This is a genomic window from Sinorhizobium numidicum (assembly GCF_029892045.1).
GTDB lineage: Bacteria > Pseudomonadota > Alphaproteobacteria > Rhizobiales > Rhizobiaceae > Sinorhizobium > Sinorhizobium numidicum.
Window position 1 is genome coordinate 173014 of record NZ_CP120369.1, and the last position, 57671, is coordinate 230684.

At 57.8% G+C, this 57671-nt stretch carries 38 protein-coding genes and 21 pseudogenes (2 of these 59 only partly in view); 27 read left to right on the plus strand and 32 right to left on the minus strand.

The genetic code is table 11. The features are described 5' to 3' along the window. From PYH37_RS29970 to PYH37_RS29980, 3 genes are all read right to left on the minus strand, one after another. Positions 1-1262: the 5' portion of a calcium-binding protein gene (locus PYH37_RS29970; RefSeq protein ID WP_280736333.1), read on the minus strand. 214 nt of this gene lie to the left of the window's left edge; 1262 of the gene's 1476 nt are visible here — the first part of the coding sequence; it begins with the start codon at positions 1260-1262; its stop codon lies beyond the left edge, outside the window. Positions 1263-1458: 196 nt separating this feature from the next. After that, positions 1459-2298: a response regulator transcription factor gene (locus tag PYH37_RS29975; protein WP_280736332.1), complete on the minus strand. Its 840-nt coding sequence runs from the start codon at positions 2296-2298 to the stop codon at positions 1459-1461. 1332 nt (positions 2299-3630) lie between these two features. Beyond that, positions 3631-3963, minus strand: a complete 333-nt coding sequence (locus PYH37_RS29980) for a hypothetical protein (protein ID WP_280736331.1) — start codon at positions 3961-3963, stop codon at positions 3631-3633. A gap of 424 nt (positions 3964-4387) precedes the next feature. Between PYH37_RS29980 and PYH37_RS29985 the strand changes: the two are divergent. Both PYH37_RS29985 and PYH37_RS29990 read left to right on the plus strand, forming a co-directional pair. Beyond that, positions 4388-4576, plus strand: a pseudogene (locus tag PYH37_RS29985) (IS30 family transposase); the annotation flags it as partial. A 115-nt stretch (positions 4577-4691) separates the two neighbouring features. Beyond that, positions 4692-6064: pseudogene (locus PYH37_RS29990) on the plus strand (ISNCY family transposase). Positions 6065-6281: 217 nt separating this feature from the next. On the opposite strand, the gene PYH37_RS29995 reads toward PYH37_RS29990, so the two are convergent. Together PYH37_RS29995 and PYH37_RS30000 are read right to left on the minus strand one after the other, a co-directional pair. After that, the gene (locus PYH37_RS29995; RefSeq protein WP_280736330.1) at positions 6282-6704 is read right to left on the minus strand and encodes a type II toxin-antitoxin system VapC family toxin; all 423 of its coding nucleotides are present in this window, start codon (positions 6702-6704) and stop codon (positions 6282-6284) included. Further along, complete coding sequence (locus tag PYH37_RS30000; RefSeq protein WP_010875326.1) at positions 6701-6958, minus strand: FitA-like ribbon-helix-helix domain-containing protein; 258 nt, start codon at positions 6956-6958, stop codon at positions 6701-6703. Before PYH37_RS30000 ends, PYH37_RS29995 begins: the two co-directional genes overlap by 4 nt. A gap of 318 nt (positions 6959-7276) precedes the next feature. Here PYH37_RS30000 and PYH37_RS30005 point away from each other — a divergent pair, with 318 nt between their 5' ends. Genes PYH37_RS30005 through PYH37_RS30020 form a run of 4 tightly spaced genes read left to right on the plus strand, consistent with a single transcriptional unit; the run spans position 7277 to position 10218 of the window. Further along, entirely contained in the window at positions 7277-7573 is a 297-nt protein-coding gene (locus PYH37_RS30005) for a DUF2604 domain-containing protein (RefSeq protein ID WP_280736329.1), read from the plus strand. Continuing rightward, complete coding sequence (locus tag PYH37_RS30010) at positions 7566-8171, plus strand: putative metal-binding protein (RefSeq protein ID WP_280736328.1); 606 nt, start codon at positions 7566-7568, stop codon at positions 8169-8171. The genes PYH37_RS30005 and PYH37_RS30010 overlap by 8 nt, the downstream gene beginning before the upstream one ends. 44 nt (positions 8172-8215) lie before the next feature. Continuing rightward, complete coding sequence (locus PYH37_RS30015; protein ID WP_280736327.1) at positions 8216-8656, plus strand: Mov34/MPN/PAD-1 family protein; 441 nt, start codon at positions 8216-8218, stop codon at positions 8654-8656. Between the two features lie 2 nt (positions 8657-8658). Beyond that, on the plus strand, positions 8659-10218 hold the full coding sequence (locus tag PYH37_RS30020; protein ID WP_280736325.1) for an E2 ligase fold family C protein: 1560 nt from the start codon (positions 8659-8661) through the stop codon (positions 10216-10218). 117 nt (positions 10219-10335) lie between these two features. Here the strand turns inward: PYH37_RS30020 and PYH37_RS32575 are convergent. The 5 genes and pseudogenes from PYH37_RS32575 to PYH37_RS30045 all read right to left on the minus strand — a co-directional run. Continuing rightward, positions 10336-10511 (minus strand): annotated as a pseudogene (locus PYH37_RS32575) (FitA-like ribbon-helix-helix domain-containing protein); the annotation flags it as partial. A gap of 779 nt (positions 10512-11290) precedes the next feature. Beyond that, positions 11291-11494, minus strand: a pseudogene (locus PYH37_RS32580) (hypothetical protein); the annotation flags it as partial. Next, positions 11427-12365 (minus strand): DMT family transporter, encoded by a 939-nt coding sequence (locus tag PYH37_RS30030; RefSeq protein WP_280736324.1) that lies wholly within the window; start codon positions 12363-12365, stop codon positions 11427-11429. The pseudogene PYH37_RS32580 and the gene PYH37_RS30030, both read right to left, overlap by 68 nt. Before the next feature lie 268 nt (positions 12366-12633). Beyond that, positions 12634-12897, minus strand: a pseudogene (locus tag PYH37_RS30035) (hypothetical protein); the annotation flags it as partial. Positions 12898-13572: 675 nt separating this feature from the next. After that, the gene (locus PYH37_RS30045) at positions 13573-13722 is read right to left on the minus strand and encodes a hypothetical protein (RefSeq protein ID WP_280736712.1); all 150 of its coding nucleotides are present in this window, start codon (positions 13720-13722) and stop codon (positions 13573-13575) included. Here PYH37_RS30045 and nifB point away from each other — a divergent pair. From nifB to PYH37_RS30080, 7 genes are all read left to right on the plus strand, one after another. After that, complete coding sequence (gene nifB, locus PYH37_RS30050) at positions 13652-15076, plus strand: nitrogenase cofactor biosynthesis protein NifB (protein ID WP_280736713.1); 1425 nt, start codon at positions 13652-13654, stop codon at positions 15074-15076. The two genes, PYH37_RS30045 and nifB, sit on opposite strands and share 71 nt — an antisense overlap. A gap of 34 nt (positions 15077-15110) precedes the next feature. Continuing rightward, on the plus strand, positions 15111-15305 hold the full coding sequence (locus PYH37_RS30055) for a 4Fe-4S dicluster domain-containing protein (protein ID WP_280663526.1): 195 nt from the start codon (positions 15111-15113) through the stop codon (positions 15303-15305). Positions 15306-15374: 69 nt separating this feature from the next. After that, entirely contained in the window at positions 15375-15698 is a 324-nt protein-coding gene (locus PYH37_RS30060; protein ID WP_280736323.1) for a nitrogen fixation protein NifZ, read from the plus strand. Then, positions 15695-15925, plus strand: a complete 231-nt coding sequence (gene nifT, locus PYH37_RS30065; protein WP_280736322.1) for a putative nitrogen fixation protein NifT — start codon at positions 15695-15697, stop codon at positions 15923-15925. The genes PYH37_RS30060 and nifT overlap by 4 nt, the downstream gene beginning before the upstream one ends. A gap of 297 nt (positions 15926-16222) precedes the next feature. Further along, positions 16223-16438 carry a hypothetical protein gene (locus tag PYH37_RS30070; RefSeq protein ID WP_280736321.1) on the plus strand — a complete coding sequence of 72 codons (216 nt, stop codon included), beginning with the start codon at positions 16223-16225 and terminating at the stop codon, positions 16436-16438. 116 nt (positions 16439-16554) lie between these two features. After that, positions 16555-17043: an FAS1-like dehydratase domain-containing protein gene (locus tag PYH37_RS30075; RefSeq protein WP_280736320.1), complete on the plus strand. Its 489-nt coding sequence runs from the start codon at positions 16555-16557 to the stop codon at positions 17041-17043. A 28-nt stretch (positions 17044-17071) separates the two neighbouring features. Then, complete coding sequence (locus PYH37_RS30080) at positions 17072-17494, plus strand: MaoC/PaaZ C-terminal domain-containing protein (RefSeq protein ID WP_280736319.1); 423 nt, start codon at positions 17072-17074, stop codon at positions 17492-17494. Here the strand turns inward: PYH37_RS30080 and PYH37_RS30085 are convergent. Further along, positions 17491-17866, minus strand: a pseudogene (locus PYH37_RS30085) (ISL3 family transposase); the annotation flags it as partial. The gene PYH37_RS30080 and the pseudogene PYH37_RS30085 sit on opposite strands and share 4 nt — an antisense overlap. Here PYH37_RS30085 and PYH37_RS30090 point away from each other — a divergent pair. Continuing rightward, positions 17853-18182: pseudogene (locus PYH37_RS30090) on the plus strand (IS66 family transposase); the annotation flags it as partial. The pseudogenes PYH37_RS30085 and PYH37_RS30090 sit on opposite strands and share 14 nt — an antisense overlap. Positions 18183-18415: 233 nt before the next feature. Here the strand turns inward: PYH37_RS30090 and PYH37_RS30095 are convergent. From PYH37_RS30095 to hisC, 4 genes and pseudogenes are all read right to left on the minus strand, one after another. Further along, positions 18416-18654, minus strand: a pseudogene (locus PYH37_RS30095) (Ros/MucR family transcriptional regulator); the annotation flags it as partial. Between the two features lie 608 nt (positions 18655-19262). Then, positions 19263-20428: pseudogene (locus PYH37_RS30100) on the minus strand (IS256 family transposase). A gap of 150 nt (positions 20429-20578) precedes the next feature. Then, a complete protein-coding gene (locus PYH37_RS30105; protein ID WP_280736317.1) occupies positions 20579-21607 on the minus strand; it encodes an LLM class flavin-dependent oxidoreductase in 1029 nt (342 codons plus the stop codon). Between the two features lie 428 nt (positions 21608-22035). After that, positions 22036-23142 carry a histidinol-phosphate transaminase gene (gene hisC, locus PYH37_RS30110; RefSeq protein ID WP_280736316.1) on the minus strand — a complete coding sequence of 369 codons (1107 nt, stop codon included), beginning with the start codon at positions 23140-23142 and terminating at the stop codon, positions 22036-22038. Positions 23143-23568: 426 nt separating this feature from the next. On the opposite strand from hisC, the pseudogene PYH37_RS30115 reads away from it, so the two are divergent. The 4 pseudogenes from PYH37_RS30115 to PYH37_RS32275 form a co-directional block, all read left to right on the plus strand. Continuing rightward, a pseudogene (locus PYH37_RS30115) lies at positions 23569-23727 on the plus strand (IS110 family transposase); the annotation flags it as partial. Between the two features lie 358 nt (positions 23728-24085). Then, positions 24086-24681 (plus strand): annotated as a pseudogene (locus PYH37_RS30120) (transposase); the annotation flags it as partial. Then, a pseudogene (locus PYH37_RS30125) lies at positions 24672-25132 on the plus strand (IS30 family transposase); the annotation flags it as partial. The pseudogenes PYH37_RS30120 and PYH37_RS30125, both read left to right, overlap by 10 nt. A 175-nt stretch (positions 25133-25307) precedes the next feature. Then, positions 25308-25596 (plus strand): annotated as a pseudogene (locus PYH37_RS32275) (ISNCY family transposase); the annotation flags it as partial. Between the two features lie 284 nt (positions 25597-25880). Here PYH37_RS32275 and PYH37_RS30130 read toward each other — a convergent pair. The 3 genes and pseudogenes from PYH37_RS30130 to PYH37_RS32585 form a co-directional block, all read right to left on the minus strand. Beyond that, on the minus strand, positions 25881-26939 hold the full coding sequence (locus PYH37_RS30130; protein WP_280736315.1) for a DUF418 domain-containing protein: 1059 nt from the start codon (positions 26937-26939) through the stop codon (positions 25881-25883). 2296 nt (positions 26940-29235) lie between these two features. Beyond that, positions 29236-29526: a hypothetical protein gene (locus PYH37_RS30135; RefSeq protein WP_280736314.1), complete on the minus strand. Its 291-nt coding sequence runs from the start codon at positions 29524-29526 to the stop codon at positions 29236-29238. Positions 29527-30199: 673 nt separating this feature from the next. Then, a pseudogene (locus tag PYH37_RS32585) lies at positions 30200-30293 on the minus strand (IS6 family transposase); the annotation flags it as partial. A 661-nt stretch (positions 30294-30954) separates the two neighbouring features. Between PYH37_RS32585 and PYH37_RS30140 the strand changes: the two are divergent. The 5 genes and pseudogenes from PYH37_RS30140 to PYH37_RS30160 form a co-directional block, all read left to right on the plus strand. Continuing rightward, complete coding sequence (locus PYH37_RS30140; protein ID WP_280736313.1) at positions 30955-37500, plus strand: non-ribosomal peptide synthetase; 6546 nt, start codon at positions 30955-30957, stop codon at positions 37498-37500. A 56-nt stretch (positions 37501-37556) separates the two neighbouring features. Then, complete coding sequence (locus PYH37_RS30145; protein ID WP_280736312.1) at positions 37557-38978, plus strand: MATE family efflux transporter; 1422 nt, start codon at positions 37557-37559, stop codon at positions 38976-38978. A 253-nt stretch (positions 38979-39231) separates the two neighbouring features. Then, positions 39232-39735, plus strand: a complete 504-nt coding sequence (locus PYH37_RS32590) for a 4'-phosphopantetheinyl transferase family protein (protein WP_425336222.1) — start codon at positions 39232-39234, stop codon at positions 39733-39735. Between the two features lie 321 nt (positions 39736-40056). Beyond that, positions 40057-41066, plus strand: a pseudogene (locus PYH37_RS32595) (IS110 family RNA-guided transposase). Between the two features lie 247 nt (positions 41067-41313). Next, a pseudogene (locus PYH37_RS30160) lies at positions 41314-41566 on the plus strand (IS30 family transposase); the annotation flags it as partial. A 330-nt stretch (positions 41567-41896) separates the two neighbouring features. Here the strand turns inward: PYH37_RS30160 and PYH37_RS30165 are convergent. After that, positions 41897-42940: an IS110 family RNA-guided transposase gene (locus tag PYH37_RS30165; protein WP_280736310.1), complete on the minus strand. Its 1044-nt coding sequence runs from the start codon at positions 42938-42940 to the stop codon at positions 41897-41899. 114 nt (positions 42941-43054) lie between these two features. Here PYH37_RS30165 and PYH37_RS30170 point away from each other — a divergent pair. Next, positions 43055-43284, plus strand: a pseudogene (locus tag PYH37_RS30170) (transposase); the annotation flags it as partial. Between the two features lie 149 nt (positions 43285-43433). On the opposite strand, the gene PYH37_RS30175 reads toward PYH37_RS30170, so the two are convergent. The 11 genes and pseudogenes from PYH37_RS30175 to PYH37_RS30225 form a co-directional block, all read right to left on the minus strand. Next, positions 43434-44168 (minus strand): cytochrome c biogenesis CcdA family protein, encoded by a 735-nt coding sequence (locus PYH37_RS30175; RefSeq protein ID WP_280736309.1) that lies wholly within the window; start codon positions 44166-44168, stop codon positions 43434-43436. A gap of 6 nt (positions 44169-44174) precedes the next feature. Beyond that, complete coding sequence (locus tag PYH37_RS30180; RefSeq protein ID WP_280736308.1) at positions 44175-44879, minus strand: DsbA family protein; 705 nt, start codon at positions 44877-44879, stop codon at positions 44175-44177. Positions 44880-46568: 1689 nt separating this feature from the next. Further along, positions 46569-47048, minus strand: a complete 480-nt coding sequence (locus PYH37_RS30190; protein ID WP_280736642.1) for a NifX-associated nitrogen fixation protein — start codon at positions 47046-47048, stop codon at positions 46569-46571. 12 nt (positions 47049-47060) lie between these two features. Beyond that, positions 47061-47247 (minus strand): annotated as a pseudogene (locus PYH37_RS30195) (NifB/NifX family molybdenum-iron cluster-binding protein); the annotation flags it as partial. Further along, positions 47237-47466, minus strand: a pseudogene (locus tag PYH37_RS30200) (AAA family ATPase); the annotation flags it as partial. The pseudogenes PYH37_RS30200 and PYH37_RS30195, both read right to left, overlap by 11 nt. Before the next feature lie 606 nt (positions 47467-48072). Next, positions 48073-49137 (minus strand): LLM class flavin-dependent oxidoreductase, encoded by a 1065-nt coding sequence (locus PYH37_RS30205; protein ID WP_280736641.1) that lies wholly within the window; start codon positions 49135-49137, stop codon positions 48073-48075. A gap of 57 nt (positions 49138-49194) precedes the next feature. After that, complete coding sequence (locus tag PYH37_RS32600) at positions 49195-50154, minus strand: SDR family oxidoreductase (RefSeq protein WP_425336220.1); 960 nt, start codon at positions 50152-50154, stop codon at positions 49195-49197. Then, positions 50055-50952 (minus strand): annotated as a pseudogene (locus PYH37_RS32605) (SDR family oxidoreductase). The gene PYH37_RS32600 and the pseudogene PYH37_RS32605 overlap by 100 nt, the downstream one beginning before the upstream one ends. Then, positions 50949-51527, minus strand: a complete 579-nt coding sequence (locus PYH37_RS30215; RefSeq protein ID WP_280736307.1) for a nuclear transport factor 2 family protein — start codon at positions 51525-51527, stop codon at positions 50949-50951. The pseudogene PYH37_RS32605 and the gene PYH37_RS30215 overlap by 4 nt, the downstream one beginning before the upstream one ends. A gap of 92 nt (positions 51528-51619) precedes the next feature. Continuing rightward, positions 51620-51835: a hypothetical protein gene (locus tag PYH37_RS30220; RefSeq protein ID WP_280736306.1), complete on the minus strand. Its 216-nt coding sequence runs from the start codon at positions 51833-51835 to the stop codon at positions 51620-51622. Between the two features lie 403 nt (positions 51836-52238). Further along, positions 52239-53058 (minus strand): annotated as a pseudogene (locus PYH37_RS30225) (cytochrome P450 family protein); the annotation flags it as partial. 170 nt (positions 53059-53228) lie between these two features. Between PYH37_RS30225 and PYH37_RS30230 the strand changes: the two are divergent. Beyond that, complete coding sequence (locus PYH37_RS30230; RefSeq protein WP_280736305.1) at positions 53229-53387, plus strand: hypothetical protein; 159 nt, start codon at positions 53229-53231, stop codon at positions 53385-53387. Positions 53388-54556: 1169 nt separating this feature from the next. Then, a complete protein-coding gene (gene ectB, locus PYH37_RS30235) occupies positions 54557-55831 on the plus strand; it encodes a diaminobutyrate--2-oxoglutarate transaminase (protein ID WP_280736640.1) in 1275 nt (424 codons plus the stop codon). Between the two features lie 347 nt (positions 55832-56178). Here the strand turns inward: ectB and PYH37_RS30240 are convergent, their stop codons facing one another. Then, a complete protein-coding gene (locus PYH37_RS30240; RefSeq protein ID WP_280736304.1) occupies positions 56179-56331 on the minus strand; it encodes a hypothetical protein in 153 nt (50 codons plus the stop codon). A 109-nt stretch (positions 56332-56440) separates the two neighbouring features. Continuing rightward, complete coding sequence (locus PYH37_RS30245; protein WP_280736303.1) at positions 56441-56629, minus strand: hypothetical protein; 189 nt, start codon at positions 56627-56629, stop codon at positions 56441-56443. Positions 56630-57507: 878 nt separating this feature from the next. Here PYH37_RS30245 and PYH37_RS30250 point away from each other — a divergent pair. Then, a protein-coding gene (locus tag PYH37_RS30250) for an EAL domain-containing protein (RefSeq protein WP_280736302.1) crosses the window boundary here: on the plus strand, positions 57508-57671 show its beginning. The gene runs 652 nt beyond the window's last position; only the first 164 of its 816 coding nucleotides appear in the window; its start codon is at positions 57508-57510; its stop codon lies beyond the right edge, outside the window.

The following is a 57671-nucleotide window of genomic DNA, read 5'->3' on the forward strand; positions in this document are numbered from 1 at the left end:
GTAATCACAAGGTCATCCGCATCTCGCGACGAACGCTGCATGTTGAACGCGCCTCGCCCGAGCGACACGACCTCTTCCAGTCCGGAAATGGCCAGGCGGTCGCCTCCTCCTTTCGAGAAGTCCTGGATCACGTCCCGATCGAAGCTCGCGACGAGAAGGAACAGGTCGCTGCCACTCCCGCCACCATAGACGTCGCGGTCGTCGCCGCGTTGAGCGCCAAGCCGGAAGATGTCGTCGCCAGCGCCGCCATCCAGGCAGTCGCGGCCTTCGCCGCCGCACAGGACGTCGTTCCCGGCCCCGCCGTTCACTGAATCATTGTCGTCACCGCCAAAGAGAAGATCGTCTCCGCCGCCGCCGCGAACCGTGTCGTCCCCCTCGCCGCCGAAGATCCAGTCGGCGCCTTCGTCGCCGTGCAGTCGGTCCGTGCCACCTTCGCCAAGGACGGTGTCGCTTCCCGCCCCTGCGTGAACCGTGTCGCTGCCCCGGCCTGCGAAAATCCAGTCATCCCCGGCACCTGACAGAACATTGTCGCCACCGGCTCCTGCAAAGACGAGCGTGTCGCCGGGCCCGGTGCTGATGCTGTCCGGCCGCGACGACCCGACGATCTCCGTGTAGGCTACTTCGGCGCTGACCGCTGCGGTCGCGGAGACCGTGACCGTGGACAGCGCGTCCTCTACCGTCACCGCATCGGCCTGAACCTCCACGAAACTGTTATCGCCTGCCGCGACGGCATCGACGTTGAAGAACGCCGAATTTCCTTGCAACGCCCCGATGTTCGCGTCCGCGGTGTGGGATTCCGCCCTTTCGACCTGTATCTGGCAACCGAGATCGAACTTCAAGCCGATAGCCGCGAAGCTCAGGCTCGTCGTTTCGGCCATTCCGTCGGAGCCGCTCGCTGTCGCCGTTTCCGTGGACACGACAGACAGATCGGCGCCCGTTATGGCCACGCCTCCGTACGCCGTTGCGAAGGCGGAATTCCCGCGTGCCGCTGCGGCGAAGCCGGCGCTGCCTATCGCGAATGTAGCGAGTCCGCGGTCCACCACCTGAAGGCTGGCAGTGGCCGTGGCCGTGGAGTCCAGCCCGAATGCGTCGGCCCCGCCAAAGACGTTCACGGCAAGCGCCTGTTCGGTCTTCAGTGCCCTTGTGACAACCGACGGACCTTCCCGCGGGCTGCTAAAGTCGTAGGGAGTGCTGAAGTCATACGGAATAAAGTGATGGCAGGGTGACGACCAGATGCCGTCTCCTAACGTGTACGCTCGCATGCTTGGATATCCCTCTAAATCGTGTTCACGGTCGTACACGCGAGGCGGAAAGACATCGGTTCGATCAGCCATGATCCGCGTGAGATTACATTACCGGAAGTATGATCACTCAAATCGCAGTGTGAGTAAGCTATTTGGAGTAAAGCGTGAGAACGGAGAAATCAGCGAACGGGCAGCTAGTACACCTCGCCTGAAGTTACCACTGTTTGGGCTCCGGCTGCGCGCCGGTATTCGGCCGGCTTCCGGCGGCACTTGTGCCTCCGCCACTCTGTTCGATCGCGATGCCTTCGCCCGCAAATGTGGCTGGAGTAACGGCGTTGGACCGGGCGCCGTTCTGGAAGGGCGCGGAGCGACGTGCCTCAGTCAAGACCGCCGCACTGAACAGCGCCGCCTGTGTCCTGTTTGAAGCGCCAAGCTTTCGCATTATCTGCCGGACATGCACCTTGACCGTCGATTCCTCCATATCCAGGTCACGCGCTATATGCTTGTTCGATCTGCCTTGCCGCAGCTGCTCGAGTACTTCGTTCTGACGTGGCGTCAGTCCCTCATTTTCACTCTTATGGTCGTACGCTTGGCTCTTCACAGACCGCGCAGTCGATGGGTAGTGGTGGAGGAGGGCCTCGCGAGGAAAGAACGTTCCGCCACCAAGGATAAAAGTCAGGGCCTGGCGAGCAATTCCAGGCTCCATGCTCGTGGAAAGGAAGGCCTGTTTGCCAATCTGGGCGGCCACGATCGCTTCCTCGGCTTCCATTCTGTCGGAAATGATCGCGCGTGGCGCGTTCGGAAACAGCTCGCGCGCGCTCTTCGCCCAGTTCTGCAGAGCCCCCTCGCGAAGGGACGATCCTCCTACGCTCAATATGACCAATCGTACTACCTCTGCCAACTGACTGTGCGCCGGCATCTCGTCGGGAGAAATTCCAACGGTCTCGAGACCGATCGCACCAGCCCACTCGTCGACCAGTGATGCAATCCCCGCCCGACGTAAGTCCAGTGCGTCGATGACGAGAACGATTCTTCCTTCTGATTTGTTGGACATTGTACTCCCCCATCTACATGGCGTAAGTGGCCAGTAACAAATCCCGTTGATTAAACGATAATCTTAACAAATACTATCCATATTTCTATGGAAATCGTATTAAATGATGTACGATGACAATTAAAGGTCTATTTCGTGCTACGCCTTTCGTTGAACTTAGCCTGCCATACCGGCAATATGCTAATAGTATGACAAATAACTTTCTGCTCTACCCACAGCATAGATTTCTTTATAGCTGCTAACCTATTGTGGTTCCCACCAATACTAGGAAAACCGCCTGTACCTAGCACAGGTTGCGATCAGGAACAACTTCAATTGCAAAGCGCCTTGCTATTTAAAGAGGTCGAGCCTCATGCCCCAGGGACGATGTTCGCGACGCCAGTCAAATGGCTGCCACCTTCTTTGTCGAGGAAGCTTTGGCATCGCTTCCTGTTTTAGAACTTCCGAATAAGAATTTTGTGACAGTTTTGTATCCGCCGCCCCGGTTTCTCAAGGAGTGGAAAGGCTAGAAACAGGCAGTTAGCGTTATTTGATCAGCCGTCACCATAAGGTTCGAACACGTTGGCCGCGATTAATGCGCTCGTCAGTGCCACCATTAAAGTTGGAACCCTGCTACCAATCGTCCATATGGCTTTCTCTGTTGGTGGCCTTGAATGCCACTGCCCCCCATTTGGCTCTGCCGCTTGACGCTGCAACTGATGAATGTAGCAGTCGGAACTGCTCGGGCGCAGCCCTCGACGGACACCAGTTCCTGTCGTGACGGCCAATCGACCGCGTATTTCCTCGCTGGAGGATAAACGACAGCGGAAACAAATGTCTGCGCCGACGTTTGCTGGTTTTGAATCGAGTTCGTTTGATGTGGTGGCGTTCTACGGCAAACACCGTGCATCAACGCTGTCCTAGTGATCCGGCCGCACGCTTTACACCGAAGTCGACTACCGCCCCTCGAGGTAATCCATAAAAAGACCGAACCCCTCGGCTAGCACGTCGCACCGTAGCTGCCCTGCTGTGCATCAGGTACGGTCAGGCGTGGAACTCTTTCTCAGCGCCGCGGCCGCTCGCTGCGGCGCGTCGAGAACGAGTGAAAGGCGCGCGGGACGCGCAGGCGGTGTCTCCGATTCGAACATGGTCATGGCGCGTGTGAGGAACTGGGGCACGTCTATTCATCATCGCGTCGAGAGGTTCGAAGGCTTGCCGCACGCTATTCAGCGCACCAAACCAAAAGAAGCCGCCAAGAGCCTCGGTCAGCACGTCCGCGATGCCGTATCCGGAGACAACTGCCGCGACCGGGCCTCCCACCGCGTCTGCCACGTTACGTGCGAAAGCGGCCGCTCAGAGGGCCGAGCTTCCGACGCCAGCAATGGCAAGTGGCGCCACCGACGGAGCGCCTTTAAGGAAATCCTCGGCGGTAAGGAATACCTTCAGGCGATCAGCGCCGCTCGGCGGCACCAGGATTACCGCACCCTCGCGCGCGAGCCAAAAAGCCAGGTCCGGCGTTTCTTCCTCCGTCACCGCATCGACGTCGTAGAATACTGCATCTAGAATGGCGTTGCGCCGCTGGATCGTGTCGAGACTGGCAGCGCGGGCCGGGTTGTCTGCGAACTTCGCGGGAAACGCCGCGGCGCGTTCGATCTGGACATTGGTGATAACGGAAAGAGCATTCATGCCCCGCCCCCGTGTTTTTTCAACTTGCAGTGCAGCATACCCTTTCTGGTAAATTATAGAAGGCGGTTTCAGCCATGCGCAGAAGCTGAATGCGAGGCGTTTGATAGGCGGCGAAATGAACGCGGACAGCGAGCGGATCGCTAGTCTCAGACGCGACGACAGAAGGCTGGTGCGCGTTGGAGATGCAATTCCAGCCAAGTCTACAGAACTGACTTGGGAAAGGTCACGACTCCCCAGGTTCGTCCGCTCCTTCGAAAACGCTGCAAGTTAATTCGGAGAAACCGCCAGCGTAATGTTTTTGTATTGTTGCGGCATCGCTTGACCAGCCAGTCGGCCCTCAAGCGGTGTTTCGCGCACTCGGCGCACTTGGCGGATCTTTTGATGAGGCTAGGTTTCCGAGAGCGAAACAGGCGGCGTGAGCCAGCAGAAAGGCGCGGTCGAGAACGCCAACAAACGCATCCGCCGCTTCATGCACGGCGATACCGATCTGTCCACCAACAGCCAGCAGCAGCTCGTTGGCCTCGCCCATCACCTCAACCCGCTCCCGCGCAAGTGCCTGGGTTACCGCACGCCCGCCGAAGTGTTGATGGCGTATTTGCGCGATTGCGGGTAATTCCCTACCCTCCACTCGTCATTGGATTAGATTCTCCACGGCAAGTTAAAGTGTCCTGTTCCTGCAAAGTAAGAATGTCACTCTCCCCGCGTTTTGAGGACGTGGGAGATTGCGGATGGGACTGATTGCGATGAGCGAGCGCGATCTGCAGCGGATTGAGGTTTTGTCGGCGGTCGTCGACGGTCGGACGACGATCGTGTCTGCAGCCCAAGTGCTGGCGCTGAGCACGCGTCAGGTTCGCCGGTTGCTGGATGTCTTCGGGCAGCATGGCGCGGCGGCGATCCGGCACAAGGCGCGCGGCCGGCCGTCGAACAATCGGATTTGCGACGGCGTGCGCGATTATGCGGTGGCGATTGTGCGCGAGCGTTATGCGGATTTCGGTCCGACGCTGGCGGCCGAGAAGCTGGCCGAAGCGCATGGGCTGACGGTTTCGCGCGAGACCTTGCGCAAATGGATGGCTGAGGCCGGCCTGTGGCTGTCACGCCAGCAGCGGCGCACGTTCCATCAGCCGCGGCTGCGCCGAGAAGCCTACGGCGAGCTGGTGCAGATCGACGGTTCCGAGCATCGCTGGTTTGAGGATCGTGGGCCGCCCTGTTCGCTTCTGGTGTTCATCGACGATGCGACGGGCAAGCTGCTGCAGTTGCGCTTCGTGCGGTCGGAAAGCGCCTTCAGCTATTTTGAGGCGCTGGAGCTTTATCTGAAGGAGCACGGCGCTCCTGTCGCCTTCTATTCCGACAAGCATTCGGTGTTCCGGGTGGCGAAGAAGGATACCAAGGGCGGCCAGGGAATGACGCAGTTCGGGCGCGCGCTCTCAGAGCTAAACATCGAGATTCTTTGCGCGAATTCCAGTCAGGCGAAGGGCCGGGTCGAGCGGATGAACCGAACGCTGCAGGACCGCTGGTGAAGGAACTGCGGCTCGCCGAGATCTCCGGCATGGACGCAGGCAACGCCTTCCTGCCCGGCTTTATCGCGCGTCACAATGCGCGCTTTGCCCGCACCCCTGCCCGGTCGGACGATCTGCATCGGCCGCTGAACCTCATGCCGGACCGGCTAAAGGATATTCTCTGCAAGCGCGAGCAGCGTTATGTCGGCGCCCAGTTGACGTTCTCCTACGAGCGCAAGCGGATCATGCTCGAGGAGAACGAGGTGACACGCGGACTGGTCGGGCGCTATGTCGAGACCTACGCTTTCGCCGACGGCCGGCTCGACGTGCGCTGGAAGGGACATTCCCTGCCTTATAAGACGTTCGACAAGGATCAGCGGGTGACGCATGCGGCGATCACCGAGAACAAGCGACTTTCCGATGTGCTGGCCTACATCAAGGAGCGGCAGGAGCAGTTGCCGTCGCCGAAGGTCAGGACCAACAGCGACAAGAACGGCTACACGCCACGAAGACGTAAGCCGGGCAAACGGACGGATTTTATGAACGATCCGGCGGTCATCGCCCGGCGGCAGCAAGCGCTCTCTCGCCTTGATGCCGCAGAATAATCAGCGGTCTGGCTGTCAAAGCTAAAGCCGATCAGTGGATAATCCACCCGCCCCGATCTCACCTTGCAACCCGGACCAGCCGGCCGGATCGGGGCTGATCGCCGTGCCGAGTGGCAGCCTGAAGTGACATTTTTACTTTGCGCCGGAGCGGACATTTCAACATGGCCGCCACAAGTAATGCTATGACATACCGCATAGAGAAATGAGATCGGCGGGATCATGCCGGCTCCCAGGGGTTGATGATGTCTAGTCCAGCGGCCTCGAACGGACTGGTATCGCGCGTAGCAACCATAAAGCCATGCGCAACCGCCGTTGCGGCGATATAGCCATCCGCCTTGCCGATGGCCTTGCCTGACGTTTTCGCTTGCGCCATCAGGTCCGCATAACTTCGCGACGCGTCCAAGTCGAAGGGAAGAACGCGCCCTGCAAGGGCTGGCAAGACCTCTCCTTCCAAGCGATTCTGAAAGATCGTGCGTCGCTTGCCTGCCGGCATGGCCGCCAAGCCGAAACGCAGTTCGGCCACCGTAATCGCGGACAAATACAGTGTTTCAATCATCTGCGCATCGATCCAGGCCAACACAGTGCGGTCCGGCTCGGCCTTCCACAATTCGGATATGACGTTGGTGTCGAGCACGATCATTCGAAGCTCATCGGTTCAGCAGGAGTCTTGTCACGGAGCTGGTTGAAATGCTCCGCTTCGGCATCCGTTAGCCCTCCAGCTTCATGGGCAATAGACGCCAATAAAGAGCCGAGTTTGACCCGCTCCGGGGGCCGGACAGTCGTTTCGAGGATGTCGCGGATCTCGGCTTCGGTGCTGCGGCCATGCATGGCTGCTCGTACGCGTAGCGCTCGGTGCACCTCGTCGGGCAGGTTCCTAACGGTCACATTTGCCATGATCACTTCCCTTCAATGACGATATCAAAGATAGCATTATACATCCAGTGCTATCATACCGCAATATCTCATGGAAGATTTCGCCAATACTTTAGCTGCTCTAATCGATTATAGTTGTGACGAGCAGTTTTCCGGGGGTTTACTTGCCTCTCAAGTACCGCATAAAAAAAGCCTAGCACCGATTCGGTAGCTTATCCCCTGTCTTTCACGTACTCGCGGTTCGTGGCGCCGAGTGGACGATCAAAGACCGCCAGCCCGCTCACCAGTGGGTCGGCAGTAGTGCCTTGGGGCCGGTTGGCAAGCCACTGGAGTATGACAATGTCGAAGGATTCGGGTAAGGGCGATAATCACGGAGGCGGCCCCGGGAAGATCGAAATCATCGTCGTGGTGAACGGCCAGCCTACGCAGGTCGAAGCCAATCCCAACCAGCCGCTTCACGTCGTTCGCACCAAAGCCCTTGAGAACACGCAAAACGTGGCCCAACCTGCCGACAACTGGGAGATCAAGGACGAGGCCGGCAACTTGCTCGACGTCGACAAGAAAATCGGCGATTTCGGCTTCGCGAACACTGTAACCCTGTTCCTCAGCCTGAAGGCGGGTGTCGCAGGTGCCTGAACTCCAAACTGTGGACCCGGAGGTCTCGCGAGCAAAATTTGATCGGGAGATCAGCCGGTTCCGGCCATATGCAGATGCCTATCGGGCTCAAGGCTGCTTCCTGATCGATGCGAGCTTCCCGAGCGCATTCTTCATATTTGTAAGCCCTAAAGTAAAGCCGCGCGTTATCGGCGCAGCCATCGAGATCGACTTCACCAACTACGACTTAAGACCACCGTCTGTGGTCTTTGTCGATCCATTTACGCGCCAGCCGATTGCCCGGAAGGATCTCCCCCTGAATATGTTGAGACGTCTGCCCGGAACGCCGCCGGAAATGATTGGAGCTCTCATCCAGCAGAACGCCGTGACGGATTTCATCCAGGCCAACAGTCTCGAGGACCAACCATTCCTGTGCATGGCGGGAATCCGGGAATACCACGATAATCCAGCGCACTCAGGTGACCCATGGCTACTTCATCGGGGTTCTGGCGAAGGCTGTTTGGCCTTCATCCTGGACAAGATCATCAAGTACGGGACCGGCCCGGTGGAGCAGCTGCAGATTCACTTTCAATTCGCGGTGGGAGGGCTGCTGGTGCCACCTCAGGCCATTCCAGAATGACCGCGTTAGAGGATGTCAGGACAGTCGCCCTCCCCCGAGATTGTGTGTCCACTGCACAGGCGCATCTGCGCTCGGTTGGACAGCAGGGCTATGAAGGAATGGCGCTCTGGGTCGGCGTTCAGCAAGACCAGCACTTTGCGGTAACAGAAACGGTTATCCCGGCGCAGAGACACATCCGAACGAGCGACGGCGTCTGCGTGATAGTTCCTGCCGAAGAACTGCACCGCCTAAACGTCTGGCTCTACAAACGTGGCCTGATGCTTCTGGCGCAGATCCACAGTCATCCGGGCCGCGCCTATCACTCGACGACCGATGACGCCTACGCGATCGCTACCACGGTTGGGTGTCTCTCGCTGGTAGTGCCGAATTTCGCCCGCGAGCCTTTCGACCTTGCTCGTGTCGCCGCCTATCGACTTGACGCGAGGGCGAACTGGAATGAGATCCCGTCCGCGGCACTGACGCGAATGATCACGATAACGAGTTGACGATGGCCCTTGCTAATTTCATCGACCGCGCCGCGACGGCGGCATCTCAGGTCCTGGCCGATTTTCATCTGGGCGACTTCAAAGCGGCTCTTGAAAAGCAGGTCGTGACCGTCGCCTTCGACGATCAGGCCGCTTCCTGCGCCGAAGGCCAGGCGACGCTAGATCTTGCGGTGAGGTTGCTTGCCAGACTGTATCCGGTTCTGGCAATACTCCCCTTGGACAGTGCGGCGACCTCTCAAGCCCAGGCGCTGGAGCGATTGGCAAAGTCGATCAATCCAAAAATCGGCATTCGGCGTTCCGGCAAGTCCGCCATGGTCTGCCTAGTTGCAGGCGCGACGCGCCCATCACTCCGGTGCCCAACCTTTTTCATCGGATCGGACGGTTGGGCGGCAAAGCTGTCGCGTACGGACCCGGTGGGCTCTGGCTCGAGTTTGCTGCCCTTTGGAGCTGGCGCCGCCAGTTGCTTCGGCGCCGCCAACGTCTTTCGAACCATCTTCGCCGCCCAGTTAACCGGCGCCGAGTTGGACCAGGACATTGACCTCTCGTTATACAGCTACAACAAGACCAAAGCTGGCGATGCCCGCCCGGTTGACCTTCCTGTCGACCTTGGCGAAACGCACCTCGTTGGGCTCGGCGCGATAGGCCATGGCGCGCTTTGGGCCCTGGCGAGACAATCCGGCCTCTCGGGTCGCCTGCATGTCGTCGACCACGAAGCGGTCGAACTCTCAAACCTGCAGCGCTACGTATTGGCCGGCCAAGCGGAGATCGGCATGTCCAAGGCGGTTCTTGCAACCACCGCCCTTCGATCGACCGCTTTAGAGGTCGAGGCGCACCCGCTGAAGTGGGCAGAACATGTTGCGCGCCGGGGCGACTGGATTTTCGATCGAGTGGGTGTGGCGCTTGACACAGCCGCCGACCGTCTCGCTGTCCAAGGTGCTCTGCCGCGATGGATCGCGAATGCCTGGACGCAGGAACACGATCTCGGCATCTCGCGGCATGGTTTCGATGACGGCCAGGCATGCCTTTGTTGCATGTACATGCCGTCCGGAAAATCCAAGGACGAGCACCAGCTGATTGCCGAGGAACTCGGGATACCGGAAGCACACGAGCAGGTGAAAGCGCTATTGCAGACCAACGCCGGCGTCCCCAACGACTTTGTGGTTCGAGTGGCTACGGCGATGGGCGTGCCTTTTGAGCCGCTCGCCCCGTTTGTTGGCCAACCTCTCCGTTCCTTCTACCAGCAGGCTATCTGCGGCGGTCTGGTATTCCAGCTTAGCGATGGAAGTCGTCTCGTTCGAACCGTGGTTCCGATGGCGTTTCAGTCAGCGCTTGCCGGGATCATGCTTGCCGCGGAGCTGGTCAAACATAGTGCGGGTTTTCCCATGAGCCCAACGACAAGCACTCGCGTGAATCTTCTGCGTCCCCTTGGATCTCACTTACATGACCCGAAAGCCAAAGACTCGAGCGGCCGCTGCATCTGTAGCGACGAAGATTTCATCTCGGCCTATAGGCGCAAATACGGCAACAGCGTTGAACCGCTGAGCAACATATCCGCTGCCTAAGCAGAAGCGGACGTCGCCGTTGCCGCGGACGGGGCGGCAGGGTGTGCGCGTGACAATGTCGGCGCCACTATGACACGCTCGGCCTTTTTCTCTGTCTCCGATCGTTCCACGCGAATTCGGTCCAGCAGGAGTCTTGTCACGGAGCTGGTTGAAATACTCCGCTTCGGCATCGGTCAAGCCCCATGCTTCAAGGGCAGCAGGCGCCAATAAAGAACCGTTTGACCCGCTCCGGGGGATGGGCAATCGCTTTAGAGGATGCTGCGGATCTCGGCTTCGGTGCTGCGGCCATGCATTGCTGCTCGCACGCGAAGCGCTCGACGCCAACTGTGCTAAGAACCGTCTTCCGCCACTTCCTGCTTTTGGACGGGTTCGGCAAGTGGGTAGCTTCCGTTAGTTCGACATTTTGTTCGGCCAGAGCCTTGCGCAAGGCTTTGGCCATGGATTTCGAGCGCGCGAAAACACTAATGGTTCTTTCCCTTTCTGGGGCGTAATGAAGGTCAGTGCTCGCGTTTCTGACGAGCCGCCCACAGGGTCAAGCCATGAATTTGTGCACTCACCATTCCAGAAGGAGCGAGCGGCGGGCTTGACGGGCCGACTCGGATGGTAGCCAATTTGCCGTTGATGTCAACGAGGCACAGTCTCCGCTGTCGCGCCCAAAAAGAAGCGAAACTGTGATAGAAGTGTTCGTCAGGCCGGAGCAAAGGCTAACGAAGGGCAGCGCAACAATGCTGAAAACCGATACCGCCAATAATGAGAGTCTCGTGGAGCTGCGACTTGGGGAGCTATGCCTGCACGAACACCAGCTTGGATCCGGACGCTTCGGACTATCGGCAGCCCACGTACTACTTTACGCCAACGGCGAAGAATAACACGGACAAGCCCGTCGCCACGACGGCGAATGGATCGCCTATATCAAGAACTACAATGTCTTGCCGTGCAGCAGGGACGGAGTTCAGCATGTCCCGCTGAGCTGGGACGGATCGGAGGGTAATTACTACGTCCTTTCGACGCTGAGTCGGTCTCCAGACGCTCGCCACCTCGCGACTTACCGCATCCGCCCAGGCTACAAGCGGGAGGTGATGCCAATAACGGGCCGATCAAGCGCTTTATCCGAATAGCCCATCGCCTTGCTGAAAGCCTTTCGCAGGAACATGGAGAAGCCGGCATCACCGTCAGTCCCTGCTTTATGCCGCTGGGCTCCTCGGCCATCATGTGAACCCTTCAGGCCTCGTTTCTTGTCGTGGCTCAGCGTCACGATTTGGCATCGTTGCCGCATGGCTTCTCCGCACTACCAGACGGTATTCTCGCCAAGCTGTAAACAGGCCAGCTCCGACTACGATGGCCGCCCCGGCCGCCATGTTCCACGTCACAGTTTCACCAAAAAAGACGTACGCGACAATCACGCTCAAGACGAGTTGGAGATACGTGAGGGGCTGAACCTCACCTGCGTTGAGAAGCCCGTAAGCCCTGATGAGAGAAAAGTGGCTGAGAGCACCGCAAACGCTCAGTGCCGTCATTGCAGGCCAGTCCCCGATATGTATAGGCGTCCAATAGAACGGCCCCACAGATGTTACCGCCAGGGCTCCTCCGACACCGGCATATAAGACACTTGTCACGGCGGAGTCGTACTGGCTGACCGCACGCGTGGCGATCCCATACAGCGCGTACAAAAGACTAGCAGCCAGGGGAAGCAGCAGCTGGATACCGAAATGAGCGCTCACCGGGTTTAGAAGCACCAGAACCCCAGCCAACCCGGCAGCCACAGCGACGCCGCGACACCAACCGACCTTTTCCCCGAGTAACGGCACCGACAGAATGGTGACTATCAGTGGAGCCGCTTGGTATATTGCTTGGCTCATCGCTAGCCCAGCAATCGTGTAAGCGTAGACGATGACAACGATGTTGCTTGCTAGAAGAACACCGCGGAGCAACTGCAGAATTGGTCGCGGCGTGAATAAAGCGCCTCGCAGGCCTACCGGAGAGTATGCAGCAAGCACCGTTGCAAACGCCGCAAACGCCCAAAAGCGAATCATTGTCACTATAATTGCCGGGTACTTCTCAGCGAGTAGCCTGGAAAAGCCGTCCTGCCCGGCAAATAGTATCACCGCCAAAAGGACATAAAGATAGCCTGGCGATTTGTCTTGCATGGTTGAACTTACTCCTTGGCAACGGCGTCAGAATTGGCACTGCTTCGTCGTCGGGTTGCCCCGGTGGTCATGCGGAGCCTACCGCGTGCCAGAGTTCGTCAGCGTACTCACGACAAGGCTCGACTAGCGGGTCATGTCACCCCTTACTCGGTCTCGTCCGCCTCAAGCCCGCGAACTCGAAGGATGGAGGACCACGGGTTCGGACGGCACCCCGGTCTCGGCAGTTCGCCTTACGAGGGCGGCGGTCAATCGTCGCCCCACGCAAATAGTCGTCGTAGTGACTACTCACGAGCCGAAGCGAACGATCCGGTTCGATCACGTAGGTTTCATAAACCCGTCGACCGAACAGACGGATGAACTGATGAGGCACGATGCTGCCGACCGGTGCTTTTGCAAGCTTCGTGCGGCGCTGTCGGCCATAGGTGACGCTGCCCGGTATAGGTTTAAGGTAGGGGCCCTAGCCGGTGGGAAGTGTCAACGTGCAAGCGAGGAGCAAAAGCGCTGCTATTAGCACAGAAAGTGTATCTTTCATGCTGATCACCCGAACCTGTCACTTCGAAGGGGCACGGCCACCGTCGATCTCCTCTCTGTTCTGGGTCGCGCTACTGCGCGACCCAGAAGCATCGACAACAGGGACTGGCACTACCGGCTTCCGCTGCGTTTAACGGAAGATTTCAAAGCTCATGCCACTTTCGCTGTGGACAGCAACAATTCACTTCGCGCGCGTTTTCAGCTACTTAGGCATGAACATAGAAGAAGCCGTTGAAGTAAGGCTGTGTCATCAAGTCGGCAAAGGCGACATGATTGTCGGATGCCGTCGACGATGCCGGCCGTGGACGCACCCAGCTACCCCAACGGGCCGGTCACGGTGGCACCACATCTAATGGACCGCGAGCTGCTAATCAGTGCAATGGAGAAGGCCGGTGGGTCCAGGCAAAGGCAGCTCACACCGCGGCAAGTCGGCTATGCTTTGCGCCGGCATCGTATGCAGGTGAAGAAGATCTAAAGTCGGTGAGCCCACTTATCGTGGGCGTGGCCAACCCTTCCCTCAGGAACGCCGATCTATTGTCTAACTTGGCGCCTCTCTTGTCGCGACTTCGACAAAACTGCGTCGGCGCTATTGGCCGGAAATCGAACACGAAACGCCAACCTCTTGAATTTGCCATCTCATTTGGTTGGCACAGCGCTTGCAAGTTCGACAACGACCTTACCCACCGTGGAGCTGTTCGATGAGTGCACCGATAATTTCGCTTGAAAGCCTGACCAACACGACATCCTCTGGGCAGTTGCTGACAACCGCGAAATCCGGTGGCTGCGCGTCCTCGTCCTGCGGCTCGTCCTCAAGGCCAACTGACATGGATTCGGCTACCTGGGAGAAGATCAAGGATCACCCATGCTTTTCAGAAGAAGCGCATCATTATTTCGCCCGTATGCACGTCGCAGTCGCACCAGCCTGCAATATCCAATGCAATTACTGCAATCGCAAATATGATTGCGCCAACGAAAGTCGTCCTGGCGTCGTCTCCGAAAAGCTGACACCGGACCAGGCGCTCCGCAAGGTGATTGCGGTCGCCAACGAAGTCCCGCAGCTTTCGGTTCTCGGCATCGCGGGTCCGGGCGATGCTTGTTACGACTGGAAGAAGACGAGGGCGACTTTCGAACGCATTGCTAGGGAGATTCCTGACATCAAGCTGTGCATTTCCACCAACGGACTTGCGCTGCCGGAGCACGTGGACGAGTTGGCGGAATTGAACATCAGCCACGTGACGATCACCATCAACATGGTCGACCCCGCAGTCGGCGAGAAGATCTACCCGTGGATCTTTTATGGTCATCGCCGCTACACCGGCATGGAGGCTGCCAAAATCCTGCATGAGCGGCAGATGTTGGGACTTGAGATGCTGAGCAAACGCGGCATTCTTACGAAGATCAATTCGGTGATGATCCCCGGCATCAATGACCAGCACCTGATCGAAGTCAACAAATGGGTCAAGGAGCGTGGCGCGTTTCTGCACAACGTCATGCCGCTGATTTCAGACCCGGCACACGGCACCTGTTTCGGCCAGACAGGACAGCGCGGCCCAACTGCGCTCGAGCTAAAGGCGCTTCAGGATCGTCTCGAAGGCGGTGCCAAGCTGATGCGTCACTGCCGACAGTGCCGCGCCGATGCAGTCGGCCTGCTCGGCACTGATCGTGGCCAGGAGTTCACGCTCGACCAGATTCCACTCGAACCTGGCTACAACAGTGGCAAGCGTCATGCCTACCGGGAGGTGGTCTCACGCATACGCGATGACCATTTGGCAGCCAAGAACCAGGCGATCACGACGCTTGCATCAGTGAGCGTGCGCGGGTCGCTTCACGTGGCTGTAGCGACTAAGGGGGGCGGACGCATTAACGAACACTTCGGCCATGCGAAGGAGTTCCAGGTTTATGAAGCCTCGCAGACAGGGATTAAATTTGTGGGGCATCGAAAGGTCGAGCCGTATTGCCGTGGGGGCTGGGGCGAGGAAGCCACCCTCGGTGGCATTATTGCAGCACTCGAGGGCATAAATATCGTGCTGTGCGCCAAGATCGGAGATTGCCCCCAGAAGCAGCTCATGGAAGCTGGGATCAGGGCAACGGAGGCCTTTGGCTATGATTACATCGAAACCGCGATCAGCGCTCTTTACGCCGCTGAGTATGGCCTCGATCTATCGAAGGCAACGGCTTGAGCTCGCCTATTCAGACCAAACCAGGAGTTGATTAATGGCCTTCAAAATCGTCGCATCCCAATGCACCCAGTGCGGTGCCTGCGAGTTCGAATGCCCTTCCGACGCGATCGAGTTCAAGGGCGAGAAGTACGTGATTGATCCCAACAAGTGCACCGAGTGCGAGGGAGTTTTCGAGTTACAGCAATGCGCCTCGGTATGTCCGGTGCCGAAGACCTGCGTGCCGGCTTAAGCGCCAAATGCATGGCCGGGCGGCCTTGAGTCTTCCCTGTGTAACCGTAACGACGAAAAGGAATGGCCGATGGGTCTTGGACGCGAAGAGGAGGTCGAAATCCACAATCCTCCACGATTTACGCCGGGTGAGCGGGTCCGTGCCACACGCCACATAAGAAATGACGGCACCTACCCCGGCAAGGAAGTCGGAGAAAGCCTCGTTAGGAAAGGCGACGCGGGTTTTGTGCGCGATGTGGGAACCTTTCTCCAGCAGTTTTACATCTATGCCGTCGAATGGATTGATCGCGGCGTCGTTGTTGGAATGCGTGCACGTGAACTGATGAGCCTCGACGAGGTCTCAACTCTGGCAACCGCCGAATGCACTGATCGGAGCAAAGGAAAAGCCAGATGAAAGTAACAATCCGCAGAACTGGCAACGACTTATCAGCGTATGTTCCCAAGAAGGATCTGGAAGAGCCGATCGTCGAGATTGAGAATGAAGGCCTATGGGGCGGCTTTGTGGTGCTCAGGAACGGCTGGCGGCTCTTACTGCCCGATCTTCCGAAGGACACCCAGCTACCGGTCACCGTCGAGGCGAAGAAGATGGTGAATGATGCCGCGCGAAAAGAAACCTCATGAATACAACACTGGCTTCCGAGCTTCGTCGTTCGGAATAGCCATCCGAACGCGCGTTGACCCGGCGTGGATGAACCTGTGCCCTCGAATGCCTCCAACAGCACTGTTGCCTCCGATCTGCTTGGCCCCTGGTTGCCATCTTGCCTTGGAGCATCCGTTCCCTTTTGCCGCCGATGCGCGATCCGCAAGCATACCGACCTGCCGCAGTGCGCCTGCCGGTCGAAAAGCCACTAAGATCCCGTCCGCGCAGTCGATCCCGCGGGTGCCTGTGCGCCCAGCCCGCTAACGAAGGAACCCACCATGACTGCTGCAGAGGCAAGTATCCTGTGGCGTGGGGAATTGAAGTCTAAGCATCTCGGCGAGCCGATTGGCACACGCGAAGGTTCGACCAGCGTGAACAAGGGCATCACCCGCTTCGGCCTCGGCGTTCCAATCGGCCTGCACAAGCGTGATTGCGAAGATAACGTGATGGTCGCCGACGCCAAACGATCCATAAACATTAGACCGAGGGCATAACTCTTGAGCGATGCATTTCTCCTGGGCCCCATTATACTTGGTGCGCGTAGCCTCGGCCCGTCCGTCAGCCTGGATCGGTCTGGGCCGCCTAGAGCTCCCACGAAAGAGAAGATGGTATGACGTCCAATAAATTCCCAGTAGAAGCTAGCCATATCATGATGTTTGCGCGTGCCATTGGCAACGAGAGCCCTGTATACATGGACGCATCAGCGGCGCAGCGGGAGGAGGCCGCTGGCATCATAGCCCCCCCCACCTTCGTCGCTGCTGCCGCGCAGTTCGATCCCGATCCTGATGATACGTTGAGGCCCAGACCTGGGCAGCCATGGTTGGGTTCTGGCCGGAATCCGAGCGGTATAGACCGGCCGGACTCTGCGAGCGGGGGAGGAGCTTTGCACGCTGAGCAGCACTATGAGTACCACCAGCCCTTGCGCGTTGGTGATGTGCTAACTGTCTCCCATCTGCCGGGAAGGACTTGGGATAAGGAAGGTCGCCGTTCGGGCAAGCTAACCTTTTCGGAAACCCTGACCGAGTATCGTAATCAAAACAACGAATTAATTATAACCGCTCGCTCGGTCGGCGTGCGTACAGAGCGCCCGGTCGGCTAGTCAGCTAAGAACGAGTTAGGAGTAGAGAATGCCGCTATACGCCAGTAGATTGAAAGTAGGCGATGTCCACTCGGTTCGTCTAGTGGAAGATCTCAGTCGAACCCAAATTGTTCAATACGCGGGAGCCTCCGGCGACTATAATCCATTACATACGGACGAAATTTTCGCGACCAAGATTGCCGGTTATCCAACGGTGTTTGCGCATGGCATGTTGACCATGGGCATAACCAGCAAGATGTTAACCGACTATGTTGGAGAGACGCGGCTCACTAAGTATGGCGTTCGCTTCACGAATCCAGTTTGGCCAGGCGATTCATTGGACGCCAAGGCGACCGTGAAGGCGCTCATTTCACGTAATGGCGAGAACTTCGTTGAGCTCAGCGTTTCCACTACCAATCAGGATGGCGTGGAGGTCCTGCGAGGTTACGCTGAAGCACGAATTGACCCCTAAGGCGACGGCGGCAGCGAGGTTTGCAAAAGGTCGAGTTTTCCGCGCCCGTACATCTGCCGTTTGAAGCTTCAGCCTGGTGATCTGAGCTTCTGTCCGTGCGTTGGACCACGATTCGGTGATCGCCAATCAAACGGCGGCGTGTTCATGAATAATGCCATTGGCGAAGGACGCCGACGACCTTCTTGCGGGTCATAGAATGGAAGCCGTCGATTAAGCATCGCGATTCCACCCGCATGGCAGGCCCGCCTCTATGGCGGCAATCATCACCATATCAGCCTTGCTCAGATGATCGCGCGCCGTCGTCATCAGCCGCGCGATCGTTCTGGCTGATGGCACCCTGTGCAACTGTTGATCGCAGGCCAGCAAGGAACGGCTCGACGAAATCGCCCCAAAGGTTGCCTAACAGCAAGCCCGGAGATGACGTATCCTACCCTGAACCCATGGCATGCCGATCGACAATAATCTTCTGGAGCGTGACACCGGAAGAGCTGGCTGTTCAGCGATACCGTCGATGGAGCAAAGGCAAGCTCCGTCATCGACAGCCTGATGTTGACCTGCGCGCCTGTGGCGTCGAGCCGTTAGACTAGCCTGGTTGCGCCACGTCCTCACCGGGTTGCCTCAGCTCACCAAAGACGCCGATATCATCGATTTTCTGCACTTCCACGTGTCCAAAGTCACAGCATCGTGAACCCGACGCAGCGCCTGCGTTTGAGGGCGATCGATCATCCCAAGAGACGTCAGCGTGCGTGGAAATGAGCGCTTGCGTCCGCATCGTTCTTGTAATGACAGGAGCGGTGGCCGTGTTTCGTTGGGTGAAGCGCTAAAGACTTCGGCATTGCCTGCTATCGCTCTTGTAGCTTCACGTGGTAGTTCAAATGGGCGGGCCGTGCGGATGGTGGATGGGCGGCACCCCGCCAGTATCTTCCCCAATCCTGACGCGCGAGCAGCTCGGAGCGCTCACGGACATAGCTAGGCGCGGTCGTCGGATAACCGGCCGGGAGGCGCCATTTCCGGCGATATTGTTCGGGCGTGAGACCGTATTTCGCCATCAGGTGCCGTCGCAACAACTTGAACTTTTTGCCATCTTCCAAGCAGATGATGAAATCCTCGGTACCCGGCTTCCTGACCGGAATTGCGCGGCGCCATTCTTCAAAGACAGGCTCCTCCTTAGACTTGGGATGGCCGACAGGCGCCACTTAGACTAGTGCCGCATGGGTCCGCGCGATCGCATGCGATATCTCGACAAATCAAGACGACATATGGACCATATAGGCCGCAACCGGCGTAAGCTCGAGACTTCGCTCAGCGGCGTCCGAACGCGGGTTTGGCAATTGCCCCTCTCCGGTCAATTTGGAGACCGCTGAAGTAATGCCAAGCAAACACGCCAGAGAACTCGGATTGGTTCATGGAAAACGCAAAGAATGCGACGAAGAGGAGTGAGGCTGACGCGTTCAGACCCGGTAATCCGTTCCGCTGCCCTGGCGTTCGTTCCTGCTCACGCATACGGAAGCCATCACCGCCTCGCCGTTTTCGTTGAGATAAGTCCCCTCTTTGCTACACCTCTCGTGTGGTTATATTTGCTCCTTAATGGGACGTTCCGGAAGATTGCAAGTATTGAAAGCTTTAATTTCATCCCATTGAACCCGTGGAAGCGAGAGCTGCGGCTTAACGGCCTTGATCTCAATCAGCTCCGGCTGCAGCGATCATGTCCCAGGAGATGGTGTAGCTTCGGCGATTGCCGTGCTTTCCGGACGGAGCCGGGAATGGATCAGCTTGCCGCAGCAGGCAGGCTGATGAGCGGATCATCGCTCATTGCAGCGATGTCTCAAGGGACAAGTATCTGGAGCGCTGGACGGCCCACTCGTCATTCTGTTCGAGCAACAACGCGCCGACGAGGCGGACGATGGCGTCGTCGTTCGGAAAGATGCCGACGACCTCAGTCCGCCGCTGATCTCTCCGTTGAGGCGTTCGATGGGGTTCGTCGAATGCAACTTGGTCCAGTGCTGCTTGGGATGTAGGCAAGCACGTCCTGTTCGGCGCTGTCCATGAGACCGGCGAGCTTGGGCACTTTCGGTCTGATCTGGCCGGCGACGTTGCGCCACTGCTGGCTGGCGGCTTCCGGCGTATCCTGAGCGAATGCCGTGGCGATGAAGGCGGAGACGACGCGCCTACCGCTCTTTCCGGCATGGGCCAGGGCATTGCGCATGAAGTGCACGCGGCAGCGTTGCCAGGTGGCGCTGAGCACTTTGGAGACGGCGGCCTTGATCCATTCATGGGCATCGGAGACAACCAGCTTGACGCCGCTGAGGCCGCGTCTGGTCAGCTTGCGCAGGAACTCCGTCCATACCGATCTCCATGCCCAGGACCTCGCGGCGGCCGTCCGTGTTGACACCCACGGCGATGATGACGGCGACGGAGACGATACGGCCGCCGCGCCGGACCTTCAGGTAGGTGGCGTCGATCCAAAGATAGGGCCAGTCGCCCTCGATGGGTCGGGTGAGGAAGGCCTTCACCTTGTCGTCGATCTCTTCACACAGGCGGCTGACCTGGCTCTTGGAGATGCCGCTCATGCCCATCGCCTTGACCAGATCGTCGACCGAGCGGGTCGAAACGCCCTGGATGTAGGCTTCCTGGATCACGGCCGTCAAAGCCTTCTCGGCCATGCGGCGCGGCTCAAGAAAGCTCGGGAAATAGCTGCCAGTGCGAAGCTTCGGGATACGCAGCTCCACCGTCCCGGCACGTGTTTCCCAGTCGCGCTCGCGGTAGCCATTGCGCTGGGCAAGCCGAAAGGCGTTCTTCTCGCCATAGGCCGCGCCCGTCTTCGCGCCGACCTCCAACTCCATCAGCTTCTCGGCGGCAAAGCCCATCATCTCGCGCAGTCAATCCGCGTTCGCACTCAACAAGCGAGCGCAGGTTCATCATCTCGTCGGTCATCGGTGGTCTTTCCATCAGGTTGAGCTTGAACAACCCGACCCTACCGGAAAAACACTGATGGCCACCCCGCCAGCTACACCACTCCCTGGGACGTCATCCTGCAGCACGCTCTGGCAGCGAAATACCTGACTTCGTCAGGCACTATCGCACTCAGCCAACTCGATCCATTAATTCGGATTGAATAGTCTTTACGGTGTACAGCGATGAATCTAAAGGCAGGTCCCCAAACGCGACCTGACAAAGGAGATAGTTTGCACCCGCCCGTTCCAGCTGATCAAGTAGAGCCTGTCGCACAAAAGCCGCCGTTCCCACCACGCACAATTCACTTTCGATTGCTGCATCGAAGGTCAGGGGCAGATTTGGTGGAAATGGGATCGCATTGAGGTCGTACAGGAATTTGAAACTTTCAAGCCATCGTTCGAAAGCAGGAGCCGCGAGCGAATATGCATGGTCTGGAGACCGTCCGACCACAATCATGCGAAGCAATCCGAGAAATGACGCTTGGTTGTTCGTGTCGGTTTTGTGTCCTTCCTCGGACCGGAAAGCGTCAGTAATCTTGCGAACAAACGAAGCGGGTCCTACACACGCGATATTTGCGCCGTTTGCAGCGGCCCAACGTGCAGACTCGGGTCGGGTGGTGGCGATCCAAGTCGGCGGGTGCGGACGTTGATAAGGCTCCAAGGTCAAAGGGACGTCGTTTAGCTCGAAGTGGTGGCCGCGGTAGGAAAGAGTGCCGCCCCTCATCGCCTTCATCAGGATTTCGCTGGCCTCGAGATAGCGTCCTGGCACCGCGTCCGCATCAACCCCGAAGTAAGCTAGCTCGATTGGAAGAGAGCCGCGCCCCATGCCTATCTCGGCCCTACCGCCGCTCAAATGGTCAAGCATGCAGATCTCCTCGAACGCACGCAGCGGATGACAAAGGCTGAGCAGCATGACAAGTGGGCCAAGACGAAGTTGGCGGGTGCGCTGCGCGACGCTCGACAAGAACAGATTGGGCGATGGGCCTCTCCCATGCGGCGAACAATGGTGCTCCGCTAGATGGTAAGCATAAAAGCCGAGCCGATCACACGCTTCCGCTAGCCTGAGACGGTCTGCGTATTGTCTTCCAATGGCGCTACCGTCCTCGTCCAAATGGTCGAATATGCCGAAAGCAAGCTTTGAAGGAAGGGCTGTTCTCATTACTGTCTCCGATTTTGTCCCCGGGAGCCCCGGACCTTGATCGGAGCGAAGTAAGACGCGGGACCTTTCTTGGCTGAGCATCACTGCTCTCTTTGAGCCTGCCTTTGGGTAGCGCCGGCGGAAGCCAGATCGTTGAAGCTGACCACGCTACGCACGTCCTTTGCAAACTCGGCTATTGCTCACTTGTCCTTCAGTGCTTCTGCCGACGAAAACTCTCCGTCACCAGCGACCTTGTTTCAGGTTTTTCGGTCGAATGGAGGGACGCCTTGACCTACGACGCGTGCAAGCGACCGGCCATGCGGGTTAGCTTTCCCGCGGGAGTGGGTAGGCTGCTCAACCATTCGGGGAGATCATTCTTGCGGTCGTTGCTCTCTGTCCTATTACCGCGGTCTTTTCGCACGCGCATAATGAGGAGAGCCACGAAGCTGCTATACCGCCGATCTTCGAGACATCTCAGCTCCTATAATGTCATCGACAGCTGCAAGAAACCCATCCATTTGTGGTTTTGTCCCAATGCTAACGCGAATGCAATCCTCCAAACTTTCATCAGGAAGGACTGCCACGAGTATCTTTTTCCGTTTCAAGGAGGTTTGCCACCAGGTGCCGTCTCGTCCTGCTGGCACACGCGCCAGCAAGAAGTTCGCATGGGAGGGCGTTGTAGAGAACCCAAGTTGAGACAGCGCGACGCGCACGCGCTCTCTCTCAAATTTAATATGTCTGTGGTTTTCATCGTAGGCGGCGCGGTTGGCAAGTATACTGACGCCGACCGCATGGCCGATCACATTCATGTTGAACAGGTTCTGGATGTTGCGCAGCCTCCCTATAACCTGAGGATGACCGAAGCCAAAGCCAACGCGAATGCCGGCCGCCGCATAGCTCTTCGAGAACGTTCTCAAGACCAGAAGGTTCGAATAGCGGTTAATCAGACGCAGAGCGCTGTCAGGCGCAAAGTCCACATAGGCTTCATCCAGGACGATCAACCGGTCAGATTGTGCGACGAGGCCTTCAATATCCGCAATCGGGACAAATGTTCCGGTCGGGTTGTTCGGATTAGCCAGCAGAATGAACTTGGCCTCCTTTGCAGGACCGAAAAGCAATTTGTGTATCGGCAACAAGCAAGATTCGCCCCATTTGATTTCAAGCAATCGAGCGCCTTGCAACAGAGCGAGCTTGCGGTTGTATGCAAAGCCAGGGGACAACATCGCGACACGGTCACCCGGGTCAAGGAATGCTTTGTATATGAGCGAAAGAAGTTCGGACGAGCCGTTACCGGCGATCACCTGATCCGTGGAAAGGTTGTATGACGCCGCAGCTGCCTCCCTCAAGCTGATGTTGTCATCCTCTGGATATAGATACTGTCGTTCGAGAGCAGCAAGAGCGCTCTGCATTACCGCTGCCGGCAATGCAAATGGATTCTCATTTGTGTTTAGTTTGACACACCCGGCATCTGGTACCGGGCTCGACGGAAGAGAATCTAGCTGTCTGTAAACCTCCGCAAGAGACGAAAGTACGCTTTGCAGTTTTGCATCAGACATAGTTTTTCTCCCTTTCAACGCGCCGAGTATAATCGCCTTGTCCGACTGTAACCTCTAGTAGATTACCAGTTGCAGTGCATATTATCGACTCAAGCTTTAATGGCTTGTTCTATATTGCAGCTATATCACTTCAGTAAAATCATTTGTTCGCATTCCAGCTATTGATTCCATGGATAGAACGACGTTTAGGATTTTCGATTGCTCCTGCGTTGGGCTCGAAGCCTGCCGGGGCTCTTCTTGAGCGCACCCGGGCCGAGCCCTTATGGTCTCTGACAACGGGTGCTGGGCGGCGCGACCTCGAGCGGTTCCGGCTTTGACTGATCGGAAGGGTTTCCGCTTTAGTCCGTTTTATGATTATGGGATGGCCCGCCCTCCCGAAGCGGACCAGCTATGATCGCGCTGGTTTGAAAAGGAGAGGACGGACCAATGTCGATATTTGTGCTTGGAATTGACCTCGGCAAGAACTCCTGCAGCGTTGTCGGCCTCGATGAGGCTGACGCCGTTGTCCTGCGTCGACGGCTTCGGCGGGACGGCGTTGCCGAGTTCGTTCGCAAGATGCCGCCTCTCGTTGTGGCGCTAGCGGCCAAGGCCGCCCGCATCGCCTGGGCAGTGCTGCGCAATGAATGCACCTTCGAGCCGGCGATAGCGGCGGCGTAGGAAAGCGACGAGCATCGGCGGTCGACGAACGGCCGCGGCAATCTGCGGCATGTTAGGAAGATGGCCTGACAGTCGAACGGCAGCTTGGAAACCTGGGTGAATTGAACGGTCGTCTGGGACCGGTGTGATTATGAGGACCAGGCTGCGCGGATCTCCATCTTGGCCGAGGCGAAAATCAGAGACCGGATACGTTGACGCAGACTGACCAGAGGGATCTTTAAAAAAAACTTGCGGACGCGGCGGGCAATACATTCAAGGTCCTGGCTGGAGCGGAGGTCAGCATCTGATGACGCGACCTCTTTCGAACGATCTTCGTGAACGTGTTGTTGGCGCCATTGAGGCCGGGGAAAGCTGCCGATCGGTGGCGGCTCGTTTCGGCATTGCCATATCGTCGGCGGTGAAGTGGGCTCAGCGCTACCGTTTGAGTGCGTCTGTGGCGCCTAAGATGGGCGGCCACCGCAAGCATGTGCTGGAGCCGCACCGTGCATTCATCGCGGAGCGGATCAACCAGACGCCGCATGTGTTGCACGAGCTGAAGCAAGAGCTGGCGGCGCATGGGGTTAGGTATCGCACGATACCGTCTGGCGGTTCCTGCGCCGCGAGGGGCTGCGGTTGAAAAAAAGCTGTTCGCCCTTGAGCAGGCCCGTGCTGACATTGCCCACCGGCGGCAACGCTGGCGCTCGTGGCATCCGGTCTCAATCCGATACGGCTGGTGTTCATTGACCAAACCTCGATCAAGACCAACATGGCCCCGCTCTATGGCTGGGGACCGAAAGGCAAGCGCCTGCGCGGCTTTGCCCCGCACGGCCAAAGGCGCACGCTGACCTTCTCGGCGCTTTGCGCCACGACCGGCTCACTGCCCCGTGCGTCTTAGACGGCCCGACCCAATCGCTCGCAATTGGCCATTGGAAGGCGATCCCCTGATCTTCAAGCGCACGCTCGGAAACGCCAATGTCACCTCGCTGGTCGAGCGCAAGAGCCGCTACGCGGTGATGATCAATGGCAGCCGCCACTCGCAGCCGCTCATCGACAAGATCATCGATACCTTCGCACTGCTGCCCGCCAGCGGTACCGAGTTTCGCGGTTCAGGGCTTTGGAAGATGGACCCGGCGCCAGGAGCTGGTTTCTGCGATCCGAACTCACCGTGGCAGAAAGGGGCGGTCGAGAGCACCGACAAGCGCATCTGCCGCTTTGTGCCGAGCGATACGGACCTTCCGCCGTCAGCCAGCAGCAGCTGGTCGCCGTTGCCCATCATCTGAACTCGCTGCCGCGCAAGTGCCTGGGCTACCGCACGCCCCCGAAGTCTTCGGCACATTTGCGCCAATGCGGGTAATGCCCTACCGTCCCCTCGTCATTGTTGCACTTGTACTAGGCTCTCCAAGCAGCATTTTCGAGACGCGACAGTCGTCGCCTCTAGGAATGCTGGTCAAACGTCAACGTTTGGAAGGAAGACTGGCGAGCGTGGCTGAGACCATTAGCGTTCGGAGTCGTCATTTTGTTTGATCACCATGTCGCAGAAAGAATTGCATCGTCTTGAGCTCATCCAGCAGATTCGCGGGCGTAGCCTGACTGTCGTCGAGGCGGCCGCGCAACCGGCGTCACAGCAAGGACACCCGCAACACGGTGCTCGACCTGGTGCGTGGGCATAACGTGGATCTTGGACCGACCTGGCCGCCGAGAAGCTGATTGAACGTTACCGGATTCATAAGCAAGGAGACGCTGCGTCAGAGGATGATGGAAGCTTCGTCCCCAAAGAAGACATGGAAACCGCGTTCGCCCGCCTCTCGAGCGGGTGAAACGGCGGCGCGGATATTTCGACCGCAGAATGGTCAGGGCGCGTGCCGGTACGGCATATCGGGCCGATCTGACACGGTTTCTGGACGGGGCGCTGGATGCGCCGCCTCTGCCGGAGGACACCTCCTGATTTGCCAAACCGCCTCGCCTCGCCTTTCCGGTGGGGGGCGACAAGGTCTAACCGCGAGTTAAGTGAATGATGCCGATGCGAAACGATCAGCGCCGGCTCAACCAGATAAAACCCAGCTTTTAGTAGTGTCGATCCAGAGGCCAGGGAGACGTGGTGCTCAGGGGATGTGACGCGCGAGATCTGCAGTCCTACCCATCAGCGCTTCCATCGGTCCTCGCGGGAAGACGCGCAGCCAAAGCACCGCGAACGTGCTTATAACCACGATGAAGCCAAAGAGCATGGACAGGCTCCCGTCTCGACCCATATCTATTCCCACAATGTGCAGGAGATAGGCTATTCCCAAAATGTGCAGGACATAGGCCGTCAAAGACATCGAGCCGACCGCGATTATTGGCCAGACCAGCTTTCGCAGATGCGGGAGCGCATCCATGGCGAGCCAGCAAGCCGCCAAGACCATCATTGCGCAACCGGTGCTTCCCAGGATCGAGAACGTCGTCTCGCTATGAGGTGAGGCAGCCAATGGCGAGGGCTTCAAAGCGGCAGCAACAGGCAGCAAAAGCTGCGCGAGGGAGGATCCTCCATAGCCCAACACGGCCAGCGCGCCCCCGGCTAGACCAAGGCGCCAATGCATTGCTTGCGTACTAAGGCCAAGGCGCGCAATGGCCATGCCTGCGATCACGAAAGGAACCCAGGTTATCGCGGGATAAGTGCCGCTGACCATGAGCGCGGATACCGGATCGTCCGAGCTCCCGGCGGACTCAAGGCGGAAGTACACTTGCGGGAGAATCAAAGCGGTCCCCCAAGCGAGCAAGCCGAGCTGCGGTGCGCTCAGCCGATACAGCGGCAGGACCAACAAGAAAAAGATTCCGTAGTAGTGCAGGATGACGGCGACCTGCGCATTAAGGTAGTTCAGGATTGAGCCAAGCGAGAGCAAAACAAGGGCGCGAATTGCGACTCTTGCAATGGCCTGTCTATCGGCTACCCCCGACTTCGGCGCCGTGCGACCGGTAATCAGGACGATCGAAAAACCGGCCAATACGGCAAACAGGGCGGACGACCGTCCATGGGTTAGTTCCATCAGATTCCCGACTAGTCCTCCTTCGCCGGGGTCGGGACCGACATGGGCGGCATACATGCCGAAGACAGCCAGGCCGCGAGCAAGGTCGATGCCGAGCAGCCGATCTACGGCTGACTCGCTCGCGCCCTGAATCGCCACGTTTTTGACCATGGTGAGTTCCTTCCTTGGTTGTGTCGAATGCGGGGACCCGCGACAGGAGAGCCGGTCGGCTGCCGTCGTCTCACCCTGAAGGGTCCAAAGATCGTGCCAATCTGGCGGATAAAGCCGGCGACAGAAGTTTATGCTTGCTGTTCAGCCCTTTAGTCTGCGGCCAACAACAGTGATCACGGCAGTGGCGGCGTTCTGCTTTCGGGCTGCTGGTCTCACAGCAGGGGAAGTTCTACGAACTGCATGCTGCGGAGGGCAGGAAGCTAACCGTCTGGTTCAGGTACCAGATTGCAAATAGCAGCAAAACGCCTGCCAGAACAAAGTGAACGGACTTCCAACGTACTTTCATTGCTATTCCTCGTCATTCTGGGACGACCTTGCCGCGGAGATCCGCGAACGTGCACGGCTTTCCTTCGGCGCGGTGAATTGGAGCTCCGCACGAGAGGGATGGCATGCAATACGAACGTCTCCGCGGGGCGGCGAGCCCCGGCCGCGCTGGGCAACGACCGCCCGTCTAATCATGTTTTTGAACTGGCGATGAAGTGCCTGCCACGTAGAGCGGGGGCACTACGACCATGATAATCTCTTGAAAGTCACAGTTATCCTGACCTCCGTTTTTGTTGGCCACCTGGCCTGTCCAGGGTGCGGGATAAGCACTCGCAAACAGCTTGCGACGACTTCTTCTCGATCGCTAAGGATTGGGGAGAACCTTGCTGTATCGTGTCTGACGAGGAACGGTTCATCACCATGGCTCTAAGGCCCAATGTCGCATGTTCGACACTAAGCGTTGTTGAGCTGGAGAACGAGTATTTGGGCGGAGAAATTATCCGCGAGTGGGTTGGTATCCTCTTCGCTAGTTCATGAAGTCTCCCGTCTGGTTGTGCCAATAACCACCCTTTTGGCAGCCGTAGCTGACAGCAGCCTGAAGCTACCGGCGATTTGCGCAAAGGCATTCCAGCGTGGTCTCGAGTTCTCTCGATAGAACTTCCCCTCGACCCGGCAGCCCTCGGCACATTTGATGCGAAATGCTTCTCCTTCCGTTGAGCTCGCCATAGAAGCCGTTGCAGACGCCGAAAATATCACCTGCGTCTATCGATGCCGTAGCGGTGCACAAATGGGAAGCATGCGAATGATGATTGGGCAGACGAAAGGCCGACTCCTATTGCATTAAACCAATGGCGGAAAGCCAGGAACATCGCGAAGCTTTCCAGGAGCGAGTCAGGAGCGGGTGTTACACACCCAGGCGCATGAACTGGATCGCAGAAAGCCCAAGGTCCCGTCAGTTCTCGCCAGGATTACTGAACCCGCATTGAACAGAATGGGGAAGATCATGGGTAGGTCGCAGCTGTGGCAGGTCACCTTTTCGCCGGAACGCCTCTTGTAGGGAATGCGGTCGCTTCGTGCCCGTCGCAAGCCAGAGATAGCGCCTTCCACCACCATGATGAGCAGCACTACGGCAGCAGACCCGCTTTCTCCGAGAGTGCCGAGGCGGACAAGGCTCGCGCCGGCGTCGTTTCGACATGAGGCCACCTCACGTATCCTTTGAACATGCAATGGCGTGAAATGTCACTGATCGACGGTTACTCCGCCTCGAGTCGTTACACCTTTGAGCGTATTTTTCGCGTAGTGACATGCATCACCTGCCGAGCGCAGGTCAAGGAGGCGAGAAACCCTCATATCCAAGTTTCGCACAGCCGTAACCCTCATCGAAATTCGATGGCGGTTGCTTGCGCTTGCAAACGCGGTTTGCATATCGGGGCTGGGTAATACCCCCACTGGTCTGCGTGCACCCCGAGATGATCGCGCACGCAAGGGCTGTCGCTACAACTATCTTCATGGCCGACCTCCATCGAACGATGGCTAGATCAATGCCCGCTAACGGGGCAGTTGGCTTTGACCGAGATCAATTGAGCGCGAGGTGGAGTGCGCCCCTCGAACTGGACAGATCGGGATGAGAAATTGACCGACCTACCGGGTTTCCGGAAAGAAGACCCATGGCAAAATACCGCAGCCACAGCGTCGAATTAAACGCCAAGTCGTGCAGGACAGCTCGCATGCGGTGTTCGACGGTGGGACAATAACCCATCTCCCGAAAGCGGCGTTAAGAGATGCGCTTAGGGTTTGGCTTTCGCCAATGGACGATAAGTACCGCATACTCTTCGGGAGTTTTGAACACGGCACAATCCCGGCGTCGTCTTGGCGAACCGCACGCGAAGAGCTGTACCGTCTGAGCAGAAGGATGCAGTCGCGCCGGTGGTTGTAAGTCGGCCCATCGCATGCGGACGAGTCACTTGGTCCGGTCCACTACAGTTTTCAATTTCCTGAGGATGTCGGCTGCGTCTATGAAAGCGTCCCTGACCTCGTCCACGGATAGGTCGCGCGCGCGCTCTGACGACAGCCGGAGATCAATCAAAACGTCGCGCACGCTGCGTATTTCTGCGACGCCAGTCTGCCGGCGCATGTCGCGGATGGTATCGATCGAGCGGTCTAGGAGGCGGCTGATCTCGTGGTGAGTGAGTTTGTCGACCTCGTTTGCCGCCCTGACTAACTCTGCAATAAAGTCGGTCGTTAAGCACATGATTTCAATCCTGCAGGCTCATTCTTGCGTCGTTGACTGTCTGATGCCAACATTCCGACAGCCACGTGCCGAGGCCGGCCGCGCCGCTGAATATTCCTCCGTTGGCTGACCCTGTGCAGCTACGTGCTCGCTTCACCAACTCGCCATACTCAACCCTTTCTTGCTATTGAAGCGGTCTCATGCTGGAGCTTCGCGATCGAAGCAGCCACAAGCTCGATGCAGGCAAATGCTGCCGGTTTTGCACCATTCGGTAAGACTGACAAAATTGGTTTTTTGGATGAGATCGATCCATCTCCGTTATAGATACACCAGGTCACGCGTTGCAAGGGGTGTTGACTAGGTCTCTCGCACTGGAACCGCGTTGCTCACCCAAATGCTTGGCCGCATTCACGCAAAGCTCGGAGTAGAGACAACTATGACTACGGCGCAGCGTGGCAGCTCTGCTTTAGCACCGCAGGTCTTGGGTTTGGGAAACAGGAAACAAAGAATGGGATTTGACATCTCGCATGTCCGAGCCCCGACGATCTCGGACCAACGACATCGCCCAATGGAGCTACCCTATTGGTTTGTAGAGATGTTCTCTTTGGTATGTACATGCGTGGTCATCCGCAAGCAAGCAAAGTCTAGAGCAGAAGCATGTTCTCCTGCTGGTTCTCGCACGACTTCACTTCCCCCGCTGGTCGCCACGCATATCACCCGTCAGGTTGAGAAATTGCCGCCTGTCCCCTCCTTAGGGCTCGCATCACCTCAAATCTCTTGATGGTTGCGTTCTGAATCCCCGCACCGGGCAATACCAGCGAACCGCCTAAAGGGTGACCTCGGCTTCAAAATGGCGCCACTTGAAATTTCTCACGGACAACGTCTTGGCGAACGAATTGCACGAAGCTCCTCGTCGCCAATCTGCACCCACTCGCCACCGCCGTTCATGGACATGATTCCACCGCGGGGAAGCGGAGGCCAACCGTGCATAGTTCAGTCGGATGTTGAACAATGTCGAACATGCGACATGAGGCCTTAGATTCATGTTGCTGTTTATAAACCGTTTTTCGCTTGGCGCACTATGTGCAACGTTCATCGTAAAGCCTCAGGGATTGAGAGAAAATTTGTCGCAAGCTGATTGCGAATGTCTATTCAGCACTCTTGCCACGGCCGGGTGGACCGACCGAAGAGAAGGTCAAGAAATGTAAGGTTCCGCAAAACTCATCACAATGACAGCGCCTCAATCGGGTGAGGCTGGCGCGTTTGTGCCTGTCTACGATCCATTCAGAGGCGGGCTCAATTGCCGGGCAATGCTGTTCATACGAGCGCCGGACATGCCTGCCCCTCGGCGGGCTTGCTCGGCGTCTACCATGGCCTGGATCAAGCGCTGGAACGCCAGGCCACCACAGGAAATCTCCTTCGTTAATGCAGTTTGGAAAACGCACTCTTATGGACAGCTTACATCCCGCTTCTCCGAAAGTATTTGTATCTGTTGTTTCCCGCTTTGCCCAATCGGCAAAAGAATGCCCGGGCCGTCCCGCCGTGTATTTCGGCGAAGATTACCTGACGTATGGAGAACTGGACGATCTCACCAGTCGACTTGCCGCCGCGCTTGGCGTTCATGGCTGCACACGGGGCATGGCAGTGGCGGTGTTGATGCCGCGTGGCCCAGCGCTGCTTGCTTATATGCTAGCGATATTTCGGCTGCGCGCGGTCTACGTACCCCTGGACACGGCATACCCCACCGATCGGCTGCGGGGCATGGTTGAACGCAGCGAATGCGCCATCCTGGTTACCACTCCAGACGATTTGGAGCTTGCGCAGGCAATTGCGGGAACCGCTTCGGTCGTCAATGCCGGCCTAGCCACCTCGATACCCGCCGCGCCCACAACATTCCTGGATGTGCAGCCGGGTGATGCTGCCTATGTCATTTTCACGTCCGGAACCACCGGCGGACCAAAGGGCGCGGTGCTCACACATGCCGCGTTGGCCAACCACCTCAATGCCAAAATTGCGGATCTCAGCCTTTGTGCGACCGACCGCGTTGCTCAAACGGCTTCCCACTGCTTCGACATATCACTCTGGCAATTTTTGGCAGGCCTACTGGTCGGTGGAGCCATCGACATCTTGCCTTCCGCTGTTATTGCGGATCCTCGCCAATTATCAAAAGCTTTGCACGACCGGAGGATCACGGTAATTCAGTTCGTGCCATCGCTCTTGCGTGCCTACCTCGTTGCCACCGAAGGCGAGAGCACACCTCAGTTTGAGAACCTGCGCTGCATCTCAACTGTTGGCGAACCGCTGTCACCCGATCTATGTCGCAAATGGCTGACGCACCATCCGAAAGTTCCCATCCTCAATCATTATGGCCCAACGGAGTGCGGCGACGGCGTCACGCACCACTTGGTAACACAGCCGCCAGCCGCCAATGAAACCTACGTACCGATCGGCCGACCTATTCCCGGGCTTCGTGTCTACCTTGTCACGCCGGACAGTGATCCTCTGAAACTTACATCGAGAGGAGAAGTTGGGGAGCTATGTGTCAGCGGTGCTGGCGTCGCTCGGGATTACATCAATGACCCGGAACGCACTGCTGCCGTTTTCGTGGCGAATCCGTTCGACGATACGCCTAGCCACAGCCGTTTGTATCGGACCGGTGATTTGGCTCGCATCCGTGCCGATGGTTTGCTCGAGTGCCTTGGCCGAGCGGATCGGCAGGTCAAGGTACGGGGCTACCGTGTGGAATTGGCAGAGATTGAAACTGTTCTCAACAGCCATCATGGCGTCATGGGAAGCGCTGTAGTCCTGCATCGAAACCAACATCGACGGGCGAAACTCACCGCCCGTGCAAAACTGGGGCGGGGAAATTGCGGTGAAAATGCATCAGCCGTCGATGCAGATCCTCTGCCCCCTCGCCTGATTGCCTTCGTAGTTCTGCGCGATCACTGCACTTTGCGACATCTGCAAGAGCATCTGGGCCGATACTTGGCGCCGTACATCATGCCGGATCAAATTTTTGAAGTGCCGACACTCCCACTCAACGCAAACGGTAAGCTCGACTACGGCCGCCTGCCGATTCCAGATGGAATGCGCCCGCTGTCCGATGTTGCCTTCGTATCGCCACGATCAGAAATCGAACGACAGCTTGCGAACCTTTGGGAGCAGATCCTGTGCGTGGCTCCTGTCGGGCTCGACGACGCCTTCATCGATTTGGGCGGCGATTCGCTGCGAATGATGTTGCTCGCTAACCGGGTTCACCACCTTTTTGGTCGCCAGATACAACCGGGCCAACTTCACCGTTCCACGGTCCGGGAGTTGGCGCGGAAGATCGAGGAGGGCGCCGAGACACAGTTGCCTCCCATTATCCGCATTCCTGCCGCGGCGACGAAAGTGGTGCCGCCAACATATCTTCAAACTCACCTGTGGTTCCTCTGGAAGCTCGACCCCCAGGCACGAAACTACGAGCTTCGGACGGTCGTCAATCTTGAGGGTTCCTTGGATCGCGGTGCATTCGAGGCGGCCTGGACTGATTTACTCCATCGTTTTGATACGCTGCGGGTGAGATTCCTGGAGAAAGATGGCCATCCCCTGATGGCCTTTGACGGGCCGCTACCTCGACTAGAGTACCAAGATCTCTCGTCCTTGCCTTCAATGGCCCAATCCGAGCACGTCGCGGCAATTCAGCGGCAACACAACGCGCAACCGTTCGATTTGGCGACTGGCCCACTCCTTCGGACCACCCTCGTTCGTAGGAACGAGCGCCGGCACGAGCTATACCTAACTACCCATGAGATCATCATGGACGCATGGTCGCTTTCGGTGTTGGCGCGGGATCTGCGACGCCTCTACGAGAGTCATACGGTTGGCCACGCCGCAGCTTCGCCAGCAATGCTTGAAATTGGCCTCGGCGACTACGCTCTGTGGGAAGCAAAAAATCTCACCCCTGATCGCTACAATGTTCAAGGGACATACTGGCAGCAGATGTTAAGCGGAGAATTACCGGTCCTCGAGCTGTCAAGCGATCACGAACGCCCCCGACACCTCACATATACCAGCCACGCCCAAGGGCTGGCATTGGATGCGGGCGTGACGGCCGCGCTCCGCCGTGTGGCTGCTGACAACCGGTCAACATTATTCGCAACACTTCTGGCAGGGTTTGCGATCGTGCTGGCGCAATATGCCGGACAGGACGAGGTCGTAGTTGGCGCGCCTCACGTAGTCAGGCAGCGCCCCGGTACCGAGCAGCTTCTTGGCTTTTTCCTCAACATGCTGCCGCTGCGGCTGAAAATCGACGACACGGAAACGTTCAATACGTTGGTAAAGGGCGTACAGGAAACTGTTTCGGACGCCATCTCCCATGGCGACTATCCGTTCGGGCGGATGCTGGAGACCCTTAACATTGCACGACGCAGCAACATATCACCGGTCTTTCAGGTCATGTTCAACATGTACTCGGAGCAACCGGAGGAAGTACACGGAGACGGCGGAAGACTGACCATCACCGTCCGTGAACTGGAGCTGGGTTACGCCAAGTACGATCTGATACTCTACGCGCAGGAGGAAGGGGACGGCGTCTATCTTCAACTGACATATTGCAAAGAGATCCTCGAGGCACCTCAAGCCGAGCGGATCCTGCGCAATTTGGAACACACGTTGAAGCATTGCGTCGCAGCGCCCGACGCACCGCTCAGTTCTCTCGGACTATTGCACGAGAATGAAGTGCGATTTCTTGCGTCCTTCAACGACACCAGCCGCGATTTCGGTTGTAAGGCAACCTTACGTGAACTGTTCGAGGCCCAGGTGCAACGCACTCCAGAACACACCGCCTTTTTCTGGAACGGAGGCCGAATTTCCTACGCTGAACTGAACGAATCGGTCGACCGTATTGCCAATGGGTTGGCTGGTCTGGGGGCACGCGCAGGTGATCGAATAGCAATCGCGACAGATAGGGGAATTGCAACGCTGGTGGCGCTCCTTGCTTGCGTGAAGGTGCATGCCGCATATGTCTGCTTAGGGCCCGAGTTGCCGCAAGCTCGCGCTGTTCACATCTTACGGGCAACATCCCCGAAGGTCCTGCTGACCGACAGCGAAGTTCACGCTTCCTGGGCATGCTACGAAAACTCGCCATGCCAGGTGGTTTCACTGAATGCCCTCTCGGGAACCGCTCCGATAGGGGGGGTGCCTCGTCCGGTCTTGCCTCATGACATCCTGCACATCGTCTTCACGTCAGGAACGACCGGGGAGCCGAAAGGAGTGCTCGTCCCGGCGTCGGCGTGCCTCAACCGTTTGCACTGGATGTGGTCAGAATTGCCGTTCCTTGCCGGTGATGTTGCAGTGGTCCAGAAGTCCGCAACGCTTGTCGCAAGCACTTGGGAAATTTTCGGTCCGTTGCTGCAGGGGGTTCCCGCTTATTTGCTGTCCCGAGAGGAGCTTGTCATACCAGAACGGCTGCTGTCCGTGCTTGAAAACCATAAGATCAGTCATCTCCTCGCCGCCCCACCCATCCTGGATGGACTGATCATGGCGCGCTCGACCGGCGGTCCGTCTGCAAGTGCGCTTCGGCTGGTTGCTAGTAGCACTCAGGCACTGCCGCCTGACCTCGTCAAGGGCTGGAGGCTCGCGTTTCCAGCCACAAATCTTTTTAATTTCTATGGCTCGACCGAGTGCAGTTCCAATGCCGCCTGGCACCAAGTGGATTATTCAATTCCGCTTGATTTAGGTAACATTCCTATAGGTCGACCGATTGCAAATGTGCAATTGACCGTGAGAAGCAGGAAGCTGGAACTTATGCCGCGCGGGGCACTGGGTGAGTTGTGCGTCACAGGCGCATGCCTGAGTCTTGGGTACATCGATAACATAGAGCAAACGGCAACTCGGTTCGAAATGATGCAAGACGGCCAGTTGCTCTACCGGACAGGTGATCTTGCTAGATTCCGGGAGGATGGGACGCTGGAGCTTCACGGCCGCGCTGATGACCAAGTCAAGGTGAATGGTTACCGCGTCGAACTCGACGAGGTCGCGCATGCGCTCCGCTCGCACCCCGCCGTAAGCGATGCCGGGGTCGCGTTGCATGCCATGCCGGATCGGGGCGGCCTCCTGGTGGGCTATGTGGTCAGCACTGCCGATCTCCTCGATGAGGCCGACCTTCTGGCATTCACACGGGAAATACTACCAACATACATGGTGCCAGCGCGCATTATGCGCATTGATGAACTGCCTCGCAATCCAGGTGGCAAACTGGACCGTCGCGCCTTACCACTGCCAACTGCGATGTCCGCCGGCAAAGGAAGGACACCGCAAACGGTGACCGAGGTAGCCCTCGCGGAGATTTGGGAGCGTCTGTTGGGTTGCGAAGAGGTTTCAGCCGAGGACGAGTTCTTCGCTCTTGGGGGAACTTCGATCCTAAGTGTGCGATGCGTGTCCGACGCCAGCCTTCGTGGCTTGCGCTTTACCGTCGGCGAACTCTACGATAACCCTCGACTGGCCGATCTGGCGAGTCTCATTGACGCACACGGGGATGCTCTGCCCACTGAGACTACATTCGATCGCGTCAAATCGGAGAATGTGGCCCCGCCTTTTTCGCCCACCATGCGTTTCTTCAGCCAGCACATGGGCTACGATGAGCACTTCAATTTGTACGGCCTGTGGAAATTCAGCGCGGGAGAGCTTAATGGAACGCTCTTATCGCAAGCCGTTGCCACGCTGGGTGATGAGCATCCTATGCTTCGTACCCGGCTCGTTCGCTCAGACGGGACTCCGGCGCGCACGCTCCCGACCGACGACCCGCTAACGTTAGAACGTATCACACTCCCCGCCGATTTGCCCGAAATGTGGGAAGAGATCGTGTCAGAAAAAACCGAACAGGCACAGTATGCCTTCCGGTTCGACGGTCGCACCCCCCTCCTCAGGGTGTTACTGTTCGAGGGGGGCCAACCGCAGACACAGCGAAGCTGGCTATTCATTCTCGTGCATCACTTCCTTACAGATGGCTACGGTTTTCGTCTGTTAATTGGGGAACTGGAACGCCTCTATAGGACTGTGGCGGCTGGTCTAGAGGTCAAGCCAACCGCCCTCACAGGACACGCCAGTATAGCCAATTGGCTTAACCTCCTTCGCAATCATGCGATAGATCATGCCGAGGAAGAGCTTGAATACTGGGAAACCCGACCTTGGGCAGCATTAATGCCCTCCGGTTCGCCACTGGCTCTAGCGGCGGCGCGTTTTGGAGGAGACCCAACGCCATCCGATCCTGTCGGCGCGCGTCGCATGCAGGCGTTGTTGCGGGCCGGCGAAGTGGACAACCACGAATTCTTGCGGTTGTGTGAATCCCAAGCGACCCGATTTCTTAGCATCCCTCAAGTGGAAACCGCTGCACTGCTGGGGTTTTCTGATCGTGCTGGGATAGATGGGCTGGATCTTATTCTATTGGCTTTTTTGCGAACACTAGGTGGCGATCGTCCAACGCTTGGACTTTACGTGGACAGCCTTACGGCCCTGCGCGCCCCTGTGTTGGGCGGTGTCGATCTATCAAATAACCTTGGTATCTGCTGTGAACTCTTGCCAATGCCACTGGTAGTCGATGGCACTGAACCAGCGATGGCCCAATTGCGCTCTGTAGCCGCCCAACGTCGCCGGATACCCACCCTTGGCCTTGGCCTGCGTGCTCTCCAAGCATTTCATCCTGACGAGAGAGTGGTGGCGCGCGCGGCGCGATTGCCAACGCCGCGTGTTTTGATCAATTTCCGTGCTCCTCTGGCGGCCATCGGCGGGCGCCGTTTTTTGGGGCAACAAGAGGCGCCGTTATGGTGTGGCGAAGATATGAATTTTAACAAGCACCATTGGCTTGAGTACTCAATCGACGAAGTGAATAGCTGTTTGCGCATAGTGCAACAACACAACTATTCTCGTATTGATGGATCATCTGCCACCTCAACTGCAAACAAATTGCAGAACAATCTGACGGGAATCATTCGCGAGATTTGCATTAAACAATAAAAATGCCCAGCCGACTCCGGCTTCCGACGCTATTCTACCTCAAAGCAGGCGCTCAAATGAAATCGACCCGGTTAGAGCAGCTCGAGAACGATCCCATGGTGCCACTTGTGCTGAGACTTGCCGTTCCAACGATTGTGGGACTTTGCGTCAGTGCGGCCTACCACCTTTTGAATGCTTTCTTCGTTGGACGTCTTGGGGCAGAGGCGGTGGCCGCGCTTGCGGTTACATTCCCAATTACCATGATCCTGACGCTTATCGGGCAAGCCGTGGGGACTGGGGCAGCATCGTCCGTGGCGCGCAGCCTCGGTCGGCATGACCATGCATCCGCAGCAGCATTCGCATTCACAGCAATTGTCTTGGGCTTGGGCATTGCGATATTAGCTTCTGGTAGTATCGCGACCAGCATCAGCGTCCTCCTGACATGGTTTGGCGCTAGCAACAATACGCTGCCCTATGCGGTCGAATACCTGAGCCCGATCCTGTTTGCCCAGGTGCTGCTCGTATTCAACATGATCTGCGGCTTCATCGTCAGGGCCGAGGGGAACACGTTATTCAGCATGGCCACCCAGATTGTGGCATTTGTCTTGAATGCAGTGCTCGATTCCCTGCTGATCGTCGGATTGGATCTTGGGATCGCAGGAGCTGGTTTCGCAACATTGATGTCGCAAGCGGCTGCGTCCGCCGTGTACGTGTGGCATTTTGCGACCGCGTCCGGCGTGGTGAAGCTAGACGGTCATCCAACAACCGGTTCATTGGAGCGTATAGGCGTCATTCTGGGGGCAGGAAGTCCGGCGGCGCTTGCGAGTGTGGCTGGCATTGCTGCCATGTGGCTGCTCAATTCTACTGCCAGCACATTTGGCGACGATACTTTGGCCGGGGTGGGTGTCGCAACGCGGCTGCTTTCCATAGTGGCTCTACCAATCAGTGGCCTGTGCATCGGTGCCCAATCTGCGGTCGGCTACAACATCGGTGCGGGAAGGGGCGACAGAGTGCGGCAGGCATTGGCCGTAATACTGTCCCTATCCTTAGCGTTCTCATCGATGTGCGCGCTCATAGGCATCGGCCAATCGCACGCTTTGGCCGCCTGGTTTGTTACGGAGACCTCAGCTATCGCGGTCGCGGAACGCGCAATTGCTGCATTCCTAGCCGCTTTTGTTTGCTTTCCCGCAGTGGCAGTCACTATTACGCTGTTCCAGGCCAAAGGCGAGGTGACACGGGCATCGCTGCTCGCAATTATGCCCGATGGGCTATTCCTGATACCACTCTTGCTAGTGTTGCCGCGGTGGATGGGCGTCAACGGTCTCATCATTAGTCCCGTTCTCAGTGGGGCTGCTGCTGGCCTGACTGCCGCGCTCGTCCTCTATCGAGAGTGGCGGCGCTTGAGCAGAGATGAACGTTCGCTTCGCGTTCGAAAGCGCAATGCTACTTTCGGCGAAAAGGGCGAATCACCAAATGGGAAACACAAGCCTCTCAAATGAATTTGTGAAGATCTGGCAGATTGATCTGAACGTTCCGACCCACCCGTGGCCGGACTGCCTTGGCTGGTTGGATCACGAAGAGCAGGAAAGATATCATCGTTTGAAGCATCGGCACGACGCTCGAAGGTTTGCAGCGGCGCACGTGGCCCTACGCGAAATCTTGGCCGGTTGCTTGCTTATCGAGCCCTGGGATGTGAAACTTGCGTACAGCCGATGGCGTCGACCATACGTTCTCGGAGGGCCTCTTTTTTCGATGAGCCGGAGCGGCGATCTGGCACTTGTCGCTGTCTCTCACCAGCCTTTGCTCGGCGTCGACGTCGAATGCCTCGACCAAGCGGTTGAATGGAGCTGGCTTGAGACCATTTGGTCGCCGGCAGAATGGCGACGGCTTCGGACGAGGACGAATGCTCCTGAACTACTGTTGCGCCTTTGGGTTCGTAAAGAAGCCGCAGTAAAGGCTCTGGGACTCGGACTTGCCCACCCCCTGTCGCAGGTCGTGGTTCCACTCTCGGGACAAACTGGCCCCAACGGTGCGCGTCTGTGGCTTCGGAACGAGCATGGAAGCCACTGCTGGCACGTATACGACTTACCAACAAAGGTTGGTTTCATCGGATCGATCGTAACGGCGCGGCCTGTCGCTCCTGAGAGTCTGGCCGTGCATGGATTCCCCGCCGCAGGTGATTGGAGCGGCGCCGTTACCAAAAGCACAGGTTCGTTTGTTGCGCCGCAGCACCCCGGCTCGACCGCTCGCGCCTAGAGCGTTTGGCCTCCATGCTAGATCGTATCCGCGGGAATTGAAGTAGTTTCTGCATTTGTGGCTCGACAAGAACGGCCAACTTGAGTTTCGGCATGCAATTTTTCAGTGCCGATTGACAGTGCGGCAACTGCCGGAGCGTCGTGCGAGACCAGGCCGCGGCACCCCCGACGGCGACGGTCGCCGCTTCAGCCCGGAACTCAACATTTCTTCATCGTCCTGACACTGTGGGCGAACGCAAGCAGTTCGGGCACTGATGGTGTGGATACCCCTCCTCGCCCGCAGCGCAATGTATCATTCTGCCTAGGTTCACTGCTTGGAGGTATTCATGGAGAGCGCCGCTGTAATCGCGATAGACTTGCTAAATCTGTGTTCCAACCGCTGGTGCAGACGCTACCGGCAGACCGCTGTTCCGGAAGAAGCTAACGCGAGGTCAGCTGCGCACCTTTCTTGCGAGCCATCCGCCAACGATCGTGGCGATGGAGGCCTGTGCTTCATCACATTATTGGCGCGAGAGATCGGTGCTATGGGCCAGGAGGTTCGACTTCCCGCCGATCTACGTGAAGCCGTTTGTCAAAAGGCATGAGAACGACGCAGCCGATGCTCAGGCAATCAGCGAGGCTGCGGTCCGGCCGATCATGCGTTTCGTGCCGGTGAAAACCGCTGAGCAGCAATCGCGGGCCATGGTGTTTAAGACCCGCAATCTCCTGGTCCGCCAGCGCAAGCAAATCGCCAATGCATTGCGCGGCCACCTCATGGAATATGGGATCGCCATCCCGGCCGGTCTCCCTTTTGACGGAAACTGGAGCGTGAGATCGAAGACCCCGATACGGCGCCGCCCTGCTGGTCGTTGAACTCGCACGTCTTCAGCTGGACCAGCTTCGAACTTGTAACGAAAAGATTGCTGCCGTCGAGCGGCAGATGAAAGATGACGCCAAGCGTGGTCCCGAAGCAATTCGTCTGCAGACCGCGCCTGGAATCGGCCCTGTCAGCGGTAATCAAAGCTGTCGGGCCGGATATGAAAAGCTTACAAAGCGGGCGCGACTTCGCAGCGTGGCTCGGGCTGGTGCCGTTGCAAAGGTCGACCGGCGGTCGTCAGAAACTGGGACGCACATCGAAAATGGGACAGCGCGACATCAGACGGCTTCTGATCATTCGAGCGCGTTGAAAAACGGGGCACCGAGTGGATTCTGGCTCAAACAGATGCTCGATGCAAACCGCGCCTGTTGGTCGCGATTGCGCCTGCGAACAAAACGCTGCGCGCTATCTGGGCGATGACGACAAGCGATCAGGAATCTCGGGATGTGCCTGTGTCGGCGCAACGCCGAAACTAGGCATTACCGATGATGTGAGGAGGACTTCGGATAGGAACAACGGATCGACAAGATCGAGGTCAGAAAAACCAGGCACTCCCAGAGGGCTTCGCGCCCGCGGCATTGATATGGAACCCGACCTTCGCATCGCCATACCCGCCCCGCGGCCAACAGAAGGCCGCTTCAATAGAGGCCTGACACATGACCACACCCGATCTCACGTTCAAACTGTCCGAACAGCCTTTGCATCGCCCGGGGTATCCACACATGGGAGTGCGATCTCATTCAGTTCGCAAGAAGTTCGGCAAAGCCAACGTGACGTCACTGGTCGAGCGGGTCAGCCGCTTTGCGGTCTTCCTGCGCAACAACGACCGGCAATCGAGACCGATCATGGACTGATTGAGGTGCTCCAACCCCTGCCCCACGCTGCTCGACGCTCGATCACCTTTGATCGTGGCACCGAGTTCAGCGAATGGCCCTATCTGCAGGCTGGCATCGGAACACAGAGGTGGTTGTCTGATCGCGGCTCACGAGTCAATCGCGTTTGAGTATGCGCGATGAGCTCCGAATGCCAGCGCGGCACGGATTCGGCAACGTCATATGGCGCATTCATGTTCTTAGTCGTCGCCCAGCGCTCCATTTTGACGTGAGAGCAATCGTATGTCGGGAACAGGGTTGTCTTCGCGGTCGGTACAAGCCCGCCGCATGATGGTCTTCGCAGGCAAGGTCTTCCTATGTTCTGCGCGCAGTCTCTGGGAGCTGCCGCCAACTTCACGGAATGGCCAGACCTACGTCCACGACAGGGACGCCTTGTCGCGCCAGAAAGGTGATGCGCGGAGAGTAATCGGCTGTCAGACCTTCATTAATGCGTTGGTGCCGGCTGAAGGATTGAAGGTTTCTCCCGTCTTGAGCATGGTATGCATGATAACCGCGAGTTTGCGGGCGACGGCCACAGCCGCCCGCTTAAAGCCAAGCCGCTCGCGCAGCTTAAGTCCCCAATTCTTGAGACTGCTCTCAGTTCTGGCACTGGTTCTCGTCAGCAGCGTTGTCGCCGCTTCGTAAAGCAGCCCGCGCAGCCGGTTGTCGCCTCTGCGTGAGATATGGCCGTCATAATCGACTTCGCCCGACTGATAGCGGCGGGTGGTCAGCCCGAGCCAGGCGCCAACCGAGCGCGAAGTTCGGAAGTTTTCCGGATCCTCGATGGCGGCGATGTAAGAGACCGCCGTAATGGCGCCGATACCTGGAACTGTCATCAACAACTTCGTAGCCGGGCTCTGCCGCGCCGCTGCAATGAGCTGACGGTCAAGAATGGCCGCACGCTTGCGAATATTGTGCCACGCATCAAGCAAGGGCAAAATGATCTGTGCCAGAGAAGTTTGCCTCTCCAGGAGCTCTCGAACATGGGTAGCAAAAACCCGACCTGTGCCTTTGGGTACGATAAGGCCGAAGGTCTTCATGACACCGCGGATCTGATTGCCGAGTTGGGTTGAGAGATTCAGGAGCTGATTGCGGGCCGCCACCAACGCGCGGGTCAGCATAGCGTCAAACGACTTGACCCGAACCGCTTTGTAAAAGCCGGCTTCTGCGAGCTGCGCCAGACCATCGGCATCATTGGCATCGGTCTTGTTGAGTGTCTCGTTCAATACCTTTTGCGCGTGCCGCGCTTCAATGCAGATCGCCGGAGCCCCTTCGGCCGTCAGGGCATGATAGAACCACGTCGACAGCGGCCCCGTTTCGAAGACGACGCGCCTGGCGTGCGGCGCGTGCTTGCGGATAAGCTCGGCCAGAAGCGTTGGGTCCGAAGGGCACTTTCCCCGCCAGATCCGCTTGCCGTCCTCCCGAACCGAGATTGCTGTGTCTTTCAATGAAACATCAAGCCCAATATACTGGTCCATGGTTGCTCTCCATCTGATGTTGGGCCCGGTTTCCCATCGTGAGCCCGTTTCACCATCTTATCGGGAGCAACCACCCCCGGTAGCATCTGCTTGGGGCGGTCGCGCCGCGATTACCCCATGTTCTGTGACCCGCAGTCGCCCTGGCAGAAAGGCACGGTCGAGAACACCAATGGCCGGGTTCGCAAATGGCTTTCGAGAGAGGTGGATCCCCTGTCGATCAGCGACGGCGAGCTGAAGGACATCTGCGACCGGCTCAACTCGACACCGCGGAAGTGCCTCGGCTACCGGACGCCCGCGGAAGTCTTCCGCAAGAAACTGCTCCGCAAATGCGGCGTGTCGGATAGCGTCACACGTCACAGTTCGGCGTGGACCTACACCCGAGGATTCAGCTCGACTGCCGAGTGAGTAGCGCATTGGCGTGCGAACTGGCTCAGTGTGAAGGATCAGTCCCGTCGAGAAAGTGACACGTAGCTCATTGAAGCATGTCCCGCTCTTAGCCAATCCCCGCAAGTATCGGCACGTTCTCCAGGAGCCAGAACGAGAAGACCGTCATCGTGCCGGTCATCATGGCGACACCCATGGCGACCATGACGCCGCCCGCGCCGACCTGCAGCGCGCGCCCAAGTTTTCGCACGGCCTTCAGGCGCCGCATCAGGTGATCGGCAAAAACCGCGGACAACAAGAACGGAACGCCGAAGCCCAGCGAATAGATGGCGAGGAGAACAATGCCCGCCGAAGCCGTTGACGAGAGCGCACTAACGGTGAGGATCGCGCCCAGCACGGGACCGATGCACGGGGTCCAGCCAAAGCCGAAGGCGAGTCCCAGCAAAAACGCACTGATCGGACGACCGCCGCGGATGCTGCCATGGAAGCGCAGATCCCGTTCGAACCAGGGCACCCGGACAAGGCCGGTCATGAACACGCCGAGGAAAATGACCATCGCGCCGCCAATGAGTGTCGCCTCGTCCCGATAGGAAGAGAGAAGCCGACTGAAGACCGTAGTGGTCGCGCCGAGCCCGACGAAGACGGCCGAGAAGCCCAGTATGAAGCAGAGGCTGAGCGACAGCGTCACGAGCCGGCCGGCAGTCGCATCATCCTGCCGGGCGAGCGCATTGCCCGAAACATACGAGATGTATCCTGGCACGAGCGGCAGGACGCAGGGCGACAGGAACGAGACGAGCCCCGCCATGAAAGCTGTTATCAGGCCGATATTTGAGATCGCCGACATCTATACCTAAAGCCCCTGCGCCGACTTGATCAACCGCTTCATCTCGTCGGCATCGCGCGCACCGTGTACGATCTCCTTGCCTATGACGAAGGAGGGCACACTAAAGAGGTGCAGGTCTCGGGCGAGCGCTCTGGTGCGCTTGATTTCCTCATCGACCGCGGGGTCTTCCATATCCTTCTTGAGCCGCTCGAGGTCGAGCCCGAGCCGGGCGGCGATTTCCAAAGTTGAAGTCTGGGTGACCGGGCCGGGGTGTGCCATCAGCGCCTCGTGCAAAGCGAGAAACTTGCCCTGCTTCCGGCTGGCGAGGGCGGCACGGGCAGCAAAGACTGAGTCGGGGCCGAAGACGGGGTTTTGCTTGAAGACGACCCGCAGATCTCTGTCGTCCCGCTCCAGTCCAGCGAGCATCGGTGCCGCCTGGCGGCAGTAGTTGCAGTTGTAATCGAAGAGCTCCGCGAGGTTGGTGCTGCCCTTTGGGTTGGCTCCAACCGGCGAATCAGGATCGTTGAAGATTTCGTCGTGCCGCTGCGCAATAACGGCCGCCAGCTCGTTGTCTTTTGCCACCTGCCGAGGTGCTTCCGTCCCGTTCACTGATTCGGCGATGACTTCCGGAGTAGTGAGCACATAACTAAGTCGCTGGTCCAGGTACCGGATTGCATATAGCAGTGAAAGGCCTGCCAGAACAAAGTAAACGGACTTCCAGCTTAGCCTCATAGCGATTTCTCCTCATTCTGGGGAGCCGCCTGGCAACGACCGCCCGTCAAACCATTGTTTTTGAACTGGCGATGAAGCGCCTGCCACGCAGAGCGGGCGATTACGATCATGATAATCTCCTATTGAAAGTCACAGTTTTTCCGACCTTCGTTTTTGTTGGCCACCTGGCCTGGGCAGGGTGCTGGATAACCACTCGCAAATAGCTTGCGACGACTTCTTCTCGATCGCTAAGGATTTAGGGAAAACCTTGCTGTACGGTGCCAGACGAGGAACGGCTAGTTCGCAAGGTCTTCCGTCAGGTTGTGCCGATAACCACCCTTCTGCCAGCCTTAGCTGACAGCAGCCTGAACGCTACCGGCGATTTGCCCAAAGGCGATCCACGTGGTCTCAAGTTCTGTCGATAGAAACTTCCCCTCGAGCTAGCAGCTCGGCACACCGGGTTACCTCACCAAAAAGATACCGATCGCACAGGCACATGGGACGATCCTGCGGGCAGACGACTGCTGGCGATCAAAGGCGTCAACCTCACCGTGGCAACCTACGGAACGAAGGAGGCGAGAAACCTTCATATCCAAGTTTCGCACAGTCCTAACCTCGGACTGGACAGATCGGAATGAGGAATTGACCGGCCTACCGGGTTTCCGGAGAGAAGACCCATGGCAAAATACCGCAGTCACAACGTCTAATTTAAACGTCAGGTCGTGCAGGAATTCCTCGCGCGCCACACGCTGCATGGTATGGCAAAACGCCACTAGGTGTCGCCAACCTTATCCGCATCTGGGTTCAGGAGTACGAGGTAGGCGCATTTGACGATGCGCCGAAGGATGCCGGCTCATGGGAGTCGCGCGATCCACCTATTATGACCCGGAAAGAGCGGGCGACGACATGCGATCGTCGAAACCATAGTCGCGCTCTGCGACGGGTTCGAGTCTACGGCTATCGCATTGCGTCCGGCGGCAGCAGGGCCTCATCGTGAACCACAAGAAGATTCACCGCCTCATCCGCAAACACGATCTGCGGCCGAACATCAGGCGGCGGCTCATCTCCACGCCGACAGCGATCACGACGGCGCGATCTTCCCGAACCTGGCGCTCGCATGTCCGATCCCCGACGAAGCCATGGAGCTCGCGAGTGGTGCTTAAGCACGCAGGGGGTCACCGTCCAATTTTCGGGCTTTCTCAACGAGACACCATTTTCGTGCGGCGTCTCGCTATTCGGGCACAGTCTAGTCCCTCATGACGATTGCGCATTCCGACTCGGTGTTTGAGAGCGACGTCGCTCCCATTTCTCCCTGCATGCATCGAACATTTAGCCCGCCGCGAAACCATACAGCAGCAGCCGCGGCCGACGCAGACCGTGCCTGAGGTAGCGGTCAGATATGGGCATCCATCTGGCGCCGCAAAGAACCGGGCTCATCCGTTCTCCAAGACAAGCGCTCTCCCCGCAGCGGGCACTCGCAACGCCGGTGCAGGCCGCCTCCAGCCGCAATGGTTGTTGTCCAACTTATCCGGGCGGTCTGCTAATCATTGGTGGCACATCGGTGCACCTTACTCCGGTAGCTCGCGCCTCAGGTTTGGTGGCAGTGACGGCAGCGGGACTGGGTGAGTGTGAATCGAGAGATCAGTCCCGCTGCCCACGTCGGCCCCTCAAGCGCAGAGAGGCCGCGATTCATCATTGCCGGATTTACCGTCAGGCCCGCGCCACGTCGGGATAGGCTTCGATGACGGCGATCGCATCGTCCACTAGCTTTGCACCGGCCTCCGCGAGCTTCCCAAGCGTCGCGAAGCCGAATCGGTGGACGTCGCGCACCGTTTTCGAAAACACGACCAGCCGCCCGGTCGTCAGAAGCACTCGGCCGAAGCCCTCATGGCTGATCATCATAGTCGGCGACGCCACCAATCCGGTGCGCGCTTCGATTGTAAGCCCGACGGCGGTGTAAAAGATATTGAACCTCAACAGCACGTCTGGATCGGGATCGCCGATGATCGGGATTTCACGGCGCTGCTGTTCGGTGATGATGAAGTGGGTCAACAGCTCCGCGTCCGATGCGCCGTCTTGCAACCCATAGGTATCCTGAGCCCGGATCAGCCGCGCGAGGCATTTGACGAAAGGGGCGGCAAGGGCCGCCTCGTCCTCGTTGACAGCGGGCGTGCCCGCAGGGACCGACATTTTTTTCATGATTCACTCCTCATCCTCGAACGGCTTTTTTTCGGCGACTGCCTGCTTGCGCCAGCACCTTTCGCAACCACGGCGGAGGAGCCGTCCTGAGCATTTTCTGGGTTCGCGAAAGTACGTCTTGAATAGGTTCGGGGTGCCCCACTTTTATCGGATGAACTTTCGCCGATACGACCTTGGCTGCGGAAGGTCCCCTTCAGCACATCCTCGACCTCGAGGTCTTCAACCGAACCTTCCGTCGCGGCGAGATGCAGTACCGTGTCCTGCGCCTTCGCGTTGAGGATAAGGCGCGTGGAATCCGCCCTAGGGTCGCAGCCGACGATGAGAATCTTTTGCCCGAGGTCGACAAGGGCGGCGAGCGTATTTTGTGAGGTGGTGGACTTGCCATCCCGCCCTTCCCGTAAAATGCGATTTAACGCAGACCTGCCATGTTGCTTTCCTTCGTTGTGTTCGAACCATCGCGGTTGCCCGCAACATAAGCCGCCGGCAGCTTCCGCCGCCTGCACAAGAAGGGTTACAAAACCCGTGCCAACTCGGCGGCGTGGACGAAATAGGGGCTGATGCTCCTAATCTCTCAGCTACTTAGTTCGAAAAGAGACCACCCGCTTCAGTAAGCAACTCTTTGTCGCGGAACCGACAATCGCCAGCAATTGTCGTGTAGCGTTGCATATCTGACGTTTAGGATCCGACAAGATGATGCTGCCGATCAAGGACTAAGGGGACCGGGTTTAGAAGGCTCTTCTTGGACGCTATGTCAGTTCGAAGTGCCAGCCGTTCCATCAAGTTCAGATCTCTCCCGGTTCCCACCCGATTAGGTCGCGACTGAAGCGGCCGTCGGAGCTCAAACGACTGCCGCTGAAGCCTGTTAGTCTGTCGTATGAATGTGCATGCGTCCCGTGACCGTCCACGAGCCAGTGCTTCGCGAAGAGTTCAGCTGACTGTGTGCCGACATCTGCGACGCGGCTTGCACTTGCCGGGCGCTCCTACGGGGCCGGAGTGAAGTGAGCTGACCTGAAAGTCAGGCACGATACAACTTCGGCTGCGCGAGAGATTTCCGGACCGCTGGTATGATCCTGTCACCCCAGAGCTCTATCTGGCGCAGCATCGTCTTTTGGTTCAAATCTCCCAACTGGGTCTGAATTGCAATCTGGTCCGGCTTCAAGACTTCGATCTCTTCCAGAAGGCGGTCAATCACGCGATTTATGCTGCCGATGGGCAGGTTCTTGCGCATAGTATCGAACGACAGATCCTGATGCGTCGGCATCTCCTCGAGCATGTAGCCGTCTTGACTCTGTTCCCGACGCTGATGCAGTGCCTCGGACAGCCGACGCTGGAAGCGGGCGTTATCGAGATAGCTGTTGATTTCCGCTCCATCATCGCTGACACAACAGCAGCGCAGCAACGATACCTTGGCGTCGCGGACGTCCTTGCCCTCGGATGCGGCGGCCGTCTGGATGATGCCGCGCAGCAAGCCCAGAGTTTCTAAGCCGTCATGGAGGGCCGTGACGAAAAGGTTGTGTCCCTCACGATAGGCTCGGGCCATGGTTTTAGAAGACGCAGTAGCAATCCAGATCGGCGGGGTCGGCTTTTGAAGGGTGCGCACCGAAATTGCCGTCGGCGGTATCTGTATGTAGTGACCGCTGTGGGAGAAGATCTTTTGCTTAAGACCCTTAAGCAAGATGTCGAGGTATTCCGAAAAGACAGCCGGCGCCTCATCTATATTGACGCCGAAGCGGTCGAATTCGAACTGCTGGTATCCCGAACCCACGCCGAGTTCGAGCCGGCCGTTCGCAACGACGTCGACAAAGCCGATTTCCGCTAGCAAGCGCTGCGGTTGGTAGAGCGGCAGCACGCAGACTGCGGTGCCGAGGCGAATGGTGCTCGTCAATCCGGCACAATGGGCTACCATCAGCAAGGGCGACGGGACGAGGCTGTAGTTGTTGAAGTGGTGCTCGGCGAACCAAGCTGTGCTGAAGCCAGCCTGCTCCGAAAGAATGGTTTGCTCTATCGAGTTGCGGATCACGCTGTCGGGAGATTGATGATAGCCGCGCTGGGCAGCCAGAATGAACGTTGCGAATTCCATGGTGTCTCCTTGTTTTCGGATCAGGGATCGCACCGCTCGTGATGCCCACGCCTCGATTCACGAGAAAGTTTTCCAAAGATCATGCCATGGTCCCTTTGTGCTCGGAGCGCCAGAGCTAAAACGTGTCGCTTCAGGGAAAGAGAAGCCGTTGCCATGTACTCTCCGCAGATATTGCCGCGTCGAGCTCGCTGTCGTCTCCGACGTCTTTGGACGAGGTCCAGCCTCCGTCCACGTGCAGGATCGAGCCGTTGATGTAGAAGGCATCAGACGAAGCCAGAAAGTACGCAGCTTCGGCGACTTCTTCCGGTTCCCCAACCCTGCCCATAGGGTCTCCCGTCGCAGCGATGTCGAGTGCATAGCGGTTAGCATTTCCGACTGAATGCCGTGAGACGCGCGGATGTGACCTGGAGCGACTGTGGCTGTGCGGATCCCAAGTGGCCCGAATTCGGCCGCCATGCACCGAGTAAGCATCTCTATATCAGCATTGTATGCGCCGTAGGCATGACTGGTTGCGAAAGATAAGAAGCTGCAACTCGCCTCGAGATTCAGGATGACGCTGCCAGATCGCATCGATATAGCGGCCTCGCGCACGCAGGTGAAGGCGCCAGTAAGATTGACATTCAGTAGGTGTTCAAGGGCTGCCGGCGCCTGCTCGATTTCCGGGAGGAGTGTGTCATTCATGCCACCAGCGTTGACGAAGACGTCGGTGTCGCCGAAGCGCTCCCGCAGTTCTTGAAAGAACGCGACGACCTCGCTCTCGACTGTCCTGTCCACGCGTTTTGACAGGTGCTTGTCGCCGAGCAATTGAGCGAGCTTTAACGCTGCACCACCGTCTCCGTCTGCGATCTCAACCGTGTCGCTGTTCGTCGCAAAGCGGCGAGCGATTGCCGCTATGCCTTTAGCGCCGCCCATGACGACTACCGTTCGCGCATCCGTGCCCTCGGTCGGGCGTGAGAGTTCCGCTCCGGGAGTCTTACCCTGAGCCGGGCACGCACCACCCGACTGGTTGAACGACATCCAGCCACCGTCGACGACAAGTGTGGATCCGGTGATGTAACCTGCCTGCTCGCTCGCCAGAAAACGCACGGTGCGCGCGATCTCGTCGGGCGAGCCAGTCGGCCCATCGGTATGCGGCGCCTTATTGCGCTGGCGTCGAGCTTGCCAGCGCGCTCCAATTTCGCGACCATTGGCGTGCGCACGTAACCGGGCGCTACCGCTGTCACGCGGATGCCGCGCGAAGCCCATGCGCACGCCAGCGATTTCGTGATGGAGATCAAAGCAGCTTTCGAAGCGGCGTAGCCATTGCGCTTCGGGTTGCCGAGCAGGCCAGCCAGCGAAGCGACGTTGACGATGGCGGCGCCAGGTTTCATCAGCTTCGCGGTTTCGCACGCCACCGAATATGGTCCGATGAGGTTTACTGCTAGAGCGCGTTGAAAATCTTCGACAGGAGTATCGACGGTCGCAGCCATGGTCGGCCTTCCCCGCATTATTGACAAGCACTGCAATCTGCGGGGATCGTTTTTCCAGAAGGGCACAGAGTGCGACGACATCGTCCTCTCGCGACACGTCCAACTCAAGGCCGAGGTGGGGCTGGCCGAGATTGCGGCCAAGTTCAATTACGCCGCTGTCCGGGAGGTCCACCGCGACAACAACATCTCCATTCGCGACAAAAGCATCGACTAGCGCACGGCCGATACCCCCTGCGGCACCTGTGATGATGATTACCCGCCCCGGCTGAACCAGGCGACCGTCTAGGCGTGTCCTCACAGCACAGGCCCTGGCGGCAGGAAACGAAGGGTACCGCAGTTGTATCATGCTTCTTCTTCTCCACTGCCAATCCGCTCCTTTGGATGACTTTCCGCAGGAACGCGCCGTTTCGAAAGTTCGTAAATCGGATCATTCGGATGCGGCGCCCCAATCGGTTGGCGAGGACCGAACCGCTCTGTTTCCGAGGACGCTGGAGGCTTCTGGTCCTCGACCCAATCATAGACCACGGTCCGTTCGGCGATGCGCCACTCCCCTTCCCTTTTCTGAAACAGATCACAGTAGCGTCCGCAAAGGAGCACCTGCTTTATCTCGCCTGCCTCGTCTGGACCTCGCTGCAGCGCGGTGAAATAACTCTCGACGGCAGCCTCTGCCGCGCCCAGGAACTCAATCATTATGTTTGCAAGCTGGTGGATGTTGCGCGGCTGAGTTTTGAAGACGCTAAGCGCAAGCTGAATGAACCCCTCGGCAGAGCCGGAGTAACTTCCGTGATTGTCACGTGCATCGGGCCAATAACAGCTGCTCAAAGCGGCCTCGTCTGCCCGGTCGATCCCTCGACAGTAGCGATGGAGACAGTCGCGGATTGCTTCTTGGTCGAAGAGTTTGTTTATGCTTGGTTGATCCATCGTCTATAGAGCTTCTGAAGATACGAAAGCGTTTCCACTCCGCGGCTTATGCGGTAGTGATCTGTACTGGTCCGTGCGCAACCAAGCCGCGCCTAACTCTCGTGGCCAGCAGCGGTGTTGGCCCGCAGCGTACCAATCGTGTTCAGTGTCATTTCCATCCCTGCCCCGGCCGCAGATTCGAAGATCGAATGAACCATTTTCTGCGCCTCAAAAGCGTGCATCAACTGCTCGCGTCGGTTGATAACATGGGACTGACTAGAGAAAGAGTTTTTCGACAGTTTCAAAGGGCTTTTCTGCGCTTTGACCATTTGACTTCCTTTCGTTTACGAGAGTCCAACTTCCCACTCTCGAGGTGGGCACCACGGGTCGAGGCCTCCTACAGTCGAGGCTGTAGGGAGCGTGTTTACTCCGCAGCAGTTGGCGGCTCTTAACCCAGGCAGTTCAAAGGTCATGCCAATTCCACAGGGAGCTCCCTTGATGAATTTTAGAATTCCTTTTCAGTTACTTAGTTGCAAGTGTGCAGGAAGTGGATCAAACAAGCCCGTGTCATCAATTCGACAAAGCCGACGGGATGTTTCGGACGGCCCGCTTCGTGCGGTGAGTGTGAAGGAAGCGGCGAACGATGAATACGCATGGGAGCGATCGTCGCTTCTTGTCCGATCAGGCCCAAGTCAGAATGAGATTATTAATCCCGAATAAATGGCCACCGTGGGTAATCACGCGGATTATCTGAACGGTTGAATAGGCGCGCAGCAATTCTTCAGCGGCGAGCACGAGCCGATCCGGTTCGTTTCGCAACAACTCCTGGTGCTCTACGTGCAAGATAGGCCATGTCAAAGCCAATGGCGGCTGCGACCGTGTCAAGTCCCGCAACCAAAAAGAGCACGCCGATGCCACGGACTTCTTCTTCTGTTATAGAGCGGCCGTCGATCTCCGCCTGCACGACGAAGGTCATGAAGTCGCCAGCTGGTACCTTCCGGCGCATTGCTGCAACTTCGTCAAGGAAGGCCACGATCGACCGGGCTGCTGCCGTTCGCTTCTCTGCGTTACCGTGGAGCAAATCGCTTACTCAGCCAACGAGTACTTCGGATTGCCTCTGTGAAAGGCCCAGAAAGCTGAGGAAGACGTTGACCGTAAATGGCAAGGCAAAATCCTTCATGACGTCACAGTTGGTTTTCTCTCTCGCTATACCGTCGATCAGCGCGCCTGCTCTGTCGCGGATAGTCGGCTCCAGTGCCATCACCCGCTTGGATGAGAACAGAGGATCTAAGAGTGCACGAAATACGGCATGGGCCGGGGGGTCCAATTCGAGCGGGATGACCGGCCAGTGTTCGCCCAGCGCGGAGGCGAAGATGCTGCGATGGCTGGAAAAAGTCTCTGTATCCTGCAGGATTCGGCGCTGGTCTCTCGCACGTGTTATGACCCAGGTACCTCGTCCATCACGCGTGTTGGAAGGAGAGTAAAAGATCGGCGGGCCGTCATGAACGGAAGCGACAGCAGCATGCGGATCCCCATTGGGCGTCGGCGCCATGCCAGGCGACGCGAAAAGACTGAAGTCCCGCACCAGTCCGGGCGGAACGTCTTTCTCTATTGACGATCACGTGTGCAAAGACGGCGCAAACGGCCCAGGCAATCCGCTTGAGGCGCTACTCGCTAGTCGATGTGACGGTCATCGGAGCCTTGTTCACAAAGAGGATTGTCATGGCTCAGGTGCTGAATGATCTGGCATTCTCACCTTGGCTTTTGTCCTTTTCAGCCATGTTCTTCTTTTCGCTGTCGATGGCAAAGCGCCATGTGGAAGCAATGCGCGCGTGCTCAATAGGGAGGAACGCCATCAAAAGGGCGCGGATACTTGCCTGACGATTGGCCGCTCACCTGGGTTCCAGCCTTGCTTCGGGCTCCGCTTCGATCGTCATCATGCTGCTTTTCATCGCACTCGATGCCCGTGTACCGCAAGCATTTGGCTTTATGTTGCGCCGGCTGGCGTATTCCTATAGCTGCAGAGGGTCTGGCTCCTAAGCCATCGCGTGGATTACACGACGATCCTATTGTGTTTGCGCTCAGGGATAAGAGTAGTTTGTTGATCGGCGCTATTATCGCACTGTCGCATAGGCTAATGTCAGTGCTAGGTAGACTGCGACAGCCATTGCGAATTGAGGGTGCTAAAATAGGGCCACCCCAAACGCCCACAGCCAGCATAGAGACGCTCGCTAAAAGGCTATTTATAATGCTGATTCTGCAGTCGATCGAAGCCCTGCCTTGCGCCACCATGGAACGGCGCGACGATGCGGCCGCACTCGAATCCTCGCTGATCGAGAACATCGCCGGCCTCGAGCCCGGTGGCTCAGGTCGCTCAAGTGTCCTTATCAAGGGAGTGAGGCGTCGCTGTGCTTGCTCCAGGCCGCCCGTAACGCTTACCCCAAGAGCTGGCGGAGGGCGGCCTGGAACACGCACTTCTGCGACATTGACGGTGTTTTGGCGCAGGAACGTTGCGCTTCAACACGAATGTCATGTGGACGGAGTATCTGTTGGCTGCGCGCCTGGGCGCGCCGCACATCTCACCGCAGGGCAGAAACTGTCCTCTTGAGCACTATTGCGGGCTCTGATCGACGCATATGCTGGCGCGTAATCATGCGCGCGAACGAGCACGGAGATAGCTGGCGCGTATCGTCAGGGCGCTGCCGTGCTCTGGCGATATCCCGGTCCACTTCCCCCGTCATCGTCGATCAGCGTATGGCCATCGCCGAGCCGGCGTTCGCTTATCTGCATGAGCCCGCCACCATTCCGGGGCGCGCCCCGGAAGACCGGTCAAGCCGGCAAACTGGGGAAGATTAAACGGCACATTTGGCGAGTATTGTTCCGGTATCGATATGTACTCCCATACTTGGTAGGTGCGCGGACCTCGACTGCCGGTTAAAACTGCGGGGGCCCCGCTTGAATTTCAATTCGACCCTAGCTGACAGGGCAAGTCCGAGACATTCCCTAGTACTGGCGCTGCTGTGCGCCGAACGTCTGATGGAGGAAACATGATGCTTCGAGAGTGTAGCTCCAACTCGTTATCCGTTTTCGAAAACCTCGAGTCGAACGTGCGCTCATATTCGCGATCATTTCCTGTTGTGTTCAGGAAGAGCGCAGGAGCCATTCTCGAGGACGAGGATGGTTGTGAGTTTATCGATTTTCTCGCCGGCGCAGGCGTCCTTAACTACGGTCACAACGACCCCTGTTTGCTAAACAATGCTGTGCAATACTTGAAGGCGAACGGAATCATCCAGGGGCTGGATATGGCCACGACAGCAAAAAGGGAGTTTATAGAGTCTTTTGAGGAAACAATATTGTGCCCACGTGGTCTGACGTACAAATTTCAGTTCACCGGTCCCACCGGCGCCAATGCGGTCGAAGCTGCTTTGAAACTCGCGAGGAAGGTTACTGGGCGGCACAGTATAATTTCATTCACGAACGGATATCACGGAGTGAGTTTGGGCGCGCTTGCGGTAACAGGCAATAGATACTTTCGAGATGCAGCAGGTCTGCCGTCAGGCGGCGCAGTATTTATGCCTTACGACGGGTACTGGGGAGCCGATAAGGATACTTCGGAATATCTGGAAAAAGTGCTTGCGGATGCAAGTAGTGGTGTCGACTTGCCGGCAGCCATAATTCTGGAGACCGTTCAGGCCGACGGAGGCATCAATCCTGCGAGCAAGGGGTGGCTGCAATCGGTCGAGCGGCTCTGCAGGAACAACGGCATCCTCCTGATTGTCGATGACATTCAGGCAGGTTGCGGACGAACGGGCAATTTCTTCAGTTTTGAATTTGCGGATTTATCCCCAGACATCATTCTCCTGTCTAAATCCCTCAGTGGGAGTGGACTGCCGCTGTCCCTTTTGCTTCTCAAACCGGAACTAGACGTTTGGCGACCGGGCGAACACAGTGCGACCTTCAGAGGCAATAACCTTGCGTTCGTAACGGCGACTGCTGCATTACGAAAATATTGGACGAATGAAGAACTCTCTGGGCGCGTCACAGAAACAGGACGCGTCATGAGCGAGCGTCTTCGGCAGATTGCCCAAAAGAACCAAGATCACTGCTTTTCCGTGCGCGGCAGGGGCATGATGCTGGGGCTCGATTGCGGTAAAGGAGACCTAGCCCACAAAATCGTCCACAAAGCCTTTGAAGATGGGCTTGTTGTAGAGCGATGCGGCGCCGAGGACCAGGTAGTCAAGCTTCTTCCTCCGCTGACGATTGACTGGGAGACGCTTCAACGTGGTCTGGATATTTTCGAGACGTCTGTCCACGCGAGTGCCTGAAGCAGTTAGTCCTATCCGCATGAGCCCGCGACCATTCCGGGGCGCAACCACGCACTTGAGACGATCCGCACCTATGGCGAGCGTCTCCGTAACAGCTGATGGCATGGCTCGGCCTGATGGCGGCCGTGCATTCCAGCGGCAACAGGATCAAGCGCGCAGAGATCACACGAAAGCCGGGCTGGCACCGCACGAGCTCGCGGGCGACGTGGCAACGCCCTCGAAATGTCGCCGCACGCTGCGACTTGCCCGAGCGGCGATGGGGCAACCTGAGACGAAGGAGCCGATCTTTGCACGAACTCGGTATCACCCAACGGACGCTTTGCCGCTTCGTTAGCCCGAAAGGCCACCTAAGAGCCGATGGAAATGACCAGAGACCAGCCGGTAAGGCTGTAGTAGGACGAGTAGACGAGCGGTACGCTGAGAACGAGCAGCATGATCGCCGCAGCTGGTCGCGTAGACCAGACCACCGTGCGGACGCGACGGCGGCGGCGAACCGCCACCCCGTGGAACTGTTGGAGAGATCGTCATCAGGTAAACTACCGGCGAATTTGCCATTGTAAGAGAAGGGGCAGACGGGGAGGAACGCCTGCCCCTCCCGGGAGCGCGACTTCAACTTTTGAGATAGCCGCGGCGCGGCATGAAGGACTCGACCTTGCGCTGATGATCGCTGGCTCCCTGTTCCGGCGTCTTGATCTTCGCCACCGCCGCATTCACCTCATCATAAATCATGATGTGGATCTGCTCGGCTTCCTTGATCGGCGGATATTCGGCGACGTCGGCCTGCAGGCTGGTAAGCACCGCAGATCAGTTCGGAGCCTGCTTGATCACCCTCCGGATCTTGACCGCAGAAATGCGGGCCGGGGCCCGCCAGACAGACCCGTGCGGCGAACGATGTCGGGTGATGGAAGCCACGCAACATGTAGCTTGGCTACATGTTTGGCGCGGGAAGCGTCGTTCACACCCATGGCCCCACCCAACAGGGAAGCCTGCGGGATCGGAGACCACGCAAGTTTGTCGGAAACCTGAGACGTTCGCGGGTTGAGCAGATCGCCGAATGCCGCGGGCCACATCCTCGATTGCGCCGACTGACCCGTTGATAGGCTGTTGAACATCTCCGGGAAATCCCAGGTCAGATTGCCCGGCTGGTAAGATCGAGGATTGGAACCAGCCACTTCTAATTGAAGGTACTGCCGGTGTGGCGTTTTGGCACGCGCCAATGTGTTGACGTTTGCCTTCGCAGGGCAGGCTGATCCCCTGCCTTCTGGCGACCTCCCGTGTCGAATGGCTTGCGTTGCTTCTCAAGCGCGAGGCGACCCACGCGCGGCTGGAAGCGCGGCGCCACTGCTACAACTTCCCCCCTCATCAACTGAGTACCTTGGCTGCTCGCATCCTGACGCCCCAGATCACACCCTCGCCGGCCCGCGATTGAGTTATATGGTGCGTTTTTACTTTTTTAACTTTTTATCAGCCGTAGAGTTCTTTATTGGGCTGACGCGCGGCTAAAAGCGCCGCTCGTTAGTGTCACGGCATACAGCGGTAAGGCTAAGGAAGGCTGGTCGGGTTGGACGAGCAGTTCGATGCCGCAAGACGGGCCCGTTTTCAAACCACGGCAGTGGCCCAAGCTGGATGCTCGCGAATTAATGTGCAGGAACGCTCAGCGAATCCGAGGGGGGAAGATGAACTTAGACGAAGCGGACAATATCGTTCGCACTGCCCGCCGAGCAATGCGACTGGGCCGGATCGGCTTCTCGGTACAGCAAGTGAATTGCATCAATAACCACCACGAGGTGATATATTCTGAATGTCTGGCGAGACTCCTAAATCTTGACGGTGATGTGAT

Bases quoted from the DNA above. Each gene is read 5' to 3' on its own strand.
- PYH37_RS30220 (WP_280736306.1), bottom strand. From the start codon at position 51,835: ATGGTCAAAGCGCAGAAAAGCCCTTTGAAACTGTCGAAAAACTCTTTC.
- PYH37_RS30140 (WP_280736313.1), top strand. From the start codon at position 30,955: ATGGACAGCTTACATCCCGCTTCTCCGAAAGTATTTGTATCTGTTGTT.
- PYH37_RS32590 (WP_425336222.1), top strand. From the start codon at position 39,232: ATGAGCCGGAGCGGCGATCTGGCACTTGTCGCTGTCTCTCACCAGCCT.
- PYH37_RS29995 (WP_280736330.1), bottom strand. From the start codon at position 6,704: ATGATCGTGCTCGACACCAACGTCATATCCGAATTGTGGAAGGCCGAG.
- PYH37_RS30020 (WP_280736325.1), top strand. From the start codon at position 8,659: ATGGCCCTTGCTAATTTCATCGACCGCGCCGCGACGGCGGCATCTCAG.
- PYH37_RS30075 (WP_280736320.1), top strand. From the start codon at position 16,555: ATGACGTCCAATAAATTCCCAGTAGAAGCTAGCCATATCATGATGTTT.
- PYH37_RS30175 (WP_280736309.1), bottom strand. From the start codon at position 44,168: ATGTCGGCGATCTCAAATATCGGCCTGATAACAGCTTTCATGGCGGGG.
- PYH37_RS30055 (WP_280663526.1), top strand. From the start codon at position 15,111: ATGGCCTTCAAAATCGTCGCATCCCAATGCACCCAGTGCGGTGCCTGC.
- ectB (WP_280736640.1), top strand. From the start codon at position 54,557: ATGCTTCGAGAGTGTAGCTCCAACTCGTTATCCGTTTTCGAAAACCTC.
- PYH37_RS30215 (WP_280736307.1), bottom strand. From the start codon at position 51,527: ATGGATCAACCAAGCATAAACAAACTCTTCGACCAAGAAGCAATCCGC.
- PYH37_RS30165 (WP_280736310.1), bottom strand. From the start codon at position 42,940: ATGGACCAGTATATTGGGCTTGATGTTTCATTGAAAGACACAGCAATC.
- PYH37_RS30000 (WP_010875326.1), bottom strand. From the start codon at position 6,958: ATGGCAAATGTGACCGTTAGGAACCTGCCCGACGAGGTGCACCGAGCG.
- PYH37_RS30060 (WP_280736323.1), top strand. From the start codon at position 15,375: ATGGGTCTTGGACGCGAAGAGGAGGTCGAAATCCACAATCCTCCACGA.
- PYH37_RS30045 (WP_280736712.1), bottom strand. From the start codon at position 13,722: ATGTCAGTTGGCCTTGAGGACGAGCCGCAGGACGAGGACGCGCAGCCA.
- PYH37_RS30070 (WP_280736321.1), top strand. From the start codon at position 16,223: ATGACTGCTGCAGAGGCAAGTATCCTGTGGCGTGGGGAATTGAAGTCT.
- PYH37_RS30230 (WP_280736305.1), top strand. From the start codon at position 53,229: ATGGCTCAGGTGCTGAATGATCTGGCATTCTCACCTTGGCTTTTGTCC.
- PYH37_RS29975 (WP_280736332.1), bottom strand. From the start codon at position 2,298: ATGTCCAACAAATCAGAAGGAAGAATCGTTCTCGTCATCGACGCACTG.
- hisC (WP_280736316.1), bottom strand. From the start codon at position 23,142: ATGTCTGATGCAAAACTGCAAAGCGTACTTTCGTCTCTTGCGGAGGTT.
- nifT (WP_280736322.1), top strand. From the start codon at position 15,695: ATGAAAGTAACAATCCGCAGAACTGGCAACGACTTATCAGCGTATGTT.
- PYH37_RS30105 (WP_280736317.1), bottom strand. From the start codon at position 21,607: ATGAGAACAGCCCTTCCTTCAAAGCTTGCTTTCGGCATATTCGACCAT.
- PYH37_RS30180 (WP_280736308.1), bottom strand. From the start codon at position 44,879: ATGAGGCTAAGCTGGAAGTCCGTTTACTTTGTTCTGGCAGGCCTTTCA.
- PYH37_RS30205 (WP_280736641.1), bottom strand. From the start codon at position 49,137: ATGGAATTCGCAACGTTCATTCTGGCTGCCCAGCGCGGCTATCATCAA.
- PYH37_RS30080 (WP_280736319.1), top strand. From the start codon at position 17,072: ATGCCGCTATACGCCAGTAGATTGAAAGTAGGCGATGTCCACTCGGTT.
- PYH37_RS30030 (WP_280736324.1), bottom strand. From the start codon at position 12,365: ATGCAAGACAAATCGCCAGGCTATCTTTATGTCCTTTTGGCGGTGATA.
- PYH37_RS30145 (WP_280736312.1), top strand. From the start codon at position 37,557: ATGAAATCGACCCGGTTAGAGCAGCTCGAGAACGATCCCATGGTGCCA.
- PYH37_RS30135 (WP_280736314.1), bottom strand. From the start codon at position 29,526: ATGTGCTTAACGACCGACTTTATTGCAGAGTTAGTCAGGGCGGCAAAC.
- PYH37_RS29980 (WP_280736331.1), bottom strand. From the start codon at position 3,963: ATGAATGCTCTTTCCGTTATCACCAATGTCCAGATCGAACGCGCCGCG.
- PYH37_RS30005 (WP_280736329.1), top strand. From the start codon at position 7,277: ATGTCGAAGGATTCGGGTAAGGGCGATAATCACGGAGGCGGCCCCGGG.
- PYH37_RS30190 (WP_280736642.1), bottom strand. From the start codon at position 47,048: ATGTCGGTCCCTGCGGGCACGCCCGCTGTCAACGAGGACGAGGCGGCC.
- PYH37_RS32600 (WP_425336220.1), bottom strand. From the start codon at position 50,154: ATGTCGTTCAACCAGTCGGGTGGTGCGTGCCCGGCTCAGGGTAAGACT.